The organism is Kitasatospora sp. NPDC058243 (genome assembly GCF_042882025.1).
Classification (GTDB): Bacteria; Actinomycetota; Actinomycetes; order Streptomycetales; family Streptomycetaceae; genus Kitasatospora.
In genome coordinates this window covers 61,057-117,162 of sequence record NZ_JBHVWW010000021.1, presented here as the reverse complement: position 1 = coordinate 117,162, position 56,106 = coordinate 61,057, and the positions used below count along the sequence as shown (strand labels likewise).

At 71.0% G+C, this 56,106-nt stretch carries 44 protein-coding genes, 1 pseudogene and 5 CRISPR repeat arrays; of the genes and pseudogenes, 26 read left to right on the top strand and 19 right to left on the bottom strand.

What is annotated here, in order from left to right; translation table 11 throughout:
- On the bottom strand, positions 1–468 hold a 468-nt coding region (locus ACFVX9_RS16810), incomplete at its 3' end, for an IS701 family transposase (RefSeq protein WP_387982249.1).
- Between the two features lie 147 nt (positions 469–615).
- On the opposite strand from ACFVX9_RS16810, the gene ACFVX9_RS16805 reads away from it, so the two are divergent.
- Together ACFVX9_RS16805 and ACFVX9_RS16800 are read left to right on the top strand one after the other, a co-directional pair.
- Complete coding sequence (locus tag ACFVX9_RS16805; protein WP_387982244.1) at positions 616–1,710, top strand: 3-hydroxyacyl-CoA dehydrogenase; 1,095 nt, start codon at positions 616–618, stop codon at positions 1,708–1,710.
- A gap of 185 nt (positions 1,711–1,895) precedes the next feature.
- On the top strand, positions 1,896–2,630 hold the full coding sequence (locus ACFVX9_RS16800; protein WP_387982242.1) for a dienelactone hydrolase family protein: 735 nt from the start codon (positions 1,896–1,898) through the stop codon (positions 2,628–2,630).
- On the opposite strand, the gene ACFVX9_RS16795 is transcribed toward ACFVX9_RS16800, so the two are convergent.
- Complete coding sequence (locus ACFVX9_RS16795) at positions 2,611–3,063, bottom strand: FAD-dependent monooxygenase (RefSeq protein WP_387982240.1); 453 nt, start codon at positions 3,061–3,063, stop codon at positions 2,611–2,613. The two genes, ACFVX9_RS16800 and ACFVX9_RS16795, sit on opposite strands and share 20 nt — an antisense overlap.
- Positions 3,064–3,410: 347 nt before the next feature.
- Here ACFVX9_RS16795 and ACFVX9_RS16790 point away from each other — a divergent pair, with 347 nt between their 5' ends.
- Entirely contained in the window at positions 3,411–3,929 is a 519-nt protein-coding gene (locus ACFVX9_RS16790) for a hypothetical protein (RefSeq protein WP_387982238.1), read from the top strand.
- Between the two features lie 26 nt (positions 3,930–3,955).
- Here the strand turns inward: ACFVX9_RS16790 and ACFVX9_RS16785 are convergent, their stop codons facing one another.
- Positions 3,956–4,675: a hypothetical protein gene (locus tag ACFVX9_RS16785; protein ID WP_387982236.1), complete on the bottom strand. Its 720-nt coding sequence runs from the start codon at positions 4,673–4,675 to the stop codon at positions 3,956–3,958.
- Positions 4,676–4,890: 215 nt separating this feature from the next.
- A complete protein-coding gene (locus ACFVX9_RS16780; protein WP_380377945.1) occupies positions 4,891–5,406 on the bottom strand; it encodes an AAA family ATPase in 516 nt (171 codons plus the stop codon).
- Positions 5,407–5,718: 312 nt separating this feature from the next.
- Between ACFVX9_RS16780 and ACFVX9_RS16775 the strand changes: the two genes are divergently transcribed.
- A complete protein-coding gene (locus tag ACFVX9_RS16775; protein WP_387982234.1) occupies positions 5,719–6,939 on the top strand; it encodes a hypothetical protein in 1,221 nt (406 codons plus the stop codon).
- Positions 6,940–6,946: 7 nt separating this feature from the next.
- Positions 6,947–7,327 (top strand): hypothetical protein, encoded by a 381-nt coding sequence (locus tag ACFVX9_RS16770; protein WP_387982232.1) that lies wholly within the window; start codon positions 6,947–6,949, stop codon positions 7,325–7,327.
- Between the two features lie 74 nt (positions 7,328–7,401).
- Here ACFVX9_RS16770 and ACFVX9_RS16765 read toward each other — a convergent pair whose 3' ends face one another.
- Together ACFVX9_RS16765 and ACFVX9_RS16760 are read right to left on the bottom strand one after the other, a co-directional pair.
- Positions 7,402–7,743: a hypothetical protein gene (locus ACFVX9_RS16765; RefSeq protein WP_380377949.1), complete on the bottom strand. Its 342-nt coding sequence runs from the start codon at positions 7,741–7,743 to the stop codon at positions 7,402–7,404.
- Positions 7,744–8,050: 307 nt separating this feature from the next.
- Positions 8,051–8,470, bottom strand: a complete 420-nt coding sequence (locus ACFVX9_RS16760; RefSeq protein WP_380486385.1) for a peptidase inhibitor family I36 protein — start codon at positions 8,468–8,470, stop codon at positions 8,051–8,053.
- Between the two features lie 366 nt (positions 8,471–8,836).
- Between ACFVX9_RS16760 and ACFVX9_RS16755 the strand changes: the two genes are divergently transcribed.
- Positions 8,837–10,042 (top strand): RNA-guided endonuclease InsQ/TnpB family protein, encoded by a 1,206-nt coding sequence (locus ACFVX9_RS16755; protein WP_387982229.1) that lies wholly within the window; start codon positions 8,837–8,839, stop codon positions 10,040–10,042.
- A gap of 681 nt (positions 10,043–10,723) precedes the next feature.
- Positions 10,724–11,944 (top strand): hypothetical protein, encoded by a 1,221-nt coding sequence (locus tag ACFVX9_RS16750; RefSeq protein ID WP_387982228.1) that lies wholly within the window; start codon positions 10,724–10,726, stop codon positions 11,942–11,944.
- Between the two features lie 442 nt (positions 11,945–12,386).
- On the opposite strand, the gene ACFVX9_RS16745 is transcribed toward ACFVX9_RS16750, so the two are convergent.
- On the bottom strand, positions 12,387–13,706 hold the full coding sequence (locus ACFVX9_RS16745; RefSeq protein ID WP_387982226.1) for an ALF repeat-containing protein: 1,320 nt from the start codon (positions 13,704–13,706) through the stop codon (positions 12,387–12,389).
- Positions 13,707–14,231: 525 nt separating this feature from the next.
- On the opposite strand from ACFVX9_RS16745, the gene tgmA reads away from it, so the two are divergent.
- From tgmA to tgmC, 3 genes are read left to right on the top strand one after another with little or no spacing between them, the layout of a single operon-like run.
- The gene (gene tgmA / locus ACFVX9_RS16740) at positions 14,232–14,519 is read left to right on the top strand and encodes a putative ATP-grasp-modified RiPP (RefSeq protein WP_363373772.1); all 288 of its coding nucleotides are present in this window, start codon (positions 14,232–14,234) and stop codon (positions 14,517–14,519) included.
- Positions 14,519–15,490 (top strand): ATP-grasp ribosomal peptide maturase, encoded by a 972-nt coding sequence (gene tgmB, locus ACFVX9_RS16735; protein ID WP_387982224.1) that lies wholly within the window; start codon positions 14,519–14,521, stop codon positions 15,488–15,490. The genes tgmA and tgmB overlap by 1 nt, the downstream gene beginning before the upstream one ends.
- Positions 15,487–16,626, top strand: coding sequence for an ATP-grasp peptide maturase system methyltransferase (gene tgmC, locus ACFVX9_RS16730; RefSeq protein WP_387982222.1), 1,140 nt, complete (start codon positions 15,487–15,489; stop codon positions 16,624–16,626). Before tgmB ends, tgmC begins: the two co-directional genes overlap by 4 nt.
- A gap of 356 nt (positions 16,627–16,982) precedes the next feature.
- Here the strand turns inward: tgmC and ACFVX9_RS16725 are convergent, their stop codons facing one another.
- The gene (locus tag ACFVX9_RS16725) at positions 16,983–18,653 is read right to left on the bottom strand and encodes a phospholipase (protein WP_380486397.1); all 1,671 of its coding nucleotides are present in this window, start codon (positions 18,651–18,653) and stop codon (positions 16,983–16,985) included.
- A gap of 530 nt (positions 18,654–19,183) precedes the next feature.
- On the opposite strand from ACFVX9_RS16725, the gene ACFVX9_RS16720 reads away from it, so the two are divergent.
- The 8 genes from ACFVX9_RS16720 (at position 19,184) to ACFVX9_RS16685 (ending at position 30,139) form a co-directional block, all read left to right on the top strand.
- Positions 19,184–20,428 carry a hypothetical protein gene (locus ACFVX9_RS16720; protein WP_387982220.1) on the top strand — a complete coding sequence of 415 codons (1,245 nt, stop codon included), beginning with the start codon at positions 19,184–19,186 and terminating at the stop codon, positions 20,426–20,428.
- Between the two features lie 536 nt (positions 20,429–20,964).
- Entirely contained in the window at positions 20,965–21,885 is a 921-nt protein-coding gene (locus ACFVX9_RS16715; protein WP_387982218.1) for a DUF6528 family protein, read from the top strand.
- Positions 21,886–21,993: 108 nt separating this feature from the next.
- Positions 21,994–23,529, top strand: a complete 1,536-nt coding sequence (locus ACFVX9_RS16710) for an MFS transporter (RefSeq protein WP_387982248.1) — start codon at positions 21,994–21,996, stop codon at positions 23,527–23,529.
- Between the two features lie 254 nt (positions 23,530–23,783).
- Positions 23,784–24,767, top strand: a complete 984-nt coding sequence (locus ACFVX9_RS16705; RefSeq protein ID WP_387982217.1) for an ABC transporter permease — start codon at positions 23,784–23,786, stop codon at positions 24,765–24,767.
- A gap of 1 nt (position 24,768) precedes the next feature.
- Positions 24,769–25,803, top strand: coding sequence for an ABC transporter permease (locus tag ACFVX9_RS16700; RefSeq protein ID WP_380486407.1), 1,035 nt, complete (start codon positions 24,769–24,771; stop codon positions 25,801–25,803).
- Positions 25,800–27,974, top strand: a complete 2,175-nt coding sequence (locus tag ACFVX9_RS16695; protein WP_387982215.1) for a dipeptide ABC transporter ATP-binding protein — start codon at positions 25,800–25,802, stop codon at positions 27,972–27,974. Before ACFVX9_RS16700 ends, ACFVX9_RS16695 begins: the two co-directional genes overlap by 4 nt.
- Before the next feature lie 52 nt (positions 27,975–28,026).
- The gene (locus ACFVX9_RS16690; protein ID WP_387982213.1) at positions 28,027–29,751 is read left to right on the top strand and encodes an ABC transporter family substrate-binding protein; all 1,725 of its coding nucleotides are present in this window, start codon (positions 28,027–28,029) and stop codon (positions 29,749–29,751) included.
- A gap of 184 nt (positions 29,752–29,935) precedes the next feature.
- Positions 29,936–30,139, top strand: coding sequence for a cold-shock protein (locus ACFVX9_RS16685; RefSeq protein ID WP_063352633.1), 204 nt, complete (start codon positions 29,936–29,938; stop codon positions 30,137–30,139).
- A gap of 127 nt (positions 30,140–30,266) precedes the next feature.
- Here the strand turns inward: ACFVX9_RS16685 and ACFVX9_RS16680 are convergent, their stop codons facing one another.
- The 7 genes from ACFVX9_RS16680 to ACFVX9_RS16650 form a co-directional block, all read right to left on the bottom strand.
- The gene (locus tag ACFVX9_RS16680) at positions 30,267–31,679 is read right to left on the bottom strand and encodes a serine/threonine-protein kinase (RefSeq protein WP_387982211.1); all 1,413 of its coding nucleotides are present in this window, start codon (positions 31,677–31,679) and stop codon (positions 30,267–30,269) included.
- Positions 31,672–33,612: a tetratricopeptide repeat protein gene (locus ACFVX9_RS16675; protein WP_387982209.1), complete on the bottom strand. Its 1,941-nt coding sequence runs from the start codon at positions 33,610–33,612 to the stop codon at positions 31,672–31,674. Before ACFVX9_RS16675 ends, ACFVX9_RS16680 begins: the two co-directional genes overlap by 8 nt.
- A gap of 38 nt (positions 33,613–33,650) precedes the next feature.
- The gene (locus ACFVX9_RS16670) at positions 33,651–34,004 is read right to left on the bottom strand and encodes a hypothetical protein (protein ID WP_387982208.1); all 354 of its coding nucleotides are present in this window, start codon (positions 34,002–34,004) and stop codon (positions 33,651–33,653) included.
- Positions 34,005–34,454: 450 nt separating this feature from the next.
- A complete protein-coding gene (locus ACFVX9_RS16665) occupies positions 34,455–35,102 on the bottom strand; it encodes a hypothetical protein (protein WP_063352637.1) in 648 nt (215 codons plus the stop codon).
- A 544-nt stretch (positions 35,103–35,646) separates the two neighbouring features.
- Positions 35,647–36,129 (bottom strand): HIT family protein, encoded by a 483-nt coding sequence (locus tag ACFVX9_RS16660; RefSeq protein ID WP_387982206.1) that lies wholly within the window; start codon positions 36,127–36,129, stop codon positions 35,647–35,649.
- Between the two features lie 375 nt (positions 36,130–36,504).
- Positions 36,505–36,963 carry a MarR family winged helix-turn-helix transcriptional regulator gene (locus ACFVX9_RS16655; protein ID WP_387982205.1) on the bottom strand — a complete coding sequence of 153 codons (459 nt, stop codon included), beginning with the start codon at positions 36,961–36,963 and terminating at the stop codon, positions 36,505–36,507.
- The gene (locus ACFVX9_RS16650) at positions 36,956–37,711 is read right to left on the bottom strand and encodes an alpha/beta fold hydrolase (protein ID WP_387982203.1); all 756 of its coding nucleotides are present in this window, start codon (positions 37,709–37,711) and stop codon (positions 36,956–36,958) included. The genes ACFVX9_RS16655 and ACFVX9_RS16650 overlap by 8 nt, the downstream gene beginning before the upstream one ends.
- Positions 37,712–38,037: 326 nt before the next feature.
- Between ACFVX9_RS16650 and ACFVX9_RS16645 the strand changes: the two genes are divergently transcribed.
- Entirely contained in the window at positions 38,038–38,538 is a 501-nt protein-coding gene (locus tag ACFVX9_RS16645; protein ID WP_387982201.1) for a hypothetical protein, read from the top strand.
- 420 nt (positions 38,539–38,958) lie between these two features.
- Here the strand turns inward: ACFVX9_RS16645 and ACFVX9_RS16640 are convergent, their stop codons facing one another.
- Together ACFVX9_RS16640 and ACFVX9_RS16635 are read right to left on the bottom strand one after the other, a co-directional pair.
- Entirely contained in the window at positions 38,959–40,098 is a 1,140-nt protein-coding gene (locus ACFVX9_RS16640; protein ID WP_387982200.1) for a lipase, read from the bottom strand.
- 626 nt (positions 40,099–40,724) lie between these two features.
- Positions 40,725–41,381 carry a TetR/AcrR family transcriptional regulator gene (locus ACFVX9_RS16635; protein ID WP_380563370.1) on the bottom strand — a complete coding sequence of 219 codons (657 nt, stop codon included), beginning with the start codon at positions 41,379–41,381 and terminating at the stop codon, positions 40,725–40,727.
- Between the two features lie 133 nt (positions 41,382–41,514).
- Between ACFVX9_RS16635 and ACFVX9_RS16630 the strand changes: the two genes are divergently transcribed.
- Both ACFVX9_RS16630 and ACFVX9_RS16625 read left to right on the top strand, forming a co-directional pair.
- Positions 41,515–42,096 carry an NADPH-dependent FMN reductase gene (locus ACFVX9_RS16630; protein WP_380563368.1) on the top strand — a complete coding sequence of 194 codons (582 nt, stop codon included), beginning with the start codon at positions 41,515–41,517 and terminating at the stop codon, positions 42,094–42,096.
- Positions 42,097–42,120: 24 nt separating this feature from the next.
- Positions 42,121–43,674 (top strand): DHA2 family efflux MFS transporter permease subunit, encoded by a 1,554-nt coding sequence (locus ACFVX9_RS16625; protein WP_387982198.1) that lies wholly within the window; start codon positions 42,121–42,123, stop codon positions 43,672–43,674.
- A gap of 77 nt (positions 43,675–43,751) precedes the next feature.
- On the opposite strand, the gene ACFVX9_RS16620 is transcribed toward ACFVX9_RS16625, so the two are convergent.
- Positions 43,752–44,033 (bottom strand): hypothetical protein, encoded by a 282-nt coding sequence (locus tag ACFVX9_RS16620; RefSeq protein ID WP_380486432.1) that lies wholly within the window; start codon positions 44,031–44,033, stop codon positions 43,752–43,754.
- Between the two features lie 150 nt (positions 44,034–44,183).
- On the opposite strand from ACFVX9_RS16620, the gene ACFVX9_RS16615 reads away from it, so the two are divergent.
- The 4 genes and pseudogenes from ACFVX9_RS16615 (at position 44,184) to ACFVX9_RS16600 (ending at position 46,415) form a co-directional block, all read left to right on the top strand.
- Entirely contained in the window at positions 44,184–44,402 is a 219-nt protein-coding gene (locus tag ACFVX9_RS16615; RefSeq protein ID WP_063352833.1) for a hypothetical protein, read from the top strand.
- Between the two features lie 2 nt (positions 44,403–44,404).
- Positions 44,405–44,834: pseudogene (locus ACFVX9_RS16610) on the top strand (MFS transporter); the annotation flags it as partial.
- Positions 44,835–44,941: 107 nt separating this feature from the next.
- Positions 44,942–45,112 (top strand): hypothetical protein, encoded by a 171-nt coding sequence (locus ACFVX9_RS16605; protein ID WP_387982196.1) that lies wholly within the window; start codon positions 44,942–44,944, stop codon positions 45,110–45,112.
- A 433-nt stretch (positions 45,113–45,545) separates the two neighbouring features.
- A complete protein-coding gene (locus tag ACFVX9_RS16600) occupies positions 45,546–46,415 on the top strand; it encodes an LLM class F420-dependent oxidoreductase (protein WP_387982195.1) in 870 nt (289 codons plus the stop codon).
- Between the two features lie 244 nt (positions 46,416–46,659).
- Here the strand turns inward: ACFVX9_RS16600 and ACFVX9_RS16595 are convergent, their stop codons facing one another.
- Complete coding sequence (locus tag ACFVX9_RS16595) at positions 46,660–47,973, bottom strand: ankyrin repeat domain-containing protein (protein ID WP_387982193.1); 1,314 nt, start codon at positions 47,971–47,973, stop codon at positions 46,660–46,662.
- 593 nt (positions 47,974–48,566) lie between these two features.
- Positions 48,567–49,122: a CRISPR direct-repeat array (repeat unit 30 nt; unit sequence GTTGGTGCCCCTCGAAGGGGCGGTGAGGAC).
- Positions 49,123–50,150: 1,028 nt separating this feature from the next.
- Here ACFVX9_RS16595 and ACFVX9_RS16590 point away from each other — a divergent pair.
- Positions 50,151–50,717 carry a Uma2 family endonuclease gene (locus ACFVX9_RS16590; protein WP_387982191.1) on the top strand — a complete coding sequence of 189 codons (567 nt, stop codon included), beginning with the start codon at positions 50,151–50,153 and terminating at the stop codon, positions 50,715–50,717.
- A gap of 80 nt (positions 50,718–50,797) precedes the next feature.
- Positions 50,798–51,748: a CRISPR direct-repeat array (repeat unit 30 nt; unit sequence GTTGGTACCCCTCGAAGGGGCGGTGAGGAC).
- Positions 51,749–51,975: 227 nt separating this feature from the next.
- A CRISPR array of direct repeats spans positions 51,976–53,452; the repeat unit is 30 nt; unit sequence GTTGGTACCCCTCGAAGGGGCGGTGAGGAC.
- Positions 53,453–53,677: 225 nt separating this feature from the next.
- A CRISPR array of direct repeats spans positions 53,678–53,909; the repeat unit is 22 nt; unit sequence CGTTGGTACCCCTCGAAGGGGC.
- Between the two features lie 226 nt (positions 53,910–54,135).
- Positions 54,136–56,011: a CRISPR direct-repeat array (repeat unit 30 nt; unit sequence GTTGGTACCCCTCGAAGGGGCGGTGAGGAC).
- Between the last annotated feature and the right edge of the window lie 95 nt (positions 56,012–56,106).

The window sequence follows — 56,106 nt, the reverse complement described above, 5'->3', positions numbered from 1 at the left end:
CCCGATCCCCGCCGCCCGGCAGCGTTCGCGGTCATCGGTCCAGGAGAGCGGCAGATAGAGCTCGCGGTCGATCAACGCCCGCCCCCTGCTTGAGGTGTAGGCCAGGAACGTCCCGATCTGGCTGTTCTCCGTGCGGCCGGCTGTTCCGGTGTACTGCCTCTGGACACCCGCGGACTTCGTTCCCTTCTTCAGGAACCCGGTGTCGTCGCCGATCAGTACGCCGTCCCGGGTGCCGATGCTCTCCATGACGAAGTCCCGCACATCGTCACGCACCGCATCCGCGTCCCAGTCGGAGTGGTTGAGCAGACGTTGGACGCCGTCGGGACGCAACTGCCCGACCCGCTCGGCCACCGTCCAGCCGTTTTTGCGTTCCAACGGCGCGAGCAGCCCGATCAGGTAGTCCAGCGCCCGCTCGCGGGGCTCCGACCTCCCGAAATGCCGAGCGAACCGGGCATGAAACCCGGCTATCCCCTCGGACCACGACTCAACCTGCTCAACCGTCAACCCATAGGCACACAGTCAAGACAACGAACACCTACACCCACAGTCACGCCCAGATGCGGTTGCAGTAAACTGGCCCACCGGGTCCTCGCGCAGCCGTCTCTGCACGAGGCGGTGACCTGGAACTTTCTGCTCTGCCTCGACCCCGACGGGGCACGCCTCGCAGAGGCCGGCGCCGGCACCCGAAGCCTGCCCGAGTACTTCGAGCACTACTTCCGCCCCGCCGCCGAGGAACAACCCGAGTGGGCCCCGGCGATCGGCGGGAGACTGCCCGAGAGCCGGATCCTCCTCGACCTGATCGACGACCTCCGGCCGTCCCTCCAGTTCTCCCTCCACAGCGCCGACGTCGGCGGGACCTTCCTCCAGTCGACCTGCGACCTGGCCGGCCTCGCCGAGCCGTTCGCAGAATCCGCCGCCGGACTCGGGATCCCGGTCGAGACCGGCCCCTACGACGCCTTCTGGCTGCGCGAAGCGGGCCCGGGCGTCTTCATGATGGCGCCGCACCACATCGACCAGCAGGAAAGCAGCACCGGAATGCTGGCGCCACCTCACGCCGACCAACCTCACGCCGACCAGCCCCAACCTCACCCCGACCAGCACCAGGAGACAGGAGGCGTCCGCGCCACCACCTGGTTCGCCCCCCAGCGCTACGGCGGCGAGACGGTCATCGTCGAGACGCCGGTCTGGGCCAGCGCCCACCTCGGGGACGCCCGCCCGGCCGACGACCCCTACGCGCGCCTGACCGCCTGCGCCGGCCAGGTCCGGGAGCGCGGGCGCCTGGTCACCGACCTGATGGACGAAGTTCTGCCCCACCTGGACGACACCGCCCTGCTCCGGGCCGCGCGCACGCCGCTGACGGCATCGCGGCAACTGGCCCACGAATGGGACCCGCAGGCCGCCGGACAGCGCCTCCTCCACCCGACGCCCATGACCGAGGCGAGACTCGCCGGCATCGAACTGTGGGCCCACCGGATCCCGGTCCGCGCGGCCGCGCTGCTCCGCCGCGCCGCCGAGGCGGCCAAGGCACCCACCACACCGGCCACCGCCCGACTCGACCACCTCCTCCAGGACTGGTGCGCCCAGTACCAGCAGCGCTTCCAGCCGCGCTGGCTGCCCGTCGCCCGCCAGGCAGAGCACCAGGCGAACACCGTCCAGGCCGCCGTGGAGCTCAGCCGTCCGACGACGCCCGGCGTTCGGCGCGACCGGTAGAGCCCTCCGCAAAAACCCGTTTGGTGGGCGAGGTGACCGCTGCTATGTTTTCGGAGGCCGTGCGAGAGAACGAGGAGGTGGTACCCGTGAACGCAGTATTCACATGGGTGCTCTCCTCCGGGGTCACGGTCGGGCGATAGGTCGTCCGGGAGCGCCGTATCTGAGCCCTCCCGAAAGGCACGACCATGCACTTCACTTCTGAACAGCGTTTCGACGACGGTGTCCTCGAGCGCGAGTTCACCCTCGGCGAGATCCCCGGCATCCTGTGGACGCCCGGATCCGCATCCGCACCGGCGCCGCTGATCCTGCTCGGCCACCCTCCCCTCGGACTGCGCAGGATGTACCCCCGACTGGTGGCCCGGGCTCGGCACGCCGCGGCGGATGGCTTCGCCACGGCCACCATCGAGCTCCCCGGAAGCGGCGACCGGCCCCGTTGGCCCGCCGTGGAGCAGGCCCGCGCTGACCTGCGCCGGGCGATGGAGGCCGGTGAGCCGGTCGGCGACGAGATCGTCGACGCCCTCGTCCTCCCGCTGGTCGACAAGGCGGTCCCGGAATGGCGGGCCGCCCTGGACGCCCTCCTCACGCTGCCCGACATCGGCGGCCCGGTCGCGTACTCGGGGGGAGTGATCTCCATCGGCATCCGGCTGGCGGTGGTCGAGCCGCGCATCTCGGCCGCCGTTCTGTTCGCCGGAAGTTTCGTGCCCCGCTCCATGTTCGAGGAGGCCCGGCAGGTCACCATTCCGCTGCATGTCCTGCTGCAGTGGGACGACGAAGGGAACGACCGGCAGGCGGCCCTGGACCTGTTCGACGCCTTCGGCTCGAAGGAGAAGTCCCTGCACGCCAACATGGGCGGGCACACCGGCGTCCCGCAGTTCGCCGGGGACGCCGCGGCCCAGTTCTTCACCCGACACCTGAGGTGAGGCCGGGCCGTCGGACCGGCGGCAGACGGTAGCCGATGTCGGTCGGCCTGCCACTGGTCGACGGCAGGTCCCGGCCGTCAACAGATCTCTGCACCGTGGGCCCCTGCCGAACTCTCGGCAGGGGCCCGTGCTGCCTGAAGTCAGAACTGTTCGATTTCTGCAGAGCTTCGAGTGCTGCCCGAACTCGTGTACAGGTGCTGTCGGTTCTCGTGAACAAAGCCACCCAACGCCTGTCGCGTGGCGGCGCCGAGGGCTGTGAGGGGGGCCGGGGAGGCGTGGGCGGGGCCCGGGCGCGGTCGCGGGCGCGCAGGAGTGCCTGGTCCACGGTGATCCGGCCCACTGCGCGGCGCTCGGTTTCGTAGTCGTCCAGCAGCCGCGGGTCGGCGTGGCCGCGCAGGACCGAGACGAGTTTGGTGGTGAGGTTCCAGGTCATCGACCTCGTCCTCGACGGTGCGGCGCCCGCGCCGAGCTGAGGAGAAGAGCGGACCGGACTGCGGCCTCCGCCACGCCGGCACCGCCTCCACGTGCGCACTGGCGCGTCCGTCCGCCGCCACGCCGCTCACCGGCATCGGGTGCTGCCGGGCCCGGGTGGGGCATTGCACGCCAACTTCCTTGCTGTCATCCTCAGTTGGCCGTATCGGTCCCGGCGGTCGGTCGGGCAGGCTCTGCGCGGCGGGCGCGGCTTCGTGGCGGGGGCGGCGAGCGCAGCAGCAACAACGGGGGGTAGCGGTCGTGGTGCGTGCGCGGGGAGGCGGCGTGTGGGGTGTGGCGGTGCGAGCGGTGGCGGGGATGCTGGCGGTCGCGCTCCTGACCGGGGCGGTGTGGCTGGCCTGGTGGCTGAGCGCGGAGCGGATGGGCGCGGCCATGGGGCTGGGCCCGCCGGACGGCGTGGTGCTGGTGGACCGCTGTTACGAGGTGTCCGACAGCGAGGGCAACAGCGACGGCACCAACTGCCAGGGGCGGTTCACGCCGGCCGGCGCCTCCGCGGGCGAGGCCCGCCCGATCGTGGTGAACGGCACGACCGGCAAGCACCGGGCCGGCACCCGGCTCCCGGTGCGGCTGGTGCGGGGCGTGGCCTACGAGCCGTCGTCGTCGCCCGCCGTGAAGTACGGCGCCGGCGCGGGCGCGGTCCTCGTACTGGGCGCCGTGCCGGCCGGCTGGCTGCTCGTCGGAGTCCGGCGTGGTGAGGCCCCGGAGGTCATGACCCTGGTGGTCGGCCTCTTCATCGGGCTTGCGGCCGTGGCGGTCCTGGGCATCGTCGTCGGCTTGCTCGCGGGCCTCGTCGAACTGGCGCTCTGAGCGGAGCCGGGCCGTCGACGTGCTGCTCACCTGGTGATGTCGCCGTCCGGTACGTCCCGGACGGTGACCTCCTTGCCCTGTCGGCCCAGGATCTTGGCCACCACGTCACCGATCCCCTTCGCGTCGCCCGTCGGCTCGGGGACCGATCCGTCGGTGTACCGCTCGATGGCCTTCTGAAGGTACGAGGGGTTCCAGGCCCCGACGGCCCCGCTGACGTCGACGGCCGCCACCCGTCGGCCACCGACGGCACGCCTGATGGCCGGCAGGACCTCGTCCGAGTAGTACTTCCCCGGGACCTGGAACAGGCTGACATGGCCGCCGACCTTGCCGCCGTCCCGCAGGTAGACGGTGACGACCAGGCAGCTGGTCACCGACGGGTAGGTGATCGTCCCGTGCGGACCCACCTCGCCGACCTCGCCCTCCGTGATCGAGAGGGCGGTCGCGGGCGCACCGGCCTGCTGGACCCCGGCTACCGGGCCGGACGCAGCGCCGAGCCCGGTGAGCTCCTCGGTCCCGGCAGCCTTGCCGAACGCGGCCCTGACGGCGTTGACGGAGCCGACGGAGCTGACGGCGTTGACGGAGTCGACCGCCTCGGTGGGGGCCGGGCCGTGCGCCGGCTTGCCGGCCCCCGGCCAACCGGCCGTCGCGCCATCGCCCCCGCCTGCCGCGCAGGCCGCCAACACCAGTACCGCGCCGACGGCCAGCCCGACCTTTCCCACGCACCGCTCGGACACCACGAACTTCATGACCCCACACCCCACGAATCCGGTCTGCACACACCCGCGCACGCACGCGGCGACACATGGTCCCGAGTACGAACGATCTCGTCAACCCAACACCCGACACCCAACACCCGACGGCCGGCTGCCGGGGGTCACCGGCGCCGGTCGTGTGGCCGCCGGCAGCGGTCGCCGTGGTCGACCCGTCCGGGGGAGGGGAGTCGGTTCCGATCGTCGCCGGGTCAGGCGTCGGGGGAGCCGGTGATCCACCGCAGGACGTCCTCGGCGACCTCCACCGGGGTACGGTCGGAGCTGGTGAAGGCCGTGGGGACGAGTTCGCGCAGTTCGTCGGCGTCCTGGAGGGCTTCCTCGACCTGCTCCGCGCTCCAGCCGCGGGCGGCCAAACGGACGCGGCGGTCGTGGTCCGCGCAGTCCAGCCGGGCCCAGACGACCTCCGGGGCGTCCGGCACATCGGCCGCGGCGGCCTCCCACTCGGCCGGGGTGAGGGGGCAGGACACCAGGACGGGCCCGCCTCCTCGCGCGAGCATGCCCGCGATCCGCACCCACAGGCGGTTGTAGTCGGGCCAGATGCCGGACGCGTCCGGGGAGGTGATGTCGATACCGAGCAACCGGCCGTCGTCGTCGGGCAGTTCGTCGAAGTCGACCACCGTGACGGGCCGTTCCCGCAGCCGGCCCAGAAGTGTCGACTTGCCCGCCCCCGGTGCCCCGGTGATCAACCGCACCACAGACCTGACCATGCCGATTCCAGCCCCGCTTCCGTCGATGACCGGTACCCCGGATCCTGAGTGTCCAGCCGACCATAGCGGGACACCTGTCCTTCGTCCCCCAGGATCCGGCCGCAAGTCGCCCTCCGGTGCCGCAACATCCGTGTTCTGTCGGCGAGTTCGCGTTGATCCGGCGACGAACCGGTCGGGGGCAAATCACCGATCGGGCTGCGCGTCCCGGCCGGGCTGGCGGAGACTGGTGCGCGGCACGGGGGCGGGGAAGCGGCGTGCCATCGGCTCGGCGGTGCCTCCGTGACGTCAACGAGAGACAGGAGCTGCACACCCATGAGCAAGCGCACCTCTCGCACAGTCGCGGCGGCCGTCGCCGCCGCCACGGCCGCGGCCCTGGCCGTGGGTTCGGCACCGGCGGCGGCCGCCGACCCCTACCCCGGGGGCATCTCGGTCGGGTCGCCGCCCATCGAGCCCGGCACCTACTCCAGTGAGCTCAAGGCCGCCAACGGCAACGGGGACAGCGTCTCCTTCGTCATCGTGGGGGACCTCACCCGTAACGAGAACATCAGGACGTACATGCTGCTCTGGAAGGCGGACTGGTCGACCGAACAACTCGCGCTGCTGCCGGGGGACGCCGGTGGCAGTCCGGTCGGGATCAACAACGCCCGTACCGTGGTAGGGACTTCTGGCGCGCAGGTCGGGGGCCGGCAGCACGCGGTGCGATGGACTTCCCCGTCCACACCGACCGAACTGCTTCCGCTGCCCGGCGACACGACGGCGTCCCCTGCCGCGATCGGCGACAACGGCACCGCGGTGGGGTCCTCCTGGGGCGCGGCGGGCGCGGAGGGCGCGAAGCACGCCGTCGCGTGGCCGCCGAGCGGTGCACCCGTCGTCCTGCCGCCGCTGCCGGGTGACACCGAGAGCGAGGCCGTCGCCGTCAACAGCTCGGGTACGGCAGTCGGCTACTCGTACCCGGCCGGCGGTATCGCCTCCCGGCGGGCGGTGGCGTGGAGCCCCGATGGGACCGTCACCGCGCTCGACGTGCCGGCGGGCTACGTGACCAGCAGCGCGGCCCGCATCACCGACTCCGGCGTCGTGATCGGGGCCGGCCGGCCGGGCGGTGAGCCGGGCGCGGACCACGCCCTCGTCTGGAACGCCGCCGGCGCCGTCTCCGACCTGGGTGCGGGCAGCCAGGCGAAGGCCGTGAACAACGCGGGCACGGTGGTGGGCAGCCTGGGAGGACAGGCAGCGCGCTGGGCCGTCGACGGCACGCCTGTGCCGCTCGCGCCGACCACGCTCACGAGCGTCGCCACCGGTATCAACGACCAGGGCGTCATCGTCGGGTACACCAGCGACCCGTGGCCGGCCCGCGCCCAGCTCTACGCGCAGCGCTGGAATCCCGACGGGTCCGTCATCGCGCTTCCCGCGTGGTCGCAGGACTTCCCGTACTCCATGCCGTTCTTCGTCACCGACAGCGGAATCGTCCTGGGTGAGCTCCTCCTTCGAGGCCTCGCGGGCTACGGCAAGCCGTTGACCATCCGCTGGACCATGTAGCGCTCCGGTGACGTTCCCGGACTGGCGCCAGGGCGTCGCCACCATGGTGCTGCGCGAGTCGAAGGCCGACGGCCGGGTCAGCGGTCCCGGGCAGCGCGAACCACCTCACCCGCCCCGCAGACGGACGGCCGCACGAACGCCCCGCTTCCCCACCCCCGCTTCCCCACCTCCCCGGCGGCGTCAACCCGCCGCCGGGGCGGGCCCGCTGTGGTCCCGCCGCACCGCGCGCGTGCTGGCGGAGTTCCCCGCGGTCGGGGTCGAGGGTGTGCCCGGTGTCGGGCACGCCGGGGACAGGGGGCGGACCCTGTGCGGGATCCGTGGCCGTCCCGCCCGCCCGGTGCTGCCCCGTCCGCTGCTGCTGATGCGCGCCTGGGGGCCGGCACGGTGATCTGGCGCCGGTTCGGCCCCGAGGCTGACCACGCTCTCGCCGCCGACTGGACCGGCTGCTCGTGGCTGGTGAGCTTATGGGAAGTACTTCCAGGCACCGCACGACGAGAGGCTGCCGTTCCAGTTGCAGATCCGGGCCTGCTTGATGGGGTACTTGAAGGTTTTCGCCTTGGGTCCCATAGCGATCATGAAGATGCCGGTGTGTTCGCCGCTGGAGAGATAGAGGTCCAGGGCAGCCCCGATTCCGTCGTCGCTGTCGTCCGTGATCGTTCCGATCGCGCCTTCCACGTAGGCGTAGTCGCACAAGCCGCGGTCGCAGCTCGACCAGCCGGTCCCGGCGGCGCTGGCCGGGCCGGCGGTCAGGAGTGCTGTTGCTGCGAGGACGGGTATCACCGTTCCCGCCAGTCGCTTGATCATTCGATGCTCCTTCTCGTGTGATTTCTGTTCAGAGACCCAGTGGCGGCTGCTACGGGGTCTGTGGTGCGGGTTTCCTTTGCTTGACGGGCCGTTGATCCATCGATCGGCAGTCGGGAGACCTCCTTGGAGGCTCCTGGCCGAATGGCGGGTCCGCGCAGAAGAGCGCATCGTTGAACGAGCGATCTCTGGATGCAAGACTCGCGGACCCGCCATCGACCGAGCTGCCTACAAGGCCGCCATCAGCATCGACATGCTCACCACCAGTCCTTGACGGCCCTGGCGCCGCCCTGGCTGAACGGCGGTGCTGCTAGAAGAGGTTGACGAAGGTCGCCTTGTCGTTGATTCCCCACGGGACGTTCACCGGCGGGCCGTAGGGGGCGGAGCCCATCAGGTAGTTGTCGCCTTCGTAAAGGCTCAGGGTGCCGCCGCTCCTGTTCCAGAAGGAGCTCGTCCTGGAGTCCATGCCGTAGTTGGCAAGCCTCCAGCGTCCGGAGCTGGGAACCACCCAGATCTGGCCGCCGCCGTTGGTGTCCGAGAACAGGCATGCCTGGGTGTGGATGCAGTTGTCCCACACCGTCGCCAGGGATTCGCTGCTGACGGCGATCGGGTAGATCACGGCAGGAGCGTCGCTCCTTTCGCCGGCGGCCGCCTGGGCCGAGGCGGTGCCGGCCGCAGACGCGATCATCAGGATGGCACTGGCCGCGGCCAGCGCGAACTGCTTGCGCATTTTCTTCCTCTTTCTTGTCAATCTTGTGGTCTGCAGTGCTTTCCACACGTAGCGCTCCGGACGATTTGTGAGGATTCCTTGGCTCTTGCCGAAACGGTTTCACAAATACGATCGACTGCCGACGCCCATCTCTCCCGCCACACCGCGCTATTCCCGGTGCGGCCGGAGCGGCTCCCCAGTGGTCCGGCCGGTCGTGTTCGTACGCGGAGACGGCCGTGTCACCTGATTTCTCCCAGGAGGCTCCGGCCTTCAGGCCGGGGAGGAATGGGTCCTCGGCCCGGAGCCGTGAAGCGGCGGAGTTCTCTGCACATCTGCTCTGACCTGCGCTTTCTTCTGTTGTCGGTGGGGGCTGTTAGGTTGCGGCTCATGACGACGACAGCGACGGCCGGTAAGGCCGGGTACGCCCGGTACACCTACCGGCTCCGCGTGTCGGCCACCGCCCTCGCACTGCTCGAAGCGGAGTGGGGGAAGTGCCGCTGGGTGTGGAACGAATCCGTGGCGATGTCCCGCAAGGTCCACAAGCACAACAGGGCGACCGTCGCGGAGAAGACCACGTGCGGCCCCGCACAGCTCGACAGGATGCTGACCGGGGCCCGGCAGTCGATGAGCTGGCTGCGCGAGGGCGCGTCCGTTCCGCAGCAGCAGACCATCCGCGACTTCGCCAGGTCCCGCGCCAAGGCGCTCAAGGACGTCAAGGCGAAGCTGCCGGTCAAGCAGCGCGCCGGGATGCCCCGGCACAAGAAGCTCAAGGACTCCCGGCCGTCGCTGAACTACACGCAGCGCGGGTTCCGGCTCAAGGACGGCCGGCTGCACCTCGCGGGCGGCATCGTGCTGACGGTGGTGTGGTCGCGTGACCTGCCGTGTGTCCCGTCGAGTGTGCGCGTGTACCAGGACGCGGTCGGGCACTGGTACGCCTCGTTCGTCGTGGCCGCCGAGGTCCGGCCGCTGCCGGAGACCGGTGCGGTCATCGGGATCGACTGGGGCGTGAGGGAGACCGCCACCACCACGTCCGACGCGCATGACCTCCCGCACGCGGAGCACGGCAGGACGGCCGCCCGACGTCTGGCGAAGTACCAGCGGCAGATGGCGCGCCGCCGGGCCCCGAAGGGGAAGGCGCAGACGAAGGGCTACCGCGAGGCCCGGCGGCAGGCCGCGAAGGTATCCAGGAAGGTCGCCCGGCAGCGGCAGGACACCGGCCGCAAGTGGGCCAAGCAGGTCGTCCGCGACCATGACGCGATAGCCGTCGAGGACTTCCGGCCGAAGTTCCTCGCCAGGACCACCATGGCCAGGAAGGCCGCCGACGCCGCGATCGGGGCGACCAAGCGCGCCCTGATCGAGATGGGCCGCAAGCACGGCAGGTCCGTGCACCTGGTCGACCCCGCGCACACCACCATGGACTGCGCGCACTGCGGTGCGAGAGCCAAGCACCGCCTTCCTCTTTCCGAGAGAACGTATACGTGCACCGTGTGCGGAGTCTCCTCTCCCAGGGACAAGAACTCCGCCCGGGTGATGCTCGTCCGGGCTGGTCTCGACCCGGCTAGTGCTGATCTTGTAAGCCCTGCCCGTCGCTGACGGCCAGGCGAAGTGAGCTAGGAATCCCCGTCCTTTAGGGCGGGGAGGATGTCAAGGGACCCTGCAAGTTGTCCGAAGAACCGGTGGAGACTCCACAGTGCAGCCTGTTTGATTGTCCATCTACAAGAACCCGGCCGAAGGCCAGGTGGGCGGCGGACAACCCGGTTTGGCCGCCGGACAGGACAAGGGGGCTTGGGGTGGCTGGTGTTGGACGTCCGCAGGGGCGGCTCAAGGGGGAGACCGAGCAGGCGGATGCCCTGGCCGGGTTCGTGCGGGAGGTGACGTCGGGGGTCACCGTCCGCGAGCTCGCCCGGCGTTGCACTCACCCCGCGTCCCCTGCTTTGTCCGCAGACAACCGGATCGTCCGCCGCTCACCTGGCGTTTGGCCGGTTTCTCGTTGATGGACAACCAGAGCGGCTCGCATGGTGGGACCTCCACCGGGTCCGAGCGCTTGGACGGCTCTCGGCGGCCTCCGGCGAAGCGGACCCCCATGCGTCCCAGGAAGATCGCGGCACTCGGCTCGGCAGTCCGCGCACGGAACCGCCGACCCCTTCCGTTCGGCCGCAGCCGCAGCCGTAGCCGTCTCCCACCACGTCGGCGCCTCGCGGCCCGGCGGGCGGCGGGCTGCTCCGGACGGGACCCAGGCAGTAACCTCAGCCGGTGCGGCGCGTTGGGGGAGGCGTGCCACAGCCTGCATCCACCCCCAGCTCCAGCAACGCCACCGCCGTTCCGGCCGGCAAACCCCAGGCGCTGCCCTTCCTCCTGACACCCCAGCAAGGCGCGGCGGCGCGCACGCTGCTGAGCTACGTGGCCGCCCTGCCACTGCCGGATCCCGGCCAGCAGCTCCTGGCCGTCGTGGTGGCGATCCGAGCCGCACGCGGCGGCACCGGCAACCTCACCGGTACTGACCTGTCCGCCCTGCGGCTGGGTGATCCCCGCGAAGCGGTCGACGCCCTCCGCGGCCTGGGCTGGTTGATGGACGACACGATTTTCAACAGTGACCCGGTCGCACCTGCGACGCCGGTCACCGTGCCGGATCTGGCCCGCGAGGCCGACCACCCCCTGCCGTTCGGAAAAGCCGTGCGCTCGCGCGTATCCGGGTGGACCACACGGGCCTTGTCGGCCAAGCCGGTCCGCAAACTCCCGCCGGCCGCCCGGCTGGCGGCCCTGTTCGCCGCCGCACACAGCACCTCCACGCTCCTCGGACAAATCCCGCCCGACCTTCCCGAAGCCTGCCGGGCCGCTCTGCCGGACCTTCTGGCCAAGGGCTTCCTCGCCGAACTCGCCGACGGGCGCTACCGCCTGGATCCCCAGGTGGGCCACCTCGCGGGCATGCGTCCGCCCACCGCCCAGGAGAAGGCTGCAGACCCCGAAGCCGGCACCCGCACCGGCACGACCGTGACTCCGGGATTCGACTTCGACGCCGCCGCGTGGACGCAGTGGAAGGACGCGGCCACACCCGCCCTGCGGCGGCACGCGGAGAGCGTCGAGTACTGCGCCCTGTGCGCGCTGGGCCCGGAACGGGTCGCGATGGCCTTCACGCTGCCCCCGCCCCGACCGCCTCAGCACCCTTCCTTGGACGCCAGGAGCCAGACCGCGTACAAGCGGTGGAAGGACGCGCACCCGGACCGCGGGCCGCAGGCCGCGCAGTTCACGGTGGCCTTCCGTGTCGAGCACGGACACGGTCCGTCGTTCAGGCAGTTGTGCAAGGGGCTGGGCTCGCGCCCCGACCTGCGCGAGGTGAACCTCTTCATCGTGCACCGTCTCGTGGCGAACGGATGGCTCACCAGCACCGACCAGGTGCCATGGACCCTCCGTCCGGGCCCGACCGCCCAAGACCAGGGCATCACCCTTCCCCAACGCCGCAGCCCCGAGACGACCGTCCCCGCAGCCCACCCCTGACCGTCCCCACCGACGGCCGCGGCCGAGCACAGACGAAGTGCCGCGAAGGCTCGCCTCGATGGCGAAGGCCTCGGCTGCCGCCGGAACGCAAGTCACCGCAGGACTCCGGGAGTCGGCAATGCAGGCAGGCAGGCCGGCCGGCCGGCGTACCCACACCGGCCGGGCGATGGCCAGCCGGCAGGGACCGTCGCGTTCACGAGCGTCCCGAGGCGCGCACTGGGCACCCCAGCCTGCCCAAGCCGCCAACTCCCCGGCAACCAAAGGCATCACGGCGCCCCCGGTACCGCCGCTGCTCCGCCTCACGGACACGCCGCGCCTCAACGCCGGCGGCCCGGTCGGGGCGACCAGCCGACGTCGGCCCGGCTGTGGGCGTGGGCGTGGCTGTGGGGGAAACGCTCCGTCGGCCGGTGTGAGGTGCGGGCCGGCCGGCGGAGGAGGGCGATCAGGTCTGCGAGCGGCGGCGCGAGGCGACGACCGCGCCGGCGCCCAGCACGACGGCCGCGCCGGCGGCGGCGCCGAGCTGCCCGAGCGGGGCGGTCGTGCCGGTGGCGGCCAGCGAGCCACCGGCGGTGCTCCGGCCGTCCGTGGTGGTGGCGGTCGTCGTGCCGGTGGTCGTCGTCCCGGTGGTGGCCGAGACGGGCGCGACAGCGGCGTCGGGGGTCACGGCGGTGACCGCCTGGGTGGTGCCGGAGCCGCCCCGCGAGGTCTCCGTAGTGGTCTCGGCAGTGGTCTTCGCGGCGGCCTGGTCCTTGGCCCGGGCGGTGAACTGGCCCTCCTTCAGGAAGGCCCGGACGTCCGCGATGCCGCCGTCGAGCGCGGCGAGGCCGGCCTTGCGGACCTCGGGCCCCCCGGCCTCGATGAGCTGCGTGACGTGGATCCGGTCGTCGCCCGCCCGCAGCGGCTCCAACTGCTCCTTCAGGAAGTGCTCGACGTCCGCCGCGCTGCCGGCGAGCGCCTTCTCGGCCGCCTCCCGGACGTGGCGGCCGGTGCCCGCGTCGGCGAGGACGTCCTGCACCTTGGCGCGGTTCTCGTCCTCCGCCCGGGCGACGTACTGGCCGGTCTTCAGGAAGGCGCGGACGTCCTCGATGGTGCCGGACATCGCGGCGTTGGCGGCCTTCTTCACCGCCGGGCCGCCGCGGGACATGATCTGGCTGAGCAGGACCCGGTCGTCGTGCTCGGCGGCCGTCTTCAGCCCCGTGTTGAGGAAGCGCTCGACATCCGCGGCGGTTCCCGCCAGTGCCTGCTGGGCGCCCTCGCGCACACCCGGTCCGCTGTTCGGGTCGTCGAGGAGCTGCTGCACCTTGGCGCGGTTCTCGTCCTCGGCCCGGGCCGTGTACTGGCCGACGTTCAGGTAGGCGCGGAACACGTCGAGGTCGTTCGAGCCGAACGCGGTGTTGGCGGCCTTCTTGACGGCCGGGCCGGCGGCGTTCATGGTCCACAGGATCGCGATCCGCGCGTCGTCCCGGCGGATCCTGTCCGCCTCCACCGCGAGGAAGCGCGCCCGGTCCGCGGGGGTGCCGGCGAGGGCCTGGCCCGCGTGCTCGCGCAGGTAGTCGCTCGGAGCCGTGAGCAGGTAGTCGTTCGGGTAGACGAGCATCCTCTCGATCGCTGCCCGGTTCTCCTCGTCCGCCTTGGTCTCGGCCGGGTCGGTCTGCCCCTGCCCCGCCGGGACGGTGTCGGCGAACGCCGGGGCGGCGCCCAGGGCGACGGGTGCGGCGGCTGCGGCAAGGAGGACGGCAGCGAGCGAATGACGGATCTTCAACGGTCCCTCGGGATCTGAAACACGGATGGGCCCGCCGCGGCTTCACGACGGTCGGCCGAGTGATCGTATAGCAACGACACCCCCCGCTGGCGAACACATTTCCGTCACGTCCCACACCCCGGCTCCATCGCGCACCGCCTGGTCACACCAGCCGGGAGAGCTACCCGGCGCCCCCGTCCCCGGCTCAGCCCTCGTACGCGCGGGCGGCAGCGTCGAGGCGGGCGGTCAGCGCCCGGGCGACGGTGCCCAGGGCGTGATGCAGCCACAGGTGCTCGGTACTGGTCACCGCCGCCCGGGTGCCCAGCAGGTCGGCGCGGGACGCGATGCGTCATCGCACCGGTTCTCGCCGGGAGTCCTCGACCGGCGCCCGTCCGCTGCGAGCAACACGGCCAGGCCCACGCGAGTTGGCCGGAACCCCTGGCGAACGGCATGCGCGCTACGGTAAGCATTCTCTCAACTACGTACTGTGGGAACCTGCTTGTGCTGACGGCCGTACGGCCGCGGCCCTGAAGGAGGTACACCGGGATGACCCGATCGCCCGAACCGCCGTGGGGCACCACCCGTATGAGGCCCTACCCCGACACCGAGCCCGTTCCCGGTCTGATCGCCGTGATCGATCCGGAGACCCAGGTCGCCGTCTACTTCGACGGTGAAGGCCGGCAGGTCACGATGGGTGCGCACGGCACCAGCACCGACACCAGCAGCCCGACCAGCACCGGTCAGGGCGGCGGCGACGGGAACAGTGGGGGCCAGGCCGCGCCCACCGACATGGACAGCATCACCAGCAACGATCAGGACCAGGGCACCGGCTGATGACCGGAGATCGGCCACGGACCGTGCTGGTCCTGACCAACCCCTACGACGCCACGGCGGACGTGGTGCTCCGCATCCTGGCCGAGCGGGGCGTGCCGGTCGTCCGCACGGATCCCGGTGCCGATCTCCAGCAGGGCGCCGCGCTGACCACCCGCTACGAAAAGGACGGACAGCGCGGCACCCTGACCACCGCCACCCGGGTCCTCGACCTCGGCCGCGTCCGATCCGTCTGGTACAGCCGCCCCTCTACGTACGAGGCCCCGGCCGGGATGGAGGGGCAGGACGCGGCGTTCTGCCGGGCTCAAGCCCACTGGGGGGTCGGCGGCATTCTGGCCGCGCTTCCCGGCGCCCACTACGTGAACCACCCCTGGCGGGTCCGCGAGGCCGAACACAAGCCCGTCCAGCTCCATGCCGCGCTCACCAGCGGCTTCACCGTCCCGGCCACGGTCATCACGACGGACCCGGACCAGGCCCGCGCGTTCTGCCGGGCCCAGGTCGGCGGCGCCGTCTACAAGCCGCTGTGGAACAGCCCGTACCGGGGAGAGGACGGCCGCGCCGCGCAGGCGTGGGTGTCCGAGGTGAGGCCGCAGGAGATCACCGAGGCGGTCGCGGCCTGCCCCCACCTGTTCCAGGCCAAGGTGGACAAGGCGTACGACGTGCGCCTCACCGCCGTCGGGACACGGCTGTTCGCGGTCCGGATCGACAGCCCCGACCTCGACTGGCGCCGCCGGCAGAACCTCCTGACCTACACCCAGGTCGCGGTGCCCGACGATGTCGCCGCTGCCGTGGCCCGCTACCTCGGCGCCTTCGGCCTGGTCTTCGGCGCCTTCGACTTCGCCGTCGACACCGCCGGGTGCTGGAACTTCTTCGAGTGCAACCCGAACGGTCAGTGGGCGTGGTTCCCGCCGCCGATGACCGACCTGATCGCCGAGGCCCTGGCCGACCGACTCCAGAGAGGCACCAACCCGTGAGCACCCCCGCCGAACTGCGCGCCGCCCTCGTCGACCGGCTCACCGCCGACGGCGCCCTCACCGATCCGGCCTGGCGCGCGGCCGCGGCCGCCGTGCCGCGCGAGACCTTCGTCCCCGAGTACTTCCTGCCCGTGCCCGCCAGCGCGCCCACGGCCTACGCTCCAGTCCTGTGCGACAACCCCGGCCGCCTGGAGGGGGTCTACCGCGACCAGACGCTGGTCACCCAGCTCGACGGCCATCTGAGCCCCTCCGACGTCCAGGGGCCGGTGGCCGGCGCCCCCTCGTCCTCCTCCACCCTCCCCTCCCTCGTGCTGGGGATGTGGCAGCAGCTCGACGTCGAGGCCGGCCACCGTGTGCTGGAGATCGGCACCGGCACCGGCTACTCCACCGCCCTCGGTGCCCACCGCCTCGGGGAACAGAACGTCGTGAGCGTCGAAGTCGACCCGGAAGTCGGGGCGCGGGCGGCGGAGGCGGTCAAAGCCGCGGGCTACTCTCCCACCCTCGTCATCGGCGACGGCCTCGCCGGGTACGCCGACGGCGGACCGTACGACCGGCTGATCGCGACCTGCTCGGTCCGCCACCTCCCCCTCCCGTGGCTCCACCAGGTCAGGCCCGGCGGAAGGATCCTCGCCACCTTCACCGGGTGGAGCTTCGCCTTCGGCCTCGCACTCCTCACCGTCACCGGGCCCGGCTGCGCGAGCGGCCGCTTCCTGCCCGGCTACGTCAACTTCATGGTCGCCCGGCCGCACGACCGGCCCCCGCGCCAGCCCGTCACCCTGCTCTCCGGCGACGCACGGCCCAGCGAGATCGACCCGGCGATCCTGGGTGACTGGACCGGCAAGTGGGTCGCCCAACTCGCCGCCCCCTCCGCCGAGATCATCGGCGCCGGAGACCAGCAGATCCTCGTGGACTTCGCCACCGGCTCCCACGCCCGCACCACGCCGAACCTCGATGGCGGCTGGACCGTCACCCAGCGCGGGCCCCTGCGCCTGTGGGACCAGGCCGAGGCCGCCATCCAGGCCTGGCAGCAACACGGCGCCCCCCACCAGGAGGGTTTCGGCATCACGGTCGACGGCGACGGCCAGCGCGTGTGGATCGGCACCGAAGAAGGCCCCACCTGGAACCTGCCCATCTGACCGGCGGCCGGGGCCGAGCCCCGCCGAGGCTTCGGCTGCTCACGGCACCTCGGCGCGCGAGTCCGGGTACCGTCCCAGGACGACAGGACGAGCAGCACCCACCCACCGCAGGACCTCGTGGACACGGCCGCCGAGGACGCGGTCGCCACCGCCCACCCCCGGCGGCCGGCCGATCGCCTAGCTGGAGCAGCGAGGCCCCGAGGCGATGGGGGAAGGCGCCTGCCTGCAAGAACGGCCGCCCGGTGCCGAGAATGGACACCGGGCACCCCGCTACGACGTCGGCAGGGCCGTCCAGTGCCCCGAGGCCCGCGAGTCCATGGGCGGGCCCGGAAGGTCCTGGCGGATGGAGAACGAGCTCAGTTCGGGCAGATGCCGCGGGTGTAGTCGACCGTGGCGTCGGCCTGCGAGTAGCGCCACTCGGGTGCCAGCAGGTTCGCGTCGAGCTGGGCGGCCGCGTCCGGGTTCTCCACCAGGTAGCCGAAGTCCTGCAGCCAGGCGGGGTAGAGGTTCTTCGATCCGACGAAGAACGCCGAGCCGTCGACCGCGACGACCTTGTGGTGCAGTGCGAACGGGTGGCCGTCGGCCCAGGTCGCGGTCGGCGCCGCGCGGAAGGAGGCGAGCTGGAGGTTCCGGCACATGGTGGCCTTCGCGCCGGACGCGTCGCCGGTCCGGGCCGCCAGCCGGGCCTGGAGCGCGTCGCTGATCTCCGCGAGGGATTTGATCTGCGAGTAGCCGCCGCTGCCGACCGTGCCGCGGTTGGCCGGGTCGCTCACCACGATGCGCACCTTCACGTTGGCGGCGAGCTTGGTGGCGAGCAGGTCGTAGAGGCGCAGGTCGTAGCGCGGCAGCGGCGGGCAGGTGCCGTTCAGGTCCTGCTGGGAGATCTCGATGTGGCTGGTGGCGCCGGCCACCAGGGCCCGGAGCGCGCTTTCTTCGGGGTTGACCGTCTCGTAGTCGCGGTCGCCGTTGGTGTTGTCGTGCAGGGCGACCAGGCCGCACTTGGCGTCGGCGGCGGCCGGCAGGTCCGGCTGGTAGGTGGAGGCCGGGTCCACGTTCCGGATGCCGACGCCCAGGCCGCCGATCGCGATCACCGGCAGGTTGCCGGTGGCCGGCACCGGGCCGGGGTTGGCGTCCTTCTCCAGGTTCGGCAGGCAGGGCGCGCCGTTGCTGGAGGCGAACCAGGCACTCGACAGCACTCCGGTGTTCTTGCAGGTCCAGCCCCACAGGGTGTCGAGGTAGGAGCCGGCCGAGGCGGCGGCGGGGCCGGTCAACGCGAGGTCGACGTCGGACACCGGGTGGGTGGTGTCGATGTAGTCGTCCTTCCAGTTGTTGATGCCGCCGGTGATCACGCTGCGGCCGTCCACCACCAGCAGCTTGGAGTGGTTCCAGGACAGGGCGGTCTTCGAGGTGGTCATCGAGGCGACGTTGAGCGTGACGCCGGCGGCGGCCGGGCCGAGCCGGGCCAGCAGGTCGTCTCGGTAACTGGTCGGCAGCGCGGTGATGTTGTAGAGCGGGGCGGCTCCCACCAGGACCCGTACGGTCAGCTTGTTGCCCGCCGCCACCGAGGCCTTGAGGCCCGCGACGATCGCGTCCTGGAACGCGCCGTTGGGGAACGGCGCGAGGGTGGAGATGTCGACGGTGCGGGTCGCGCCGGCGATGTTCGCCGTCATCTTGGCCAGCAGCTTCTCGCTGCCGGTCCGGTCGGTGCAGTTCGGGTCGCCCCAGCAGTTCGGGGTCTGCAGCAGCCAGCCGGCCGGGTCACCGGCGGGGGCGTCCAGGCTGTTGCCGCCGGTGCGCTGCCAGACCGTTCCCTCCAGGCCGGGTGAGACCTGACGCAGCGTCTGCTCGACGGCGTCCAGGTGCGGGGTGTCGGTGGCCGCGGGCGCCGCCGGGGCGGGTATCTGCGTGTCGGCGGAGGCGGAGGCGGGGGCGGCGGGCAGTGCTGCCAGCGCCGTGCCGAGGGTGAGAGCGGCGGTGAGCGTGGTGCGGGCGGCGCGGCCGAGGCGGCGGGACGGGTGACGGAGCACGGGTAATCCTTCAAGAAGTGGCAATGTTCACCTGAAAGGCCCCTTAAAAATACCTGATAGTAACTTGAGGATGCGTCAGGGGCCTGTCGGGATCCGCCCGCTGGGACTGACGGCCCGGCTGTGACCGGGCTCGGCTGATGGGCCGGGCGTGACGGACCTGCGGGCGCGTGGGCACCAGGCGCCTCCTCCTGCGCCGAGGACGTTCGTCGTCGGCAGGTGTCCGGAGACGGGGAGAAATTTCTTTCCGATCGCCTGCAACCCCTGGCCGGGCTCCACGTCTATGACAGTGAGAAGCGGGGCCGTGGTCGCCCCCCGGCCGCACACAAACCTGCTGCGGCCCGCTCGCCATCAGTCATTCAGTCATTCAGTCATTCAGCCATCAGTCATCAGCGCGCTGCTGCGGCCTGCCCGCAGAACGGTTTCAGGGGAGAACTGTGTCCACCATCGTTCATGTTCGTCGTACCCGTCGTACCCGTCGTGCCATCGTCGTCGCCGCTGCCCTCGGCGTAGCCGCAGTCTGCGGATCGGTCGTGGCCGCCGCCCCGGTGGCCTTCGCGGGGGAGCCGTCGCACACCTCGCTCTCCGTCCAGGCCCCGGCCTCGGTCGGGTTCGCCGGTGGGCCGGTCGAGTTCACCGAGGACATCACCAACTCGGGCCAGGAGAGCACCGGTTACCACCTGGAGCTGCGGACCGTCACCGACGTCGGAACGCCGCCGGACGCGATCGTCATCGACTTCAGGGACCCGGCCGGCGGTACGTGGAAGTCGGTGCCGCTGGGGATGACCTACACCTCCGGAAGTGTCGTGTACGACGGGACGGTGCCTGGGCTCACCGTCCCGGCGGGGCGGACCCTCAGGGTCGACCTGCGGATCGGCGCGCCGATGGGCCTGCCCCACGACGGCGCCACCAACGGCGGCTTCCGGTCCATCGCCCTGCATTCCGCCGTCGTCGTCGACCCCCACGAGGCGGCGCAGGCCGAGGTGACCAGCACGATCAAGGTCACCTCGATCACGAGCTCGCTCGACCACGTGCCCACCACCGCCGTCGCGGGCGGCGCGCCGGTCGAGTTCGACGCCACCCTCGACAACCCCACGCCGTCCGACTACACCAACCTCGGTAACGTCCTGTTCGTGGACCGGTCCGCGACCGTGCAGGTGCGTACGGCGGACGGGGCCTGGCGGACGCTGGACAAGGTGGCCGGAATCGCGCCCGACGACCCCTACGGCGTGTACCTCCAGGGCCGTGACTCCGGCCTCCGGTCGGGTGGCAAGGTCGTCGCCCGGGTGCGGGTGTCGTATGACGCGAAGACTCCGGCGGGCACCACCACGCTCGGCTCGTGCGTGTTCGTCAACGAGGGCCTGCCGTTCCGGGGAACCACGAAGTGCGCTGCCCACTCGACGATTCAGGTCCTGCCCGCCGCCACGAAGGCGCCCGGGCCGAGCCCGTCCTCCTCCTCGGCCCCGTCCTCTTCCTCGGCCCCATCGGCCTCCTCCGCCCCGTCGGCCCCGGTGTCCTCGGCCCCGGCCGGCGCCGCCGTGCCGGTCTCCGCGTCCTCCCCGAGCGCCCCGGCTCCGGCGGACCCGTCCACCACCTCCACCGCGCCGTCCACCCCGCAGGCCCACGTCGCCGACGCCGCGCAGCCGGCCGCGCCGTCATCCGTCCAGCTCGCCTCCACCGGGGCCGACCACACCGCGGGCCTCGCCGTCGGCGGCCTTGCCCTGACGGCCGCCGGAGCCGGCGCCCTCTGGCTGCGCCGGGTGCTGCGTCGGGCCTGAGCGCGCACGGGGAAGCCGAACGCGAAGGAGCCCGCCACCCTCCCCAGGTGGCGGGCTCCAGCCGTGGGCGGCACGTCGGGCGCGCGGTGTCAGCGCCGGCGCGCGGATGCGGGTGCTGACCACGGGTACGGGAGCTCGCCGAGTGGGGCGTGCGGCTGATTCGCCCGGCCCGCAGGGGCGAGCCCTCCCACAGCCCCGTGCGGACGAGTTCACCCGGACGCTGCGACGAGGATGGCGCCGGGCCGGGGCGCCGGGACGCAGAGTAGATAGTCCGATAATCATGGCGCGAAGGGGACGTGGCAGTGTGCGCAAGAGCCGGAGCGGGCCTCAGACTGGGATCCGTCCTGGGCGGCCTGGTGCTGACGGCGTGTTCGACCCCCGCCCCGCGTGCCGTGGACGGCAGCGGCGGAGAACCTCGTGGCAGTGCGGTGGTCATCGCGGCTGATCGGGCGGCCGGGCCGACAGTCGTGCCGGGTGGTGCGCCGGGTGATGCGGTCGATCCGGGGTCCGGGCAGGCCGGCGTTCGGGGCAGTGCGTTGATCGTCGCGGTCGATCAGGCGTCCCGGCAGGTTCTCGTCCTGGACGGCGAGACGGCGCGGGAGGCCGGACCCGAGGCCGGACCCGAGGCCGACCGGTTGCCGGTGGTGTGGTCGTGGACCGCTGACGGCGACGATCGGCTGGCCGACCTGGAGCCGGCCCGCAGCTGGGCCAGGCCCACCGAGGCCAGGGACGTGGTGCTCGACGGTGAAGGATCCCTCCTGGTCACCGCCTCGGGCGGCTTGGCAGCCCTGGTCGACACGGCGACCGGCACGCCGATCTGGGCCACGGACCTCGGCACTTCCGTCAACCCCCACAGCGCGGAGCTCCTACCGGACGGCAACGTCGCCGTGGTCGCCAGCACCGCCGGATGGGTGCGGCTGTACGCGGCCTCGGAGGGGCCTCGCAGCACCACCTATACCGAGCAGGAACTCGACGGGGCCCACGCCGTGCAGTGGGACGAGGGCGCGGAGCTGCTCTGGGTGCTCGGGGACGACACCCTGCTGGCCCTTCGGGTCGGTGGCACGCCCGACATCCCGTCCCTCACCCCCGAACGCAGCATCCCCCTTCCGGAAGTCGGGGGACACGACCTCGCACCTGTGCGCTCCGCGCCGGGGACGTTCTGGCTCAGCACCGGCGACCGCCTGTGGCGCTACGACTCACACCTCGACCGCTTCGAAGCCGTCGGGCTGGGCGCGGAGGACTCAGCCCGCGGGATCAAGAGCGTGGGCAGTGAGCCCGCTACCGGTCGCCTGCTCACCATCACGCCCGATCACGCGGGTCCCTGCTCCTGGTGCACCTCCGCCGTCACCTTCCACCACCCCGACGGGACGCTCGCCCTGACCGGAACCGAGCTGTACAAGGCCCGCTGGTGGACCACACCGCTGCCAGGCCTGGGCCCGACGAACCGACCCCGGTAGCGCGGTCCTCCGGCAGCCGCCATCCACGCCGAGCTGCACCACCGCGACGCCGGTCCCGGCAAACCGACCGGCCTCGACGGCCGCCCCGCCATGATGGTGCCGTTGAAGGTGAGGCGGTCGAGGACGGCCGCGCACTTCTGCGACCACCACGTACTGGAGATGCTGATGCCTGCCCCCGGGCCGACGACCAACGCCCCGCCGGTGAACGGGATACCGCCCGGGCGTCCGTTCTCGTGGCGATTCGTCACCCCGTTGTTCGTCGGTTCGGCGCTCAACCCGATCAACAGCTCGCTGATCGCCACGGCCCTCGTACCGATCGCCCACGGACTCGGCGTGTCGATCGGGCGGACCGCCGCCCTGGTCACGGCCCTGTACCTGGCCAGCGCGATCGCCCAGCCCACCGCAGGCAAGGCCGCCGAGGTGTTCGGCCCACGACGGGTGTTCCTGGCCGGAATCGGACTCGTCATCGTCGGAGGACTCATGGGCGGCGCCGCCCACAGCCTTCCGACCCTCCTGATCAGTCGAGTACTGCTCGGGTTGGGTACCTCGTGCGCCTATCCGACGGCCATGCTGCTGATCCGCCGCCGCGCCGAGGACGCCGGTCTGGACAAGCCGCCGGGCGGAGTGCTGGGCGGCCTGCAGATCGCCGGCATCGCGACCGCCTCCCTCGGGCTGCCCCTGGGCGGTGTCCTGGTGGCCGTGCTGGGCTGGCGTTCCGTGTTCTTCATCAACGTTCCGGTCGCACTCGTCGCGCTGGTCACGACATTGGCCTGGGTCCCACCCGACAGCCGACCCGACAGCCCACCTGACAGCCCACCTGACAGCCCACCTGACAGCCGACCCGACAGCCCACCGGACCGCAGCCGACGCGCCCGTGACGTCGCGGCCGGCCTGGATGTCATCGGCATCGCCGGGTTCGCCGCCGCGATGATCGCGCTGCTGCTGTTCCTGTTCGCCCTGCCCGACGCCCGCTGGTACTTGCTGGCGATCTCCGCCGTGCTGTGGATCGCCCTGGTGCTGTGGGAGCTGCGGGCCAGGACCCCGTTCCTCGACCTGCGCCTGCTCGCCGGAAACCGGGCCCTGACCAGTACTTATCTTCGCTACGGCCTGGTCCTGTTCTGCGCGTACGTCGTGCTCTACGGCGTCACCCAGTGGGCCCAGAGCGTCCGGGGCCTGTCCGAGACCGAAGCCGGACTGCTCCTGTTGCCCATGACGCTCGTGTCCGGTCCGGTGATCTCGCTCGTCTCCCGGCGCAACCGGGTGCGCGGACCGGTCGTAGCAGCGGCCCTGGCCTGCCTCATCGGCTCCGCCGGCGTACTGCTGCTCAGCGCCTCGGGCTGGATCGGATGGGTCGTGGTGGTCACTCTCGTCTTCGGCGTCGCCATGGGCACGTCCGGCGCGGGCAACCAGATCGCCCTCTACGACCACGCCCCCGCCGAACAACTCGGCACCGCCTCCGGCCTGCTGCGCACCTTCGGCTACCTCGGCTCGATCGCCGCTTCCGCAACCACCGGCATCGTCTTCCGCATCCGCGTCTCCGACCCCGGCATGCACCTCATCGCCTGGATCATGGTCGGCGTCGGCGTCGTCCTGGTCCTGACGACCCTCGCCGACCGCACCCTGCGTACCAGGCCCGCCCCCTGACACGCCTCCGCGAGGGCACCCCCCCTGCGAATGTGAACGGGGGAGCGGGTTCAACGCCTCTTTGCTGCGGGGGTGTTTCGTTCCCATGTCCATATGCCCAGATCACTGGCGTCGCGCACCAGTCGTGCACAGACTCACATCTGCACGATCGTGCACTCGACTCTCACCCCAGGAAGTTCTACGGGCATGCGTACCCCCCCCAGACCCGGCGTTCCCCAGGCGCACCCGCCGCACCTGGTGGGGAGGTGCCGTCCGTGCTCCGGTACGTGACACGCAGGGCGGCGGGCTGGTTCCTGGTGATCGCCATGGCCACCAACGCCACGTACTTCCTCGCCAGTTGGTTCCTCGACCCGCGCTCGAACTTCAAGGAACTGCGCCCGGTCCGCACCGAGGAGCAGATATCCCGGGCCCTGGCCCCCTACAACCTCGACCCGCACGAGCCGCTGCTCCACCGCTGGTGGGACTGGCTGACCAGCGTGGTCCTGCACTTCGACTGGGGCCGCTCCCCGGTCGGGGTCCAGGTGAACGGGGAGATCGGCTACCGCTCCCTCGTCAGCGCCGAACTGGTGATCGGCGCGACGGTCCTGTCGGTCGTCGTCGGCGTCGCCCTCGCGGTCCACACCGCCTCGCACCAGTACGGCTGGAGGGACCGGGCCGCCCAGGCCCTCTCCATGGCGCTGTTCAACGTCCCGGTGTCCATCGCCGCCCTCGCCCTGGTGCTGCTGGCCATCCAGCTGAACGAGCACGCCGGTTGGCACTTCCTGTACGTCGCGGGGGAGAACTCGCCCGGCGTGGAAGGATTTTGGGCGACGGCCGGTGACCGGCTGCTGCACCTGATCCTGCCGACGCTGACGCTCACCCTGACGGGGTACGTGGGCTACCACCTCACCCAGCGCTCCCTGCTGCTGGACGTCATCGGCTCCGACTTCGTGCGCACCGCCCGGGCCGCCGGGCTCACCCGGGCCCAGGCGATCCGCCGGCACGCCCTGCGCACCGCCCTGATCCCCACCGCACAGTCCGTGGCCTTCAGCATCCCGGCCGTCTTCACCGGCGCGGTCCTCACAGAGACGATCTTCGGCTGGAACGGCATGGGCCAGTACTTCATCCAGACCATCAGCAAGAACGACGTGCACGGCACCGTGGCGACCGCCGCCTTCGCCGCCGCCCTGACCGCGATCGGCGCGATCCTCGCGGACATCGCCACCGTTCTCCTCGACCCGAGAGTGCGGGTGAGCTGAGATGGGCACCCCTGTGAGTCCCGACGCGACCTCCGAAGACGTACTCGCCACCGCACCCGCGCGAGCCACCGATCCGCCGCCCACCGGGCACGACGGGCCCACCGGGCACGCTGAGCATGACGTGCGCGACGTGCGCGACGTGCGCGACGTGCAAGACGGGCACGACGGGCACTACCTGGGCCGGCGCCGTCTCTACCTGCGGCGCTTCCTGCGCAACCGGATCGCCGTCGCCGGCGTGGTGATCTTCCTGCTGCTCGTGCTGTTCAGCGCGCTCGGCGACCTGTTCACCCCGTACGGCTACGCGGACGCCGACTTCTCGGCACTGACCCAGGCCCCCGGCGCCGAGCACTGGTTCGGCACCAACCAGGGCGGCAACGACGTCTACGCCGCCGCCGTGCACGGCCTCCAGCGCTCGCTGGTGATCGCGGTGAGCGTGTCCGTGCTGACCGTCGCCATCGCCGCGGTCGTGGGCGCGGGCGCGGCCTACTTCGGGGGCCGGGTGGAGAAGGCCACCCTCGCCGTCGTCCACTTCCTGCTGATCGTGCCCTCCTTCCTCATCCTCGCCCTGGTCTCGCACCGGCTGGCGGGCGACTGGCGGGTCCTCATCCTCGTGCTGACGGTGTTCGGCTGGATGTCCACCGCGCGCGTGGTCTGGTCGGTGTCGACGTCCCTGCGCGAGCGCGACTACGTGCGCGCCGCGGAGTTCATGGGCGTGCGCCCCCTGCGCATCGTGGTGCGCCACATCATCCCGAACCTGGGCTCCCTGCTCATCGTCAACCTCACCCTGGGCGTGGTCTCCACCGTGCTCAGCGAGACCGCGCTGTCCTTCCTGGGCTTCGGCGTGCAGACCCCGGACGTGTCGCTGGGCACGATGCTCGCCGACGGTGCGGGCACCATCACCAGCGCCCCCTGGCTCTTCGCCTTCCCCGCCGGGCTGACCGTCCTGCTCACCGTCTCGATGACCTTCGTCGGCGACGGCCTGCGCGACGCCCTCGACCCCACGTCCACCACCGCCGCGGCAGGAGGCCGACGATGACCCTCGCACCCGCCCGCCGCACCGGGCCCGTGGCCGGCTCCCCGGCCGGGCCCACCGAGCCCGCACCCGTCCTGTCCGTACGCGACCTGAGCGTCTCCTTCCCCTCCGAGGCCGGACCGGTGGAGGCCGTGCGCGGCATCGGCTTCGATCTGCTGCCCGGGCGCACCCTGGGCATCGTCGGCGAGTCCGGCTCGGGCAAGTCCGCCACCGCCCTCGCCGTCATGGGCCTGCTGCCGCCCACCGCGCGCCTCGGCGGCCGGATCCTGCTGGGCGGCCGCGACCTGGCGGCGATGGACGACAAGGGCCTCTCCCGGGTGCGCGGCAAGGACATCGGCATGGTCTTCCAGGACCCGATGTCCGCGCTCACGCCCATCTTCAGCGTCGGCCGGCTGCTCTCCCAGGCCCTGCGCGTGCACCGGGAACTGTCGAAGAAGGACGCGTGGGAGCAGGCGGTGGAACTGCTCGACCTGGTCGGCATCCCCGACCCGCGCGAACGCGCCAAGTCGTTCCCGCACGAGTTCTCCGGCGGCATGCGCCAACGTGTCGTCATCGCCCTGGCCATCGCCAACAAGCCCTCGGTCCTCGTCGCCGACGAGCCCACCACGGCGCTCGACGTCACCGTTCAGGCGCAGATCCTCGACGTGCTGCGCCTGGCCCAGCGCGAGACCGGCGCCGGCCTCGTCCTGATCACCCACGACCTGGGCGTGGTGGCGGGCCACGCCGACGACGTCGCCGTCATGTACGCCGGACGGATCGTCGAGCACGCGAGCGTCGACGAGCTCTTCCGCCGTCCCACGATGCCCTATACCGCCCGGCTGCTGGCCAGCGTCCCCACCGTGGACAGCGGCGTCGAACGGCCCCTGATCCCGGTCGGCGGCGAGCCGCCCTCCCTGGTCGGCCTGCCCGGCGGCTGCCCTTTCGCGCCCCGCTGCGCGGTGGCCCTGGACGTGTGCCGGACCACCGAACCGGCCCTGACCATACCGGCCCTGACCGCACCGGCCCTGACCGAACCGGCCCTGACCGTACCGGGCGGGCAGCACGGACACGTCGGACACATCGGACCCGTCGGACACGTCGCCTGCCACCGTGCGGGGGAGATCGCCGACGGAACCCTCGACCCGGCCGGGCGCGCCGCTGCCGTGCCGCCGGCCCGCGCCGGAGAGCGGACCGCGGGCGAGGTGGTCCTGCGCGTGGAGGACCTGGTCAAGACCTTCCCCGTCACCAAGGGGGCCCTCCTCAAGCGCCGGGTGGGAACCCTGCACGCGGTCAACCACGTCAGCTTCGAACTGCGCGCGGGCGAGACCCTGGGCCTGGTGGGGGAGTCCGGCAGCGGCAAGACCACCACGCTGCGCGAGGTGCTGCGGCTGCGCGCCCCCGAGGGCGGCCGCATCGAAGTGGCCGGCACCGACGTCGCCACGCTGCGGTCGGCGGCCCAGGTGCGCGAGCTGCGGCGCGACGTCCAGATCGTCCTCCAGGACCCGACGGACGCCCTGGACCCCCGCCTGACCGTCTTCGACCTGCTGGCCGAACCGCTCCAGGCCGCCGGTGCCGACCGGACGGCCATCCGGTCCCGGGTCACCCGTCTCCTGGACCTGGTGGGCCTGGACCGCGCCCTGGGCGACCGCTTCCCCGCCGCCCTGTCCGGAGGCCAGCGCCAGCGCGTCGGCATCGCCCGGGCCCTGGCCCGCGAGCCGAAGATCCTGGCCCTGGACGAGCCGCTGTCCGCGCTGGACGTCTCCGTGCAGGCCGAGATCATCAACCTGCTCGCCCGGCTGAAGCGCGAACTGGGCCTGGCGTACCTGCTGGTGGCCCACGACCTGGCCGTGGTGCGCTACGTCTCCGACCGCATCGCGGTGATGTACCTCGGACACATCGTCGAGTCCGGTGCCACCGAGGAGATCTTCGCCCGGCCCCGGCACCCGTACACCCAGGCCCTGCTGTCGGCGATCCCGGTGCCCGACCCGGAGCGCGAGCGCCACCGCGAGCGCATCGTCCTCGCGGGCGAGCAGCCCAGTGCCACCCGGCTGCCGGAGGGCTGTGTGTTCGTCGACCGCTGCCCGCTGTACCGGGAGGCCGACGAGAGCGTACGGACCCGCTGCCGCACCGAGCGGCCGGCGACCGTCGGCGCCCCGGACGGCTCCGACCACCAGTACGCCTGCCACGCGGTCTGACACCCGCCCTGCCCCGCCCCCCCTTCTCACCGATTCCCACCAAGGACATCCCATGCGCCGGAAGCTCGCCCTGCCCCTCGCGCTCGCCGCGGCCGTCGCGGTCGCCGCCACCGCGTGCTCCTCCTCGTCCTCCTCCGGCGGACCCTCCGGCGGATCCTCCGGGCCGAACGCCACGAACGCCACGAACGCCACGAACGCCACGAACGCCGCCAAGGCCGCGTCCTCGGTCACCGACTACAACCCCCAGCCGTACGAGAACATCAAGGACGGCGGCACCTACACCACCGCGGGCACCTTCGACGAGCAGGGCAACCCCTTCAACGTCAACGGCACCCTGAACGCCTCGCGGATCTGGGCCTGGTACAACGCCCGCGCCATCACCTACTCGCCAACCGGCGAGGTCCAGTACAACCCGGACTACTACAGCGACGTGAAGGTCTCCGTCGAGGGCGGCGACCAGAAGGTCGTCATCACCCTCAACCCCAAGGCCGTCTTCAACGACGGCACCCCCATCGACTGGCGGGCCATCGAGGCCACCTGGAAGGCCGACAACGGCTCGGACAAGGACTACGCGGCCTCCTCCACCGACGGCTACGACCGCATCACCTCCGTCACCCGGGGCGCCGACGACAAACAGGCGGTCATCGCCTTCAAGGGCGTCAACGCCTCCTGGTCCGCGCTGTTCACCACCTTCCTGCACCCCCAGGCCGCCACCGTCGACAACTTCAACAAGGCGTACGTCAAGACGGCCCACCCCGAATGGGGCACCGGACCGTACACCGTGGGCACCTGGGACGACCACTCCGGCAACATCACCTTCGTGCGCAACCCCAACTGGTGGGGCCGGCCGGGCAAGCTCGACAAGCGCGTCTACGTCAACCTGGAGAGCGCCGCCTCGATCAACGCCTTCAAGAACGGCGAACTCGACTACGCCCCCGTCGGGACCGCGGAGAACCTCAAGCAGGTGAAGACCGTCAAGGACGCCGAGATCCGCAGCGGCGGCAGCCCCTTCGAGTACGCGCTGTACCTCAACGCCAAGTCCCCGTTCCTCGGCGACGTCCAGGTCCGCAAGGCGGTGCAGGAGAGCATCGACCGTCCGCAGATAACGAAGATCCGGTTCCAGGGCCTCGACTACACGGAGCCGCTGCCCGGCTCGGCGGTGCTCTACAGCTTCCAGCAGGGCTACCAGGACAACGTCGCCGCTGTCCTGAAGTACGACCCGCAGGAGGCACGGAAGACCCTGGACGCGGCCGGCTGGAAGCCCGGAGCCGACGGCATCCGCGCCAAGGACGGCAAGCAACTCGAACTCGGCTACACCCTGCTCGGCGACGACCCCATCGAGAAGGCCACCGCCGGAGCGTTCACCGCGATGCTCAAGGCCGTCGGCGTGAAGGTGAACGTCAACAAGGTCTCCGAGAACGACTTCTCCAAGGTGCTCAGCGACCGCCGCTTCGACCTGTTCATCTCCGGCAACCGCTCGACGGACCCCTTCGGCGCGCGTTACCTGTGCGACTTCTACTGCTCGGACCGCGACTCCAACATCACCGGAACCGGCACTCCCGAGCTGGACAAGGAGATCCGCGCCACCGGCGAGATCGCCGACCTCGGCCAGCAGATCGCGGCCGTCAACAAGGTCGAGCAGAAGGCCCTCCAGCAGTACGCCTTCCTGCCGCTCTACAGCGGCCCCTCCACCTACGGCATCAGGAAGGGCCTCGCCAACGTCGGCGCCACCATCTTCTACAGCCCGCTGCCCGAGACCATCGGCTGGCAGAAGTAGCACCACTGCCCCGGCGATCTCGCGGGCCGAGCGGCTGCATGATCCTTGCTGTCGTGGGTATCGTTTGAGTCAGCAGTCGTGGATCCGAAGTACCGCAGCATCGGCAGTCGGAGGACCAGGGCGATCACCTCAACCCCAGGGGTACGCACCAGCGCGTATCCCGTCCCCGACCAGGGAGCAGCACATGGCCACCGGCATCGTGAAGTGGTTCAACGCCGAGAAGGGCTTCGGTTTCATCGAGCAGGACGGCGGCGGCCCGGACGTCTTCGCCCACTACTCCAACATCGACTCGCAGGGCTTCCGTGAGCTCCAGGAGGGCCAGAAGGTGACCTTCGACGTCACCCAGGGCCAGAAGGGCCCCCAGGCCGAGCACATCCGCCCTGCCTGACGTTCGCAGCGCGACGCCCCGTACCGCTCTGGTACGGGGCGTTCGTCATGCTCAGACCTGGTCGTGCCGGTTCATGGGCTGTCGGCATGGACGTCGACCGGGATGTCGAGCGGGACGGGACGGGCGGTCATCCTCGGGCGCGCCAGGCAGACAGGCGGCGGAACCAGCGGCGGCGCAGGCCGGTGCGGGGAGGCGGCGGAAGTTCGGCCTCCATGGGGGAGGCGAAGGTGCGCAGCAGGACCTCGGGGGCTGAGCCTGGTCCACCCGGGGGCTCCGCGGGCGGCGGTGGCAGCAATGCGGGCAGGTAGGCAGAGGGGGGAATCGGTGGGGGGTTCGGCGGGGGGTTCGGTGGGGGGGCCGGCAACGCGGGCGGCTGCTCGGGTCGCGGTGCGGGCTGCGGTGCGGGCTGCGGGTACCCGTGTGTGCCGAGGCGCACGGTCGTCGTGTCCCGAGGTGGCAGGGGCAGGACCGCCCCGGTCGGCATGCCGACTGGTCGGAGTCGTACGGTCGGCCCTCCTGGAGCGGGTCGCAGGATCGTCTCGGCCGTGGCGGGATTCGGCGGCGGTTCCAGGGCCCGGTCCGGTGAGTGCTGGTACGGGCGGTCGAGGTCGAGGACGAGCTGTGCGCGCCGCAGCGTGGCGCGGGAGATGGCGTCGGGTAGCCAGTCTCCGTGGGCGAGCTGCCGCTGCGCGGTGGTGATTCGGCGGTCGGAGAGCGATCTGAGCAGGCCCTCGGCTGTTGGCCGGTGGGCGGGGTCCTTGCTCAGGCAGGTACGGACCCAGCCGTCGAGGTCCGCGGGCAGCGAGGACAGCCGGGGCTCGCCGTGGAGCACGTTGTAGATCACGTTGACGAGGTTGTCCCCGTCGAAGGGCGACGATCCGGTCGCTGCGAAGGCCATCACGATTCCGAGGGCGAAGACGTCGGTCTCGGGCCGCACGGGCCGTCCCGTGACCTGTTCCGGGGCCAGGTAGCCCGGGGTTCCGATGATCACTCCGGTCGATGTCTGCCTGGTCGAGTCGGCCATGATCGAGACCCCGAAGTCGATGAGTCGCGGGCCCTGCGCGGTGAGCAGGACGTTCGACGGTTTGAGATCCCGGTGCACCACGCCGGCCTCGTGCACGGAGTGCAGGGCCCTGAGGAGTCCGTACCACAGCGCGTACAGCGAGTCGGCCGGGAACGGGCCGAAGGCGTTGACGCTCTGCTGGAGGGAGAGCCCGGGGATGAAGGCCGTGGCCATCCAGACGCCGTTCTCGTCGGCCTCCGCGTCCAGGAGCGGCGCCGTGAAGTCTTCGGGGATCCGTGACACCACGGCGATCTCGCGCCGGAAGCGTTCTTGCGCCTCCGGCTCGCTCAGCAGTTCCGGGCGCAGGACTTTGACGGCCGCGGCCCGGCCCGTGGCCGAGCGCGCGAGGTACACGATCCCCATGCCGCCCGCACCGAGGCGGCCCAGCAGCCGGTAGGCACCCAGCTCCCGGCGGTCCCTGGAGGAGAGCGGCGCCAGCCCGTCGGGCATGCCGGTCCGGTCGTCGGGTTCAGCCATCGCTCCACTTCCCGAAACCGCGTCGGTCGGTGCTCCGGTGTCCGCGACCGAAGAGGATCTCCGACCTGAGCCGCCGGTCCGCCCGGCGGCGCCAGCGGGCCAGCAGGGCCTCGTTCGCACGGACCTCGGGGTGGTCGGGGCCGAGCGTCCGGCGCAGGTCCGGCAGCACCTCGTGGAAGATGCGGAGCGCGGTGCGGACGTCTCCGTCCGCACCGGTCCAGTGGGCGAGCCGGGCGCGGTTCACCAGGGCCACCTCGTCCTGCTCTCCCAGGATCCAGTCCAGGTCGTCGAGCAGCTGCCGGAAGAGGGCGATCGCCGTGCGCGGGTCGCCGGCCTCGCCGGTCCAGTGCGCGTGCTGGCTGCGTGCGAGGAGCGTCTCGCGGGCGTCCCGCCCGGCGACCCGGCTCAGGTCCGGCACCACCGCCGCGAACAGCCCGCGGGCGCCCTTGGGCGAACCCGACAGGCCGGTCCACTGGCCGAGCCGGGCCCGGCCGATCAGTGTGTGCAGGTCGTCGGCGCCGAGCAGCCAGTAGAGGTCGGGGACGAGGGAGTCGAGCAGGCGGACGGCCTGCCGGGTCCGGCCGGTCCGTCCCGTCCACTGGGCTTGGTTGATCCGCCCGACCAGCGTGTCGCGATCCTCCGCTCCGAAGACCCGGTGCAGGTCCGTCACCAGGAGGTCGGTGAGCCGAGCGGCGGAGCCGGTGTCGCCGCAGACCCCTATCCAATGGGCCAGTCGGCCCCGGCCCAGTAGTGTCTCGCGGTCGTCCGGGCCGAGGGCGCGGACCAGATCGGTGACCACCTCGCCGGTGAGGCGCGCCGCCTCCACCGGCTGCCCGGCCTCCCCGGTCCAGTGGGCGAGCTGGGCACGGCCGACGAGCGTCACCCGGTTGTCGACGCCGAGCACCCGGGTCAACGCGCCCACCGCCGCCGTGGACAGGTCCAGCGCCTCGCGGACCTGGCCGGCGGCGCCCAGCCACTGGGCGTACTCGATTCGCCCGGCCAGGGTGTCCGGATCGTCGGAGCCCAGGATCTGCGTCATCTCGTCGAGGACGTTGCCCAGCTCCGAGGCGGCGGACCGCGCGTGGCCGCCCTGGCCGAGTCGCCGCCCGGCCTGCACGAGGGATTGGAAGCGCTGCCTTTCGGTGACCGGCCCTTGGCCTTCCGTGACCGGTCCGCGGCGGCTGTCGGCGGCTTCGCCCGGGCCCACCCGAGTGGGGCGTCTGGTCCGCGGGCGGCTGAGGATCAGATTGGCGGCGGTGTCGGTGCCGCACTGCTCCGGTTCCGGCCACCCCCGCGAGCGCAGCGCGAGTCTCAGGTGGGGAAAGAGCGCGCCCAGCGACACTCCCTCGGGACCGGCGTCGTCGACCCCGTTGCGCAGCGCGCGCAGCAACTCGCCGGTGAAGGCGGTGTGCCGTTTGCCCTCCTCGAAGCGGGAGGGCGAGTTGGGCGGCGACGAGACCAGCGTGTACGCGCCGGCGATCTCCAACTGTTCGGCCACCGGCGGGGTGCCCCCGGACAGCCCGCCCGCGACCGCGCGGCCGGAGAAGCAGCAGTCGAGGATGAGTACCCGCACGCGTGCCGGACTGGCCTGGAAGGCTTCCCGGATGACATCGAGCGGGCAGGCCGTCAGGGACGGCATGCTCTGGTCGGTCTCGGTGAGTGAGAGGTAGAGCTCCCCCTTCTTGGACCCGATCAGGCCGTGGCCGGAGTAGTAGACCAGGAGCACGTCCTCGGCGGCTGCCGCCGCGTTCAGCAGCGGCAGCCCGAGGTCCCTCGGCTGTCGCGGGTCCAGCACGGTGATGCTGCGCTCGGGTGCGAACGCGCCCGGTTGTCCTTCGATCAGGACATCTCGGAAGTCCAGCACGTTGTTCGTGATCGACGGTACGTCCGCAGGCCCGCCCTGGTGCGAGTAGTGCGCGGTGCCGATCAGCACGGCCCACGAGCGAGAGGCGTCGGGAAGCCGGAACACGGTCAGTCCGAAACGTCGTCGGTCCGCCGACCGGAGTGCAGGGCAGCCTTGAGCACCGACTCCACATCGGCACGCGCGACGTGCTCGGCCGTCACCTCGGTGCGGGTACCGTCCGGCTTCACGGTCTTGATCTTGATGCTGCTGGTGCGGGGCTGGCTCAGGTACACCTTGAGCGAGGCGGCGAGAGTGGTGAGCGTGCCGCCCGCCCCCAACGCCACGACGAGGGTGTCGGACCAGGACCCGAGCTCGCCCGGACCGGGCGTCGCCGCCGCGACGCGAACCCGGCCGCGGAACGCCGGCTCGTCGGCCAGCCAGTCGCGCAGGTCGAGGACAGCATCGGGGCCTCCTGCTTCCACCGCAAACCAGGATTCCACCACAGCGATTCCCCCTAGGATCGAACCGACGCGAGTGCTCCGCATCCTTATAGGACGGCAGCAGGGCGCGCCCTGTTCCCCTTGCGACCAAAACGTTATGACTGACCGCCAGAAGATCGCCATGGGATCGGCGCAGCAGGCGACGGCGGCGGGCATCGAGCTTGGGCAGCAGGCGGGCGGGAAGGCCTCCCAGCCCGCGTACGACATCACCCGTCGAAACCGTCCACACCTGCTACGTGCTGGCGGGTAGCACACCAGTGCTCGTGCACAACGGCAGTTGCCCCATCGGATTCACGGGGCTGGGCGGAGGCAGGTTCCAGCCGCCGGCCGGCCTCCGAGTGTTCCGTCGTCCTGCACCGCATGGCCGACCTCGCGATCACGCGCGCCGCCGCAGCCCGGGGCCGGCCAGGGGTGTGGCCGGCCCCGGGGCGCTCAGTGGCAGACGAGCTTGTTGCGTGCGAGCTCCTGGACGGTGCCGGGGGAGACCGGCGTGTCGCAGGAGACGGTGCCCTCGATTTCGGCGTCGAAGGTGCTGTAGGTGGGGTGGGAGCCGAAGGCGTAGGCCCAGTACCCGTCGCCGGGGTCGCTGCTCGGGGGGTAGCGGGGGAGGCAGACGTACGCGTCGGCTTTGCCCTGGACGCGGTTTGTGCCCTTGAACACCGCGTAGTCGCCGGGGCGGGAGAAGTTCAGCGTGACCTTCTGGGACCACGTGCTGGTGCTGGACTTGGTGTTCTGGACGGAGAACCCGACCTTGATGGAGACCTTGGCGAAGAACGCGCCCACCTCCGAGTTGATCTCGGTCGAGGCGTTGAACGTGGTGCTGACGTTCTGGACCTCGGTCACGGTGGTCTCGATGGAGCCGGTGGTGCCGGGGGCGATGGTGATGCCCTTCCAGTGCGTGAGCACCGGGTCGACGACGGCGGTCGAGACCTCGTACAGCCCGTACCGGTCCACGCGGGGGTCGCACGGGCCGCCCGGTTCGGCCGCGTGGGCCGTGCCGGCGCCGAAGGCCGAAGCCGCCACGGTCAGGACGGCGAGCGCGGCGGGTAAGGACAGCCGCCGCAGGAAGGTGTTCGCCAAGAGGACTCCTCGGGGAGGGGAGGCGTCAGGCGGTCACGCCGCCGACACCTGGCATGCATTTGTCAGATCATGCCCCGATCGCCTCCACCGCACACTCACAACTCCCAACTCCCCCGTACAAAAAGAAGGTTGGCCGTGCACGCAGCCTGCGGCGCCGCCGTTCGTGCGGGCGGTGGGCGAGCCGCGCGCAGGGCGGTGCGGGCCAGGTCGACGCCGCTGGTCGTGGGCGTGTCATCAGGCAGCCTTTCCGAACCGGTCGCACCAGGTGTTGAGGAGCTCCCCGTCCTCGCCGGTCAGCGCGGCTACCGGCCGGGCAGGGACGGGCGTGCTCGCGCACTCGCCGCTACACCTCGTCGGCCCCGGTGTCAGCCGGCGAGGCCCTGACCTGCACACCTCCGGGTCGTCCCACTCCGTGTCAGGCGATCCCAGTCTCAAAGTCGTGCCGGCTCCTCATGGGTCGGCGTTCAGTCGGCAGTGCTCGGCCGAACCGTGCGGATCAGAGTCTCGGTGGCGGACTTGTCTCCGGCCATTCGGCCTGCTTGGGCTACGCCTGCTCGTAGGCCTTGGAAAGAATGCCCGTCAAGGCGTGGGCGATCTCCGTACGCAGTTCCTCATGCTGCGGACCCAAACGGTGTTTCGGGGCAGTCCGCTCATCTCCGTAACACCACACCGGGCTGTGGAGAAGGCGCGGCGGCTCCCACTCGTAGCGCGGGTGGATGTGACCGTGGAGGTGCTCCCACGAGTTCCCGAGCACCTCGTAGTTCAGCCGACGGAAGGCCTGGTCCCGCCTGCCACACGAAGCCTCGACAGCCTCCCCCAGGAGAGAGAGGTCGAGCAGGAAGCGGGACCGCTCGTCCCGGGGCAGATCCGTCAGGTGGTTCGCAGCGCCCGCGTACAGCAGCAGGCAGTACCCGGGAAGGTGCTGCGTGTCGCCGATCACAGCCCAGCCGGTCCGCATCCGGGCCAGCACCGTGGGGTTCTCAGCACGCTCGGCCGCAGCGATCCGATCTTCTTTCCAATCTGTCATGTCCCATGGATACCAGGTCATTTGGTTGCTTGGCGGGGCGCAGAGGCGTCGGTCGGCGGGCGGCAGGACGACTGATATTCCATCACTTCGAGACGTGCCGCCGCGGCGCCCGAGATGCGCACCGGACAGCGCGCGCGGCCTGCGTCCCGTGCGCGCTGGCGAGAGGGAAACCGCGAGCGTGGGCGGAGCGCCGCTGTCTACTTGTCACTTCGTCGCAGCCTCGGGCAGGCGGGCCCGATACTGTCGTTCAACGCGTGGCGTGTGCGTCGATGGTCAGGGTGTTTTCGGGCCGTATGGTCGTTCCCTTTTCCGGTGCGTGGTCGGCCGGTCCCGTGCGGGCCCGTGCGGGCCGTGGTGTCGGGTGGGGGTGGGGTGTCAGTCGAGGGCGAGGCGTTTGTTGAGGGCCTCGCCCGAGGGCAGGGGGTCGATGAAGTTGTGCAGGAACGTGAGCATCGCGTCGGTGTCCAGGTCCTGGCAGGCGGTGTCCATCGCGGCGTAGAGGGATTCCTCGATCCCGGCGACGGTGGTGGCCAGGCGTTCGCCTTCGGGGGTGAGGCTGAGCTGGAGGTAGCGGCGGTCCGCGGTGTCGGTGCGGCGTTCGACCAGTCCAGCCGCGACGACGCGTTCGAGGAGCCGGCTGGGGTTGGTGCCGCTTTCGCACACCAGGAGCTGCCCGAGCCCGTTGAGGCTCAAGGTGCCGTGCTGCTGGAGCAGGCGCAGCACCTCGGCCTGTGACGGGGTGATGCCGTGCGGTTTGAGGGCCTGGATCAGCAGCCGGTTGCCTTCGCGCTGGGCCGCCAGGATCGCGAACCGCAGGTGTTCGGCCTTACGCATCGGCGTCCTGCCGGGTGGTCGGCAGGGTGGCGAGGAAGTCGTTGACCGCGGTGGCGTAGGTGACCGGGTGGGAGAAGCGGAACATGTGGCCGGTGCGCGGCAGCACGACCTCCCGGGCGTCGGGGATGCCCGCGAGCATGACCTTGGAGGCGTTCTCGCCGATCAGCACGTCGTGGGAGGGGGTCAGGATCAGGGTCGGGACCTGGACCCGGTCCAGCGCGTCGGTGTAGTCGGCGGTGAGAACGGTCCGCAGGCGGGCGCCGAAGGAGGTGGCGGGGGTGTTGGCGAGGAACAGTTCGCGGCTGCGCGCTTGGCTCCAGGGCGTCTGGCCCTCGCCGTCGTACGGGGAGGTGAGGCGGTGGGCGTGGGCGCGCAGCGTCAGCTGCCGGTAGAGCGGTCCGCGGGCCCTGCCGATCGCCTGCATCAGGGCCTTCCAGGGCTTCGAGTCGACCGGGTTGGCCGCGAAGCCGCCGGACATGACGAGGGCGCGCAGGCCCGGCGGGCGGCGGGTCGCCAGTGCGAGGGCGATGTTCGCGCCGAAGGAGTCGCCGACCAGCACGTAGTCGTCCAGGTCCGCGATCGCGCTCTCGAGGTGGTCGGCGTAGTGCTCGATGTCGTCGACGCCCTCGGGTAGGCGCAGCATCCGTTTGGGCGCCTCGCCGTAGGGGGCCAGTTGTTCGGCGCTCCACGGGGCGCCGGAGAGGCAGGGGATGAAGACGAGGGTCGGATTCTTCTCTGAAGTGCCCATATCGGACACATTACACGACATATGTGTCGTGACATATGTGGTCCAGGTCATATTCCTGCTCTGTCTTCCCTGGACTCGCCCGGCCTCGGGCGCGGTGCGAGCCGCCCCAACGCGCAGAAGGCGGTCACCAGGCCGCGGGCCGCCTCGAAGGCATCGGTCCAGCGTCCTTCGGTGCCGCCGCCGTGATCGTCGCCACGGCGCCGGTTGGCTGCTCGCGCGGCACCACCCGCTCGATGGGGTCTCGGGCGTCCGGCACCGGGACCACCGCGCCCGACCCGCCGACCGCATCGTCCGGTTGACCACCGGGGGCAGGGGGGTAGCTGGGAATGCTGTCGGAGGCGTTGAGCGCGCTGGCCGCGGCTGGGGGCGCCGGGATCGTCCAGGCCGCCGGAACGGGCGTGTGGGCGGCCACCCGGGAACGGATCGCCTGCCTGCTGGGCCTCGCCCGTTCCGGGGACGAACGCCTCGCCCAGGCACGCCCCGACCGGACCAGTCAGGAACTGGAAGCCGCAGCCCCGCAGGAACGGGCAGCCCTTGCACAGCGACAGGAACACACCTGGCAGACCCGGCTGGCCGACTTCCTGGAAGGGCTGAAACCGGCCGAACAGGCCCAGGCTGCCGAGCAACTGCGCGCCCTGCTGGTCCCCGCCCCCGCCGACCCCGCTGCCCAGGGCCGGGCCGACAACAGTGGAGCTGTTCCAGCGTCTTGGCCGCTGACTGGTCGGTCTGGGCCGGTGTCGTCCTGTCCACGTTCCGGCATGCCAGGGCGCGGTGGAAGCGGTCCGTGTGTCCGGATGGAGTTCCAGATGCTCGCCGGTCAGGCGTAGTGTGACGCGTCCGGCTGCGGCGTCCCGGCTGACCACCACCGTGTCGGGTTCCTCGCCGAAGCCGGTCACGGTCACCGTGACGCGCTGTCCGCGGACGAGGTGCAGCCGCCGGCCGCCGGCGTTCGGCCTCGGGCTCTCCGGACGGTTCGTCGGGGTGGTCTCGCCGTCCACCGAGATCTGGCCGCTGCCACAGGCCGGCCCCTTCTACACCGCCCTGGAACGCGTTGGCCTTTACCACCTCACCGACGGCGACCGTCAGAGCGTCCGCGGCCTTACCCGCCGCCGCCTCGGGGCGTCCCGGACCGCGGTCGGGCTGACCCGGGGTCCAGGGTGGGGTGTTCCCGGTGGGTGTGCCCCGGGGTCGTGGCCGGCATGCGGGTGGCTGGCCTGTCCTGCGGGCGGGGGCGGGTCGGCGGGTTGTCAGCGCAGTCGGCTGAACCAGCGCACGATGGCCGTCGTGTCGGCGATGTTGGAGCCGAGGTGTCTGGAGCCCGCGAAGTCGGGGGTGCCGAGGTCGACGACCGTCGTGTTCACGCCGTGCGATCGCAGTGTGGCCTCGCAGTGGTCGGTGTTGGTGTTGGCCGCCTGTTCGTCCGCGTCGGCCGTGTACAGGCGGACCGGGACGTGTGGTGCCCAGTCGCAGGTGCTGTCGGCCACCCGAAGTGCTTTGGCCAGCGGGCCGGTTGGGTGGCGCAGCATGTCGAAGCCGTGTGGGGTGAGCAGTGCGTCGATGGTGTCGGGTGTGCCGGCGAAGAGTTGCGGGCCGGTGTGTGAACCGTCGAACAGTGTCTCGACCGTGCTGTCGTACGGGGCTTGGAAGACCTCGTCGGGGGAGTCGTAGAGGTGGTGCAGCCGGTTCCAGGCGACAAGGAGGTATGCCGTGTACAGCACGCTTGATTTCGGGTCGAGAGTGCCGTTGAGCAGTGCCGGCAGTTCGGCGTGCTGGAAGTCGTAGGCGCCGCTGACCGGTGCGACGGCTTGGAGCCGGAACCACGGGTCGTCGCCGGCCTGGAGTGCCCGTGCGAGTCCCATCGCCGCCGAGGCGCCCTGGGAGAACCCGGTGACCAGCACGTCGTGTCCCAGTGTCCGGCCCGTACGCGGGACAAAGGCGCGGGCTGCCCGGAGCATGTCCAGGGAGGCGGTGGTCTCCGACGGCACGTCCATCCAGGGGTGGAGTCCCGGGCCGGCGCCCAGGCCGATGTAGTCCGGGGCGACGGCGGCGAACCCGGCGGACGCGTACGTGATGGCGGGTGAGGACACGAATCCGGCCTTGACCATGGAGGACGGGGCATCGGAGCGGTGACTGGCCGTGCCGTGGGTGAATGACACCGTCCGCAGCTCGTGTTCGCCGCCGCGGGGCAGCACCAGCAGTCCGCTGGCGGTGATCGGCCGGCCGCTGGGGTCCACGGTGCGGTACACCAGCCGGTAGGCGTCCACTCCGAACCGGACCGTACCCGTGTCATACCCGGCGGCGGCCAGTGCCGCGGCGGCATCCTCCTTCGCGGCCAGGGTGGTCGTCTGCTGGACGGAGACGAGCCGTCCGCGATCGCTTCGGTGCACCGTGTCCGCCGAGGCGGCTCCCGTCGTCGCCGCAGTCGCAGTCGCAGTCGCAGTCGCAGTGGCGGTGGCGGTGGCAGTGGCGGTGGCCAGGACGGCCAGGACTGTCCCGATGTTCAGCCTGCGAAGCACGGGCCGTGGCGTGCCTGCTAAGTGGGTGGATTTCATGTCGCCGACGCTACGTACGGTCGCCCTCGTGCCGCAGTCCGGCCAGCGGGCGTATCCGTCCTGGGGCTAGCCCTACCGCGGCACCGTGCGCGAGCCGGGGGGAACCGGCGAGGGCCGGCTGACTGCCAGGGCTCCAACTCGACGTCCCTGCGCCCTCCTTAGGTTCTGGGCCGTCGCTCGGGACGTCTGTCGGTGGCAGGGGTGATCGCTATGCGGCCGTAACCGACTCGAAGCCCTCGTCCGCAACCGACTCGAGCGACTCCGGTACCGAACCGACACCCTCGACGGATTCATAGCCGGCACCGGCCTGACCCTCGACACCCCGACATCACCCCGACATCACCCTGACGGGCCGAAGTCGGTAGAGATCAAGTCAGGGGAGTGGTGGCCAGGGTCCGGGACCGCAGGCCGCCCCCGGCGTGGCCGGGGGCGGTGGCCCGCGTTCGAGGCGTGCGGCAGTGTCACCGGCGGGGTGCCGCGTAGGCGCGCAGGAAGGCCCGGACGCCGGCGACGATGATCTCCTCGGTCTCCGCCCGGTCCAGCGGGTATGCGCCCCAGTACGAACGCTGGGTGACCTCCGTCGCGGTCAGCAGCACGAAGTGTGCGGCCGCCCGCCCCGGGTCCGGTGTCTCGAGCCACCCGTCCTCGGCCAGTTCCCCGAAGCGCTGCCCGAGGGCGGTGAACACCCGTCGCGGTCCGGCCTCCTGCCAGGCGTCCAGGGCGGCCTTCGGCAGGTGCCGGGCCTCGGCGTTGATCTGGCGCACCAGCCCGAAGTGGTCGGCGAACTCGGTCAGCGGTGTCACCCAGGCCAGGGCGAACGCGGTGAGGTCCGCCTCCAGGTCGGTGACCTTTCCGAGCCTGCGCTCGATGATGTCCAGCTGGGCGTCGGCGACCTGCGCCGCGCTCTCCCGGACGACGGTCTGGAAGAGCAGTTCCTTGCCGGTGAAGTGGTTGTAGATGGTGCGGGTGGACACCCCGGCCTCCGCCGCGATGGCGTCGATGCTGGCGCGGGTGTAGCCGTCCCGGCCGAAGATCGTGCGGGCGGCCCGGGTGATGGCCTGGCGCTTCTCGGCCAGCCCCCGGCGGGGCCGGTCCGGTGTTTCCTGCCGGCTGGTCATGGGGTCTCCTTCATTGCCGCTGCCTCGAAAAATTGCAGTCATCGTTGTACTTGTTGCCATACACGTTGTACTTTACCTGACATGCCGTCCGAACGGGCGGTGACAGAACAGCAGCGCACCCCTGGAGACAGCCATGTCCGAGACCCCGTTCCGCCTCGCCGTCATCATCGCCAGCACCCGGCAGGGCCGCTTCGCGCCCACCGTCGCCGACTGGTTCGTCCGCACCGCCGGGCAGCGCGCGGACCTCGACATCGACGTCGTCGACCTGGCCGAGCACCCGCTGGCTCACGTGGGCGAGGAGCCCACCGCCGAGCAGGCCGAACGGCACGCGGCCCTCTCACCCCGACTGGCCGCCGCCGACGCCTTCGTGGTGGTCACCCCGGAGTACAACCACAGCTTCCCGGCCGCCCTCAAGAACGCCATCGACCTGCACGGCGCCGAGTGGCGGGCCAAGCCGGTCGGATTCGTCTCCTACGGCGGGCTCGGCGGCGGGCTGCGCGCGGTCGAGCAGCTCCGGCTGGTCTTCGCCGAGCTGCACGCCGTCACCGTCCGGGACACCGTCAGCTTCCACAACGTCTGGGGCCTCTTCGGCGAGGACGGCGAGCCGGTCGACCCGACCGTCCAGAGCGGCGCCGCCAAGGGCATGCTCGACCAGCTCACCTGGTGGGCGCACGCGCTTCGGGACGCCCGCACCGTCCGCCCGTACGGCGTCTGAACCGCGACCGGGGGGGAAACGAAGATGAGCACCGCCACCGAGCCGGTCACGGCCGGGACGACCACCGACACGGCCACTGCGGCCGCACCCGGCCCGCGCACTGCGGCCGTCGCCGCCGTTGTGGTCCTCGGCTCGCTGATGACCGTCCTCGACACCACGATCGTCAACGTCGCCCTCAACCGCCTCGCCGGGGACTTCGGTGCCCCGCTGGCCACCATCCAGTGGGTCACCACCGGCTATACCCTGGCGCTCGCCACCGTCACGCCGGTCACCGCCTGGGCGATCGGACGGTTCGGCACCCGCCGCCTGTACCTGACCGCGCTCACCCTGTTCGTGCTCGGCTCGGCGCTGGCCGGCGCCGCCTGGGACGCCCCCTCGCTGATCGCCTTCCGCGTCCTTCAGGGCCTGGGTGGAGGCATGGTGATGCCGGTCGGGATGACCGTCCTGGTCCGCGCCTGCGACCCGGCCCGCACCGGCCGCACCATGAGCGTGCTCGGCATCCCCGTCCTGATCGGCCCGCTGGCCGGGCCGGTGCTCGGCGGCTGGCTGGTCGACGAGGCCTCCTGGCGCTGGGTCTTCCTGGTCAACCTGCCGCTCGGCGCGCTCGCCCTCATCCTCGCCGCCCGGCTGCTGCCCCGCGACGGCGCCGGCACCCGCCGCAGGCTGGACCTGCCCGGCCTGCTGATGCTCTCCCCGGGCCTGGCCGCACTGATCTACGGGCTGGGCGCCGGGCACGGACACCTCGCCGCGGCCGGCAGCCTGCTGCCCATCCTGGCCGGCGCGACCCTGGTCGCCGGCTTCGTCGTCCGGGCGCTGACCGTCGGGGAGCCGCTGATCGACCTGCGGCTGCTGGCCCGGCGCGCCTTCGCCGGGCCCGCCGCCACCATCGCCCTGTTCGGCTGCGGCTACTTCGGCTCGATGCTGCTGCTCCCGCTCTACTACCAGCTGGTGCGCGGCCAAAGCGCCACCGACGTCGGCCTGCTCGGCATCCCACAGGCGCTCGCCACCGGCATCACCATGCAGTTCTCCGGCCGGCTGTCCGACCGCTTCGCCCCCGGCCGGATCGTGGTCACCGGCACCGTCCTGGCCGCCGCCGGCTTCCTCGGCTTCACCGTCCAGGTCGCCGCCGACACCCCGTACCCTCACCTGATCGCCGCCCTGGCGGTGATGGGGACCGGCATCGGCATGACGCTGATGCCGGCCATGGCGGCCGCCACCCGCAGCGTCGCCCCGACCGAGGTCCCGGCCGCCACCACCCTGGTCACCATCGTCCAGCAGGTCTCCGGCTCGGTCGGTACCGCCCTGATGTCCGTCCTGCTCACCGGGGCCATGGCCGACCGGCTGCCGACCACGGTCGCCGGCGGGGAAGCCGGCGGCGCACTGGCCACCGTGCAGGGCCTGGACGGCGCCGCGCGGGCCGCGCTCGCCCCCGGCCTCGCGGACGCCTTCCGGGACACCTACGGCTGGGCCGTCGCCCTGCTCGCGCTCGCCCTGCTGCCCGCACTGTCGCTCTCCCGCCAAGCCCCGGGCGGCGGCGCCGCCGGGAGCGCCAAGTCACGCCGAGTGCACACCTCCTGACGAACTCCACCAAACCCCCATCGAGCCTCCCCCACCCCGTACGCGGATTTCGCTACCGGTGGGGGCGGCCCATTCGGTCAGCCCGGCCGGCAGCAGGTGCGCCTGGCCGGCAGCAGGTGGGCCTGGCCGCGGGTCAGCGCGCGCTGCGGGTTGAGGACCGCGACCGGCGCGCCCTCCCCGCCCAGCAGCGCCACCCCGCCCGCCCGGCGCGGATCGTCCAGGCTCCACCCGGCCGTCGCCGTGATGCCGTGTGCCTGCGCGAGGTGGGCGATCGCCCGTGCCACCCGCGGACGGCCCACGGTCTCCTCCCGGGCCGCGGTCGCCGCCGCGGTGCCGCGTACCGCGGCCTCGGCCTTCATCGCCTGGAACCGGTGCCGCTCCCGGCTGACCTCGTCCAGCCCGCGGATCTGGGCCCGCCGGGCGTCCAGACGGCGCTGACCCGCCTCTCTCTCGCTCTCGCGCTACCGGGCGGCGTTCCCCGCCTCTGTTCGGGCTGCGAGACTGTGATCATGACCCCTGACCGTCGCAACCTTGGCCTGCCTGCCTTCTCCGAGCCCGCCACCGACGCTCCCGTGCCCGCCCAGTCCGGTGGGCGCCGGCTGTTGCCGGTGGAGCAGGGCGCGAACTTCCGCCAGCCGCCCGGCGAGACCACGCCCGTCCCCTCCCCGGCCCGGCGCCTGCGCGCCGTCGGCGGTCTGACCTTCTCCGACCCGGACCGGCAGATCTGATCGGCTACGGCTGGATCGCCAGCAGCTTCAGTGCAGGAGCTGCGGCCAGCTGCGGCCAGCGCCTCACTGCTTGTTGTCGCGGGATGGCTGCCCCGTGCCGGCCTGATGCTGACCGGGACACTGCTCGTGGGCTGCGCGGGCGCGGCCACCATCGCGCTGGTGCCGGCCCTGTGGCTCGCCGCGGTGCTGGCTGCGGTCATCGGACTGTGTGCGGGCGTCTTCGGCAGTCTGAACAACGCCCTCATACAAACCGCGGCGGACCCGGCCTATCCCGGCCGGGTCACCTCCGTCGTCATGCTCACCATGGTCGGTATCGCCCCCCTCGGCTACCCGCTGGTCGGTGCCGCCATCGGGGCCTGGTGCGCCGCCCCGGTATTCGGAGCCTGCGGCATCTTCGCTGGCCTGGGCGTGGCCATCGCCCTGGCCTCCAATCTCCTGCCCGTTGGCTTTGCTCACCGGGAAGTACGCGACGGCCGACGCGAACTGGGCCGAAGCCCTGGCCGCCCGGAAGGCCGGCGGCGACGGCCAGGCCGTCATCCTTGGCCGTCAATATGCTGGAAGGCGTCGTCAGGATCGCCGCCGGGAAGAAGAGCATCGACGCGGGGCTGCGCCACTTGTTCCCGGAAGGCGAGCGCACCCCGTTGTGCCAGGCGATCAACCAGCTCCACAACTACGGCTCCGCGATGCCCTGTCCTCCCGGTGGCGGGTGACGGCGACGGCGCTCTGCGAGGCCACCCGCCAGCACGCGAACATGTACCGGCGGGTGGAGTCCTGGGTGAGGTCCTCCGATCCCCCCTGACCACTTCCCTTCGTCCGGGACCCGCCTGAGGCTGCGGGTGAAGCCGGGCAGCTGACCGCTCACGTCGTCGGGAACATCCCGGCCGCCTCCGCGCTGACGGAGAACGACGCTCTGGTGCTCGCCGTCCGTCCGACTCTCCGCGCGGGCGGAGCGGACGCGCGGGTCTACCGGCGGCGCAGCGGGAGCACCGGGTCACCTCCGCGCGGGCGGGGCTGATGGCAGCGCAGCCCGGGAGGTGCGGTGGCCTTGCTCGCCTACGCGGCATGCCTTGTCCCTACGCCCGTGGCGCGCCATGCCACCGTGCGTCCGCGCCTGGTGCTTAGGGTGGCCTCAGGAGGTAGGGAATGCGGGTAGGACTGCACGCGCTCGGCATCGGTAACGGTGCCCGCCCTGAAGTGATCGCGGCCGTCGCCACCGCAGCGGAGGCGCATGGCTTCGCCAGGCTGTGGTGCGGTGAGCATGTGGTGCTCGTGGACACGCCCGCGTCCCGTTACCCCTACTCCGCGGACGGCCAGATCGCCGTGCCCGCGGACGCGGACTGGCTGGACCCGCTGCTCGCCCTGAGCTTCGCCGCGGCAGTCACCAGCCGGATCGAGCTCGCCACCGGCGTGCTCCTGCTGCCCGAGCACAACCCGGTGGTGGTCGCCAAGCAGGCCGCCACCCTCGACAGGCTTTCCGCCGGACGGTTCAGCCTCGGCATCGGAGCGGGCTGGTCAGCCGAGGAGTTCACCGCCCTCGGCGTCCCCTTCACCGGACGCGGACGCCGTACCGACGAGTACCTCACCGCGATGCGCACCCTCTGGGCCAAGGACCCCGCCTCCTTCACCGGGGAGTTCACCCGCTTCGACGCGATCCGGGTCAACCCAAAGCCGCTGCGCGGCGCCCAACTCCCGGTCGTGGTCGGCGGCAACAGCAACACCGCCCTGCGCCGCGCGGCCACACTCGGCGACGGCTGGTACGGCTTCAACATCCCCGTCGCCGACGTCCCCGAACGCATCGCCGTCCTCGTCGACGAGTGCGCCCGACTCGGCCGCACTCCCGGTGAACTCACCATCGCTGTCGCACTGAGTGACGGCCACCCGGAGCATCTTCCAGAACTCGCCGCAGCCGGCATCACCGAGGTCGTCGTCGTCGGAGCGCCCCCGCCGACCCCTGACGCGGCCGTCACCTGGGTCGCGGAACTCGCCCGGACGTGGATGCCCCCGGCCGAATGACCAGGGCACCACGCCAGGCGCCAGCGCCAGCCTATTGTTTTCACGCCGCATGGTGTCCCCGCCCGGGGCCAAGATGACTGACCTGCAGTTTTCCACCACAGAGCGCGCCAATTTATTCAGTTCGATTCCGGCAATGCCGACCTCGGGGCACCTCCGCGGGCGGAGCGGACGGCTCAGTGGTGTTGACTCCGGCGGCGACCAGCGGGTCACCTCCGCGCGGGCGGAGCACAGAGGCGAGCGTTCGCTACTCGGTTGTGGCCTGAGCCTCCCGTTCCCTTTGGCGCTGCTCGTACCGTGAGGGCGCACCGAGTATCCAGGACCACGACTCGTACTCGTCGACGGATCCCACCCGGTCGGCGCCATCGATACAGCGCGGATCGTCCCGCTCGGCCAGTCCATAGACGGCCCAGTTCCGGGTCTGCTGGTGATCGTCATCGAGCAGACCGGCCAGGGTGTCCCCGATGGCGGGTTCCGGATTCAGGCTGTACGCGAGCCCGTAGCCGGCGACTTGGCGAACGGAGGAGTCGGTGTCCCGGGCCAGTGCAAGCAGGACGTTCAGCCCCTCGGAGGTGAACGTCTTCCGCCCAGACCTCTCCGAGTTCACGATTCTCAGGGTCGAAGGCACCACGACACGGACCTGTGGGGCAGCGTGGGCAAGGAATGAGAGTCCCAGCGGCTCGATCCTCGGGTCCTCATGGTGGCTCAGGCCAGTCAGGGTCTCGGCCAGGACGTCCGGGTGTCCCTCCTCCTTTGCCCAGTCGAGGAGGAGCTCGAGCGTGCGCTGTTCGAACGGACTTGGGACGTTCGTCAGGTCAGCCTCGAGGTGGAGGCAGACCAGGACCTCCGCACCGAGGCGGCGGTGCAGGGGATCGGGATGGTCCCGCAGTGCCGCCGCGGCCTCCCAGGTCTCGTCGTCCTGCCGCCGGGCAAGGGTGCTGACGATCTCCGACCAGACGGCGTGTTCATAGTCCGGGTATTCGAGTGCGCAGGCGCGGGCCGCCAATTCGTCAATGCCCAGGCGCAGTCCGAAGTGCTTCTCGAGGAGCGTGAGGATCCCTGTGTGGCCGTCGCGGACGGTCATTCCGCCGAGCCGGAGCTCGTGGTACTCGGTGGTCCATTCCCTGTCCCTGATGCGAACCCGCTCGGCCCCACCCGAGGTGCCGGTCCGCTCCCGGAGCATGGCGACCGTGCCCGTCTCGTGCCACCGCCGGGCGCGTGCCAGCAGTTCCACCCGGGTGGCCTCGCTGGTCAGCGCTGCGTCACCGAGCAGGGAAAAGACGAGACCGATGGAACCGCTGTCGATGGCCCGCAAGAGGGGTGTGGTCCCGTCGGGCAGCTGGCGGTCTGTATCCGCGCCGCCTTCCACCAGATAGCTGGCGATCGTCGAGTTGAACGCTGAGATGGCCAGGCAGAGTGCGGGGGTGCCCTGCTCGTCGACGACGTCGGGGTCCGCCCCGTCCTCGAGCAGTATTCTGACCGCGTTCTCTTCCCCGCTCCGCACCGCCGTGATGAGTGGATCCTCGCCCATCCCCAACCCCCTGTTGAACTCGATCGCCACGCAGCCGCAGGCCGGGAGAGACATCGTCGGCCGAGTCCATCACACCCTTCCCAGGCCGGAGCCATGGGCTGAGCATCCGGACGTCAGCCCGCTGACGGCATGTCGCATGGGCGGTCGATCCCTAGCCTCGTCCTGCGCGGATCCCACTGACTGAAGCAGCCTGTCACACCCGGTAGATCTGGAGCGGCCACCGCGTGATCATCAAGGGTTGTGTGGACTCCTGAAGATCATGTTGCGGCCGCGGACAGCAGCATAGATGCCGCCCGTTGGCGTGCGATGTTCGGGCGGAGCGGACGCGTCGCCGCAGTCGGCGGCCCGTGTGACGACCGGGCCACCTCCGTACGGGCGGAGCGGACAGAAGTTCACCGCCCGCGCCGCCGAGGTCGGCACCCCGGTGACGCTGCTGAACTCGATGGCGTGGCTGAACGAGGACTACAACCCGGGACGCGACGAGGTGGTGGCGGACAACTGCGTGTCGGCCCAGGCCGCACAGTGGCTGCGCGGGCCGCACCGGGGACTGGCCGCCGGCGTCGCGGTCGGCACCTGGGACCAAGCCGCGCTGGCCGCGCTGCCGGTGCGGTCGTCCAGGTCCTGTTGCCACCCCTCGAAGGGGCGATGAGGACTCAGCGCGGTCACCTCGTCCGGCGACATCCCGGCGGGTTGGTACCCCTCGAAGGGGCGGTGAGGACCGGTGTGCGAGCCGGCGCCGAAATTGGCCCATGCCCGTTGGTATCCCTCGAAGGGGCAGTGAGGACCCGCACTCTCCTCGCTGGCCGGAACGCTCTGGCAGTTGGTACCCCTCGAAGGGGCGGTGAGGACCTCGTCGCCCGCACCAACCAGGTCCAGGCCGTCGCGTTGGTGCCCCTCGAAGGGGCGGTGAGGACATGTCGTCGGCTATAGCAGCCCGGGCCGCTCCTGGTTGTTGGTGCCCCTCGAAGGGGCGGTGAGGACACAGCCGATCGCTTGCTGGCCGCAGAGGCCTCCTCGGCGTTGGTGCCCCTCGAAGGGGCGGTGAGGACCTCCTGGTCGTCGTCCTCGACAACCTGGTCGTCGAGTTGGTGCCCCTCGAAGGGGCGATGAGGACAGGCCGTACGGCCGCAGGCTGTTCGACGTCGTCAAGTTGGTGCCCCTCGAAGGGGCGGTGAGGACCCCACGGTAAAGTCGCAGGTGACTGGCCGGGTGGTGCCGGGTTGAGAGCCCGATTCTTCAGCAGACCCCCGGTAGTGCTGTGGAACCCGGCGTGGCGCTGAAACCACCTCCGACAGTCCCTGCCGGCCAGGCCGAAGGACATCAATGAGGACAGGCTCCTCGGCACCGCATCGGGGCGTGCTGTTCCAGTGTCAAAGAGCGCACCCATCGTGCCACGCCCCGCAGACAACACCGCCCCTCGAAGGGGCGATGAGGACCCGTCGGCGACCCGGACATGCCGCCGGACCCCTTCCTGTTGCTACCCCTCGAAGGGGCGATGAGGACCAGCGCGGAGGAGATCCTCGCCATGCTGCGGTGCGCGTTGGTACCCCTCGAAGGGGCGATGAGGACCCGAGCTCGGCCAGAACCTGGTTGGTGCCGCGTTGTTGGTACCCCTCGAAGGGGCGGTGAGGACACGGACTGCCCACCGAAATGCCCTCGCACCGTCACCGTTGGTACCCCTCGAAGGGGCGATGAGGACCGCCCACGCGCTGCTGCACGGCCTGTGGCTCGGCCAGTTGGTATCCCTCGAAGGGACGATGAGGACCGGTCGGCCTCGGCCTTGCGGCGGGCCTTCTCCGTGGGTTGGTACCCCTCGAAGGGGCGATGAGGACAACTCCCACCAACCTTGCCGCTCGACACCGCGTCGTTGGTACCCCTCGAAGGGGCGGTGAGGACGCGGGATCGGTGCCCACGTCGCGGCCGAGGCCCTCCTGTTGCTACCCCTCGAAGGGGTGATGAGGACGCTCGCCGCCGTCCTCGACGCCGCCTGCGGCCCCACGTTGGTACCCCTCGAAGGGGCGATGAGGACACGCGACCGGAGCACGACGGCCAGGAGTTGCTACCCGCGCGGGCGCAGTCGGCGATCCGGTGCGCCGTTCACGTCACCTCACGGCACCCAGTAACGTTACTAGGTGCTGCCACACCCTCGAGTGCCCCTACTCGGCGGGAGCCAGCCGAGGACTGAGATCCGGACAGGAGAGCAGCACGTGAACACGGCGCATGCCAGCCCGGGTGACTACAGCCAGGTACCGAACCCGGAACAGGCACTGAAGTACGCGATTCAGCACATCGCGGGTGACCGTGTGGAGATCATTGAGGGAGTCATCACCCCCGTGTCACCGTCCTGGGCCCACGAGACCGCCGTCGACCTGATCCGCGAACAGATCGGGCCCCGCATGCGCGAACTCGGCCTGCGCGCCGGCTCCGGGAATCTCGACCTGCCCGGAACACCGAACTACTACGTTCCCGACCTCGCCGTCGTACCCGCCGAACTCGCCAAGACCGAAGGCGCCCTCCTGCCCGACCAGACCGTGCTCGTCGTCGAGGTGACCTCGCCGTCGAACGGCGACACCGACCAGACTGCGAAGCGCCGACGGTACTCTCAGTTCGGCGCTCCCGTGTACCTCCTGGTCGACCGCCAGGAACGCACCTGGACCCTCTTCTCCCAGCCGGGCCAGCTCGGCTACACGCGGATCGAAGGCCCCCACCCCTTCGGCACGCCACTGCAGCTCCCATCGCCGTTGAACCTCGAACTCGACACCGCAGGTTTCTGAGCACCCCCGAAGGCGGGACCAACGACTCCGGTGTGGCCGGGTCGACAAGAAAGACCCGTGACCGCCACCGCCAACTCCGCGTTGGTACCCCTCGAAGGGGCGATGAGGACAGTTCGGCATCGGGTCCGCCCGCTGGTCGGCCGCCTAGTTGCTACCCCTCGAAGGGGCGATGCGGACGGCTCCAGCGATCCTGCTGAGCCGGGAGTACCAGTTGGTACCCCTCGAAGGGGCGATGAGGACTGGCTGTCGCCTGGACCGGCCAGGCCGGCTTCGCCCAGTTGGTACCCCTCGAAGGGGCGATGAGGACGGGCCCCTGAACGCGCGGCACCCCGCCGTGGAGTGTTGGTACCCCTCGAAGGGGCGGTGAGGACGGCGGGATGACCGTGCCGCCGCCGTGACCGGGGGCGCGTTGGTACCCCTCGAAGGGGCGATGAGGACGGTGTCCATGTTGTCGTGGGTGGCGCGCTGCAGGCTGTTGGTACCCCTCGAAGGGGCGGTGAGGACAGCACGTGACGACCTATCCGCCCGAGCGCATCATCATGTTGGCACCCCTCGAAGGGGCGGTGAGGACCGGACGAAGGCGCCGACGGCCGGCGACCCGTTCGCGTTGGTACCCCTCGAAGGGGCGGTGAGGACACGCCGTTCACGCCGAACTCCCGCTCGCGGTAGGCCGGTTGGTGCCCCTTGAAGGGGCGGCGAGGACGGCGGCGATCCGGCCGAACCGGTACTGCTGTCCGCTGTTGGTACCCCTCGAAGGGGCGGTGAGGACCGGACGAAGGCGCCGACGGCCGGCGACCCGTTCGCGTTGGTACCCCTCGAAGGGGCGGTGAGGACCGGGCAGTGGGCACCGCACCGCCCGGACACCCTCATGTTGGTACCCCTCGAAGGGGCGGTGAGGACCCGCAGGCCGCCCGGTGACCCCCGCCGGCCCGAAGCCGTTGGTACCCCTCGAAGGGGCGGTGAGGACTCGAAGGGCTCGCGGAGGGCCGGCCCCACCGGTTGTTGGTACCCCTCGAAGGGGCGGTGAGGACCCCACGGTAAAGCCGCAGGTGACTGGCCGGATAGTGCCGCGTTGAGAGCCCGATTCTTCAGCAGACCCCCGGTAGTGCTGCGGAACCCGGCGTGGCGCTGAAACCACCTCCGACAGTCCCTGCCGGCCAGGCCGAAGGACATCAACGAGGACAGGCTCCTCGGCACCGCATCGGGGCGTGCTGTTCCAATGTCAAAGAGCGCACCCATCCTGCCACGCCCCGCAGACAACACTGCCCCTCGAAGGGGCGATGAGGACCCTGCTCGGCGCCCGCACAGGCGCGGTCGAACTGGCGTTGGTACCCCTCGAAGGGGCGGTGAGGACGCTGGTCGACTGCGGGCGCCCGGTGCCGGCCGCCACGTTGGTACCCCTCAAAGGGGCGGTGAGGACTCGGATTCACCCTCCCCGTACCAGCTCAGGACAGCACGTTGGTACCCCTCAAAGGGGCGGTGAGGACTCGGATTCACCCTCCCCGTACCAGCTCAGGACAGCACGTTGGTACCCCTCGAAGGGGCGGTGAGGACACCGATCCGCTCTGGCTCCCCACACTCAGCTACGAGTTGGTACCCCTCGAAGGGGCGGTGGAGCTGGGCCGGCGTGCAGGCGGCCGGCGCCGCCCTCGCGTTGGTACCCCTCGAAGGGGCGATGAGGACTGGAACAGGCCGCCGACCACGGCCGCATCCGCCTGTTGGTACCCCTCGAAGGGGCGGTGAGGACCCCCCGTCCGGCTGGTGACCAGACCTCCTTCAACCGTTGGTACCCCTCGAAGGGGCGGTGAGGACCGGTCGACGAGTACGGACACCTGCTCGCGATCCTGTTGGTACCCCTCGAAGGGGCGGTGAGGACCCGGCCGGCTGCCCTAGGCACTGCCCGCGTTCCTGTTGGTACCCCTCGAAGGGGCGGTGAGGACCATGGTCCGACGGACCGCCGTCCTCAGCGGCTACGCGTTGGTACCCCTCGAAGGGGCGGTGAGGACCCGACCCGACCGCAGCCTTCAACCCGGCCTACATGTTGGTACCCCTCGAAGGGTGGTGAGGACCTGCCGCAGTGGTCCTGATCTCAATTCCCGGCCGCTCGTTGGTACCCCTCGAAGGGGCGATGAGGACGCGTGCAGGGCCTTCAGGTCCGCGCGGTCCAGCAGCGCGTTGGTACCCCTCGAAGGGGCGGTGAGGACCACCGAGTTCGGCCCCGGCCTGGACGGCGCGACCCTGTTGGTACCCCTCGAAGGGGCGGTGAGGACGGCCTGCCGGGAGCTGCAGGCCGACGTCGAGCGCGTGTTGGTACCCCTCGAAGGGGTGATGAGGACTCGGCTGGGCGAAGGCCGCAATTCCCGGGCCTATTGCGTTGGTACCCCTCGAAGGGGCGGTGAGGACCTGCTGGCGCCAGTCGCCGAGGCTGATCTTTCCTGCCTGTTGGTACCCCTCGAAGGGGCGGTGAGGACCCGCGCGTCCCGGCCGAGCTTCCGGGCCTGGTCGAGTAGTTGGTACCCCTCGAAGGGGCGGTGAGGACGGCACCTATCGGGTCAGTGCCGACGGCACCCGCTAGTTGGTACCCCTCGAAGGGGCGGTGAGGACCGCCGATCTGGTGGGTCGGAGCGCCCGGGCGGTGGTGTTGGTACCCCTCGAAGGGGCGGTGAGGACGCCGTCGAGGATGATGAACAGGACGGCGGCGCCGCGTTGGTACCCCTCGAAGGGGCGGTGAGGACCCCACGGTAAAGCCGCAGGTGACTGGCCGGGTGGTGCCGGGTTGAGAGCCCGATTTTTCAGCAGACCCCCGGTAGTGCAGTGGAACCCGGCGTGGCGCTGAAACCACCTCGGCGACTCCTGCCGACCAGGCCGAAGGACATCAGCGAGGACAGGCTCCTCGGCACCCCGTCGGGGCGTGCTGTTCCAATGTCAAAGAGCGCACCCATCGTGCCACGCCCCGCAGACAACACCACCCCTCGAAGGGGCGATGAGGACTGGGCCCGGCCGGACTGGGCCGCAGCTTCGCCAGCCCGTTGGTACCCCTCGAAGGGGCGGTGAGGACGGAAGGGCGGTGCACGCCGGAGCAGGAGGCCGCGCACGTTGGTACCCCTCGAAGGGGCTGTGAGGACAGGCCTCGGCGGCCACCAGCACCGATGCGCTGATCGCGTTGGTACCCCTCGAAGGGGCTGTGAGGACCCCACGGTAAAGCCGCAGGTGACTGGCCGGGTGGTGCCGGGTCGAGAGCCCGATCTTTCAGCAGACCCCCGGTAGTGCTGCGGAACCCGGCGTGGCGCTGAAACCACCTCGGCGACTCCTGCCGACCAGGCCGAAGGACATCAATGAGGACAGGCTCCTCGGCACCGCGTCGGAGCGTGCTGTTCCAGTGTCAAAGAGCGCACCCATCGTGCCACGCCCCGCAGACAACACCGCCCCTCGAAGGGGCGATGAGGACCCCACTGAGCGCGGGGGTCGCCGGTGGGAACGTGCTGTTGGTACCCCTCGAAGGGGCGGTGAGGACGGCTTCTACGGCCCGATGACCACCAGCGCCGTCAAGTTGGTACCCCTCGAAGGGGCGGCGAGGACGGGCACCCCGTGGCCGTGCGCCACCATCCGCGCCCTGTTGGTACCCCTCGAAGGGGCGGTGAGAACTGCGGTGGGTCAGTCCTCGGTGACGGTGACCTGCACGTTGGTACCCCTCCAAGGGGCGGTGAGGACCCGTCGCCATCGGCGCTGTCTACCGGATCACGGTGTTGTTACCCCTCGAAGGGGCGGTGAGGACTCGACGTCGACCAGGCGCTCGCCAAGGACGGACTGTTGGTACCCCTCGAAGAGGCGGTGAGGACCCGGCGGCGGCGTAGTCGGCCACGTACACGTCCAGGTGTTGGTACCCCTCGAAGGGGCGATGAGGACGGGTCGTAGACGGGGCAGGACCAGCTGAACGTCAGGTTGGTACCCCTCGAAGGGGCGGTGAGGACATCGACCACCACACCGGGCAGAAGCCCCACCTCACGTTGGTACCCCTCGAAGGGGCGGTGAGGACCGCCCGGGGCCGTGCCGAGCGGCACACGGCTTACTGGTTGGTACCCCTCGAAGAGGCGGTGAGGACCCGAGATCGTGGTGCACCCTAGCGCCGAGTCCGCTCGGTTGGTACCCCTCGAAGGGGCGGTGAGGACCTGGACGCGGCGGCCGGGATGAAGCTGCACTCCGCGTTGGTACCCCTCGAAGGGGCGGTGAGGACGTGGAGGTGGAAGCCAGACTCGCTGCCCCAGGTGTCCTGTTGGTACCCCTCGAAGGGGCGGTGAGAACGCCAGGTCATCAGCGTCCACACCACCCTCGCCGACGTGTTGGTACCCCTCGAAGAGGTGATGAGGACCCTGCAGGTCGCCTCCCAGCTGCTCATCATCCTGCCGTTGGTACCCCTCGAAGGGGCGGTGAGGACCTGCCGCAGTGGTCCTGATCTCAATTCCCGGCCGCTCGTTGGTACCCCTCGAAGGGGCGGTGAGGACGGCGTCGGTGGTCGAGCTGCCGGTGGCCGACCCGGCGTTGGTACCCCTCGAAGGGGCGGTGAAGACACGACACCGCCCGGGTGCTGCGCCGCCAGTCCCTGGAGTTGGTACCCCTCGAAGGGGCGGTGAGGACCGGGCACCGTCCCGATCGGCGGCCCCGTCGCCATGTTGGTACCCCTCGAAGGGGCGATGAGGACCTGCTGGCGCCAGTCGCCGAGGCTGATCTTTCCTGCCTGTTGGTACCCCTCGAAGGGGCGGTGAGGACTCGCCGTGTGGGCCGAGGTGGCGTCGCCCACCCGCGGTTGGTACCCCTCGAAGGGGCGGTGAGGACGCGCCCTGGAGGCAGCACCGTAACCACCTACCCGCCGTTGGTACCCCTCGAAGGGGCGATGAGGACCAGCTCCGAGCGATGGAGCGGTTGGTGGGCAGCGGGTTGGTACCCCTCGAAGGGGCGATGAGGACCGGTGGCGGCGTGAGCGACGGCATGGTGCACGCCCGCATGTTGGTACCCCTCGAAGGGGCGACGAAGACCACCATCCGCCCCCGATGGTCGTCACCTACTCGTGTAGTTGGTACCCCCCGAAGGGGCGATGAGGACGACAGCGGAGGGCCGGCCGTGGCCAACCCACAGGGGTTGGTACCCCTCGAAGGGGCGATGAGGACGTGAACCGCTGGCCCGCCTCGGTCCGGACGACCGCGTTGGTACCCCTCGAAGGGGCGATGAGGACTCGTCCAGGTCCTCGAACGGGTACCGCTCGACATGTTGGTACCCCTCGAAGGGGCGATGAGGACCCCACGGTAAAGCCGCAGGTGACTGGCCGGGTGGTGCCGGGCTGCGAGCCCGAATCTTCAGCAGACCCCCGGTAGTGCTGCGGAACCCGGCGTGG

Bases quoted from the DNA above. Each gene is read 5' to 3' on its own strand.
- ACFVX9_RS16650 (WP_387982203.1), bottom strand. From the start codon at position 37,711: ATGGGCACTTCAGAGAAGAATCCGACCCTCGTCTTCATCCCCTGCCTC.
- ACFVX9_RS16680 (WP_387982211.1), bottom strand. From the start codon at position 31,679: ATGGCTGAACCCGACGACCGGACCGGCATGCCCGACGGGCTGGCGCCG.
- ACFVX9_RS16795 (WP_387982240.1), bottom strand. From the start codon at position 3,063: ATGACCTGGAACCTCACCACCAAACTCGTCTCGGTCCTGCGCGGCCAC.
- ACFVX9_RS16685 (WP_063352633.1), top strand. From the start codon at position 29,936: ATGGCCACCGGCATCGTGAAGTGGTTCAACGCCGAGAAGGGCTTCGGT.
- ACFVX9_RS16755 (WP_387982229.1), top strand. From the start codon at position 8,837: ATGACGACGACAGCGACGGCCGGTAAGGCCGGGTACGCCCGGTACACC.
- ACFVX9_RS16645 (WP_387982201.1), top strand. From the start codon at position 38,038: ATGCTGTCGGAGGCGTTGAGCGCGCTGGCCGCGGCTGGGGGCGCCGGG.
- ACFVX9_RS16620 (WP_380486432.1), bottom strand. From the start codon at position 44,033: ATGAAGGCCGAGGCCGCGGTACGCGGCACCGCGGCGGCGACCGCGGCC.
- ACFVX9_RS16630 (WP_380563368.1), top strand. From the start codon at position 41,515: ATGTCCGAGACCCCGTTCCGCCTCGCCGTCATCATCGCCAGCACCCGG.
- ACFVX9_RS16615 (WP_063352833.1), top strand. From the start codon at position 44,184: ATGACCCCTGACCGTCGCAACCTTGGCCTGCCTGCCTTCTCCGAGCCC.
- tgmA (WP_363373772.1), top strand. From the start codon at position 14,232: ATGACCCGATCGCCCGAACCGCCGTGGGGCACCACCCGTATGAGGCCC.
- ACFVX9_RS16695 (WP_387982215.1), top strand. From the start codon at position 25,800: ATGACCCTCGCACCCGCCCGCCGCACCGGGCCCGTGGCCGGCTCCCCG.
- ACFVX9_RS16690 (WP_387982213.1), top strand. From the start codon at position 28,027: ATGCGCCGGAAGCTCGCCCTGCCCCTCGCGCTCGCCGCGGCCGTCGCG.
- ACFVX9_RS16635 (WP_380563370.1), bottom strand. From the start codon at position 41,381: ATGACCAGCCGGCAGGAAACACCGGACCGGCCCCGCCGGGGGCTGGCC.
- ACFVX9_RS16625 (WP_387982198.1), top strand. From the start codon at position 42,121: ATGAGCACCGCCACCGAGCCGGTCACGGCCGGGACGACCACCGACACG.
- ACFVX9_RS16760 (WP_380486385.1), bottom strand. From the start codon at position 8,470: ATGCGCAAGCAGTTCGCGCTGGCCGCGGCCAGTGCCATCCTGATGATC.
- ACFVX9_RS16655 (WP_387982205.1), bottom strand. From the start codon at position 36,963: ATGCGTAAGGCCGAACACCTGCGGTTCGCGATCCTGGCGGCCCAGCGC.
- ACFVX9_RS16780 (WP_380377945.1), bottom strand. From the start codon at position 5,406: ATGGTCAGGTCTGTGGTGCGGTTGATCACCGGGGCACCGGGGGCGGGC.
- ACFVX9_RS16660 (WP_387982206.1), bottom strand. From the start codon at position 36,129: ATGACAGATTGGAAAGAAGATCGGATCGCTGCGGCCGAGCGTGCTGAG.
- ACFVX9_RS16700 (WP_380486407.1), top strand. From the start codon at position 24,769: ATGGGCACCCCTGTGAGTCCCGACGCGACCTCCGAAGACGTACTCGCC.
- ACFVX9_RS16765 (WP_380377949.1), bottom strand. From the start codon at position 7,743: ATGATCAAGCGACTGGCGGGAACGGTGATACCCGTCCTCGCAGCAACA.
- ACFVX9_RS16800 (WP_387982242.1), top strand. From the start codon at position 1,896: ATGCACTTCACTTCTGAACAGCGTTTCGACGACGGTGTCCTCGAGCGC.
- ACFVX9_RS16775 (WP_387982234.1), top strand. From the start codon at position 5,719: ATGAGCAAGCGCACCTCTCGCACAGTCGCGGCGGCCGTCGCCGCCGCC.
- ACFVX9_RS16785 (WP_387982236.1), bottom strand. From the start codon at position 4,675: ATGAAGTTCGTGGTGTCCGAGCGGTGCGTGGGAAAGGTCGGGCTGGCC.
- tgmB (WP_387982224.1), top strand. From the start codon at position 14,519: ATGACCGGAGATCGGCCACGGACCGTGCTGGTCCTGACCAACCCCTAC.
- ACFVX9_RS16600 (WP_387982195.1), top strand. From the start codon at position 45,546: ATGCGGGTAGGACTGCACGCGCTCGGCATCGGTAACGGTGCCCGCCCT.